We start from the raw sequence: 57,671 nt of genomic DNA on the forward strand, positions 1-57,671 counted from the left end.
CCCCCCGGGGGGGGCCCCCCCCCCCCCCCCGGCCGCCCCCCCCCCCCCCCCCCCCCCCCCCCCCCCCCCGCGGCCCTGCCCGAACCTCGATCGGACGCGATCACACCACATATTCGGAGGTCACGGCCACCGGCGTGCAGCGCAGGGGATAGGGCCGAACGTGTGCACTTCACCGATTCCGGCGACACCGGACGGCACCGGGTGATTCACTCGGCCCGATCAAGGGCGGAGGTGTCGAACGAGCGTGCGCAAGGAGTTGCGCGCCTATCTCCGGCGCACCGAAGGCAAGCTGACCATGATCGCCGCGCTGACGTCCGCGTCGGCGCTGCTGCTCGGGCTGATCGGCTGGTTGGTCCTGCAGGACAGGCAGGACATGCTGGACGACGCGGTGCAACGGCGCGGCGTGCTCACGTCCGCGGCTCTCGACGTCTACCGCGCGTTCGCGGACGCCGACGCCACTTCACTCGACGCGCTGCTGGTCGACCAGCAGCGCTCGCCGCAGTTGCAGCAGGAGGTGCGCGAGAACGTCTTCGACGCACTCGACGCGTTGCGGGCGGCCGCGGAGCGGGACGGTGGTGGGAGTGCGGCCGAGCGCATCCAGCGCATCACCGACCTGGTGCCGCAGTACGTGCAGCTCGTGGAGAGCGGCTGGAGCGCCGGCCGCGAGGGCCACCCGGTCGCCACCTCCTACCTGAACCAGGCCAGCTTCCTGGCGCGCGGCAAGATCCTCGAAGACGCGGCGGCACTGCACAGCGAGCAGGTCGAGAACCTCACCGAGGCCCAGCAGGACGCCACCGGCCAGTCCTGGCTCGTCTGGCTGCTCGGGTTCGCCGTGCTGGGCGTCCTCCACTGGTCGAACAGGTTCCTCTTCCGGCGCACCAAGCGCCGCTACAACACCGGCCTCATCGTCGCCGCGGTGCTCACCGGCGTCGCGCTCCTGGTCACCTCGATCCCGCTGCTGATCTCCAGTGCCCACGCCGAGGACAGCACCCAGAACCGGGAGAAGGTCGTCGCGCCGCTCGCGAAGGCGCGCAACGTCGGCCGGTCCGCGGACGGCAACGAGGCCCGACTGCTGATCTACCCCTCGGTCGGCGACAAGGAGGCGTTGAGGAAGGACCTCGCCGACATCGCCGGGCTCATCGCGCAGGCGGCGGAATCCGCCACCGACCGCGAGCACATCGACCGGGCGGCCGAGGCGACGCGGAAGTGGACCGACGCGGACTCCAAGCTGGTCAGCACCGACTCCGAGCCGACCTACCCGGAGACCGTCGCGCTCGTGACGCCGCCCGAGCAGGGCAAGTCGACCGCGGAACTGGTGGACGAGCACCTCACCGCGGCGATCTCCGCCTACACCAGCGCCTCCGCCCACTCCACCGCCGAGGCGCGCGCGTGGATCGGCGGACTGGACGTCGTCTTCGCCCTGCTGATGGCGGGAGCGGCCATCGCGGCACTGGCCGGGCTCCGGCCCCGGATCGCGGAGTACTACCGATGAAGCGCTTGCTGCTGGCACTCCTCCTGCTCGCGGGTTGCGCGGCCCAGCCCGTCCAGCCGGTCGAGCGGACGGCCGAACCCGTGCTGCCCAACGGCTACCGCGACCCCGGGCAGCCGGCCTCGCTGCCGCCGGAGTGCACCACTCCGGAGGGCAGGGCGAAGTACGACCCGGCGCGCACGCTCAACCCCGCAGGCGGCCTCGGCGACGGCACGAGCGTGCTCGACGGCGTGACGCTCGCGGAGATCCGCGAGCACGGCCTGGACGTCGGCGTCAGCCAGACCACCCCGCTCCTCAGCCGCCGCGACCAGGTGACGGGGGAGATGGAGGGCTTCGAGATCGACCTCATCAACCGGATCGCGACCGAGCTGTTCGGCCGTCCGCTCCAGCGCAACGACCCGATGCTGCGCCTGGTCACCATGCCCACCGGCAGCAGGCTGCTGGCGCTCGACACCGACAAGAACAACGCCACCAGGGAAGCCGACGAGGCGTTGGAGGAGGTCCCGGTCGTCGACATGGTCGTCGCCGACGTGACGATGACCTGCGACCGCGTCTACAACCACGACGTCGTCTACTCGACGCCCTACCTCACCACGAACGCGGGCCTGCTCACCCGCAAGGGCACCGAGGCGCGCGACTCGCTGGACGGGCTGCGCGGCCGGAAGGTGTGCGCCGCGTCGGCCACCACGAGCATCGTCGACCTGCTGGAGTCGCAGCGGACCACCGGCGTCGAGCCGGTGTCCACACCGGACTCCAGCGAGTGCCTCATGCTGCTGCAACGCGGTCTCGTGGACGCGGTCTACACCGACTTCCCGATCCTGCAAGGGTTGCAGATGCAGGATCCCGGCACCGAGCTGACCGACCTGCCGGGCCAAGGTGGCGGCACCGCGGGCGTCGCGATCAGCGCCAAGCACAAGGACCTGGTCCGGTTCGTCAACGGCGTGATCGCCCGGATGCGCGCGGACGGCTCGTTGCAGGCCTCGCACGAGAAGTGGTTCGGCGAGCACGTGCGGGCCGCGGGGGTCGAACAGGGCCCGGTGCTCCCGCTGCCGCCGATCACCTACGTCGACTAGCCGACGGTCCGGAACCCCCTGGTCATCCGGCCAGTGGTTCGCCGCACGCGCCGCAGAACTTGTACCTGCCTCCCCACCGCTGCGCGCACTTGGGGCAGACGAGGTCCGGGAGGGCCGCCGCGGCGGGGTCGTCGGGGACCCGGACAGGCTCGACCGAGGGGCTCATGCTCGACATCACCGAGCTCATCCCCGTGTACAGCAGCTCTTCGGGCCTGAGCCCCGACCGGACCCGCACGTTCTCGTCGGCAGGGTCGCCGATCACCTCGACCAGCCGCAGCAACCGGCCCAGCACCTTCTCGTTGTCCAGCGAGGTCGCCAGCGCCACCGCACGTCCCCAGTGCCGGGCCGCCGCGTCCAGGTCGTCCACGTCGTGCGCGTCGCAGCCCGCCAGCACCGCCTGGCCCAGCTCGGTCTGCCGCGTCACGTGCGCGACCTTCGGGTCGATCACGCTGGACAGCTTCAGGTCGTTGGTCCACTGCGCCACCACGACAGCCGGGTCGCACGCCCGCTCGAACTCCGTCGACCCCGGCTTGCGCACCTCCAGGTCGACCCGCGCCACCCGCACGTCGTGGTTCAGCCTCGCCCCGGCCGACGACACCGAGAGCCGCAGGAAGTACTCGCGGGTCTCGGCGCCCCACGAGCCCGTCAGGAACGTGGTCTTGCGCTCCTCCAGCGGATCGCCCGCCATCGACGCCTCGGTCGGGAACGTCTGCCGCAGGAAGTCGACCGACGAGCGGATCGTCGTCGTCACCACGAGCCGCGCCTCGGGGATCACCTTCTCCATCGCCGTCCTGGTCATCACCTCGAAGTCGGCGACGAGGTCCTCCGGCTGCCGCACGGCGTCCGCGGTGCCGTGCAACGCCTCGGCGATCCGCAGCAGCTCGCGCTTGTCCCAGTCCGCGCCGACACCGCGCGCGTCACAGGTGAAGACCCGGGAGCACGCCACGAGCTCCTGGTCGAGCTTCGAGTCGCCGGGGTGGTTCTGCCCGTCGGTGAGCATGATGACGTGCCGCACCGCGGTCGGGTGCCCGGACAGCAGGCTCCGCGCCAGCTCCAGCCACTCGCCCATGCGCGTGCCGCCACCGGCCCTCAGCTGCCGCACGGCGTTCTTGGCGGCACGGCGGGTCTTCTCGGTCGCCGCGACCAGCCGCGGCCCGGCCGGGTACACCACGCGGGCGGCCTGCGTCCCCTCGATCACCGCGAACAGCGCCCCGTCGCGCAACGCGTCGATCGCCGCGCTCGTCGCCCGTTGCGCGGACGCCATCTTCTTCTGCGGGTAGGACATCGAGCCGGAGCAGTCGATGGCGATCACCTGCGCCACCTCCGGCGCGGCCGCACCACCGACCACGCCCTGACCGGACACGGTCAGCACCGCGTCCATCTCGCCTTCCTCCGTGGCCAGGTAGGGGTTCTGGCTCACCGACAGCGAAAAACCGGGCTCCATGGCTTCCTCTCAGCGGCTGGTGATCGGCCGGTGGTGGTTCGCGCGGTCGACCAGGGACGAGCGGTCCGCGCGGTTGGTGGCCTGCCGGGCCAGCGCGCGGTACGACTGCTCGACGCCCAGCCGCAACTGGGTGGTGTCGGCGTCCTCGGACAGCGAGACGGCGAGCGCGGCCTCCCGCACCACCGTCTCCAGCCGCACGCGCGACTCGCCCGCGGGCGCGCCGCCGTCGAGGTAGAGCTCGCGCAGCCGGGCGGTGGCGGCGGCGAGGTCGGCGTCGGTCGGCGCGAGGAGCTCGCCGCCGGCTTGGATGCTGCCGCTGAGCACGCGGACCGCCGCGATGCGCGCCGCGTCGAAGTACCGCGACGCCTGCGGCGTCTCGTCCAGCAACGCCACCGCACCACCCCGATCGCCGCGCGCGAGCCGCACCCTGGCCAGCCCGAACACCGCGCTCACCACCGACTGGTCGCGCCGCCACACCGCCTCGTACAGGGCCTCGGCCCGGTCGAGGTCGCCTTCGTGCTCCGCGCAGTACGCCAGCGCGAGCTTGGGCGCGTCCTCACCCGGCAGCCAGGAGTACACGCCGTCGAACGCCTGCCGCGCCGCGCCGATGTCCTCGCTCGCCAGCTCGATCAGGCCCTCGTGCCACCTCACCCGCCAGTCGTTGCCCAGCAGGCCGCGGGCAGGCACCAGACTCTCCCGGGCCGCGGTGAGGTCGTTCGCGGCCAGCGCCGCCCGGCAGCGCACGAGCGCGGTCTCCGGCGAGGTCACGTTGTCGCTGTCCAGCCGCGCGATCAGGCGCCGGGGGTCCTCGGTGTCGGCGGCGGCGAGCACGTCCGCGGCCGGGTCGTCGGCGGTGGCGCGCGGCACCGGCAACCCGACCGCGACGACGTCGGCGGCCGGCCTGCCGTCGGGCAGCGCGGTCTCGGCGAGCAGGTCGACCGCACGCCCGGTCCAGGTGGCCAGGGCCGGCACCGCGCCGAGCCCGGCGTCCAGCAGCGTCGTCGTGTGCACGAACACCGTGGACGGCTCCGGTCGCGGCGTCCGGTCGCGCAACGACGCCACCTCGCGCAGCACACCGCGCAGCTGGTCGGCCATCTCCGCCGCCGAGCCGTAGCGCTGGTCCGGTTCGGGGTGCATGGCCCGTTCGTAGGCGCGCTGGAACGAGCTCAGCCCCACCGCGAGGTCCGTGCGCTCGGGTTCGTCGTGGTCGGCGGTCGCGTAGTCGAGCCTGCGCAGCATCACGCCGAGGGTGTGCAGGTCGGACTGCACGGTCAGGCCGCGTTCGGCGATCTCCCGCTCGTCCACCTGGTAGGGCCGGGTGCCGACGATCTTGCTGCTCCGGTCGCCGATCCTGCGCACCGCGCCGAGGTCGATGAGCTTCACCCGGTTGCCGCGCTCGCCGACCTTGCCGGAGCGGATGATCACGTTGTCGGGCTTGAGGTCGCAGTAGAGGAAACCGCGCTCGTGCAGGTAGTCGAACGCGGCCAGCAGTTGGAGCCCGGCGCTGACGACGTGCTCGGTGCGCAGCGGCTCGCCGAGCGGTACCAAGCCGCGCGCCGACATCTCGGCGACCTCTTCGAGCACCAGCCCGTCCACGTACTCCATCACGATGTACGCGCGGTCCTCGCCGGTGTGCGCGTCCGGGTGGCTGACGAAGTTGTAGATCCGCACCACGTTCGGGTGGTCCAGCAGCGTCAGCGCTTGGCGTTCCTTGGTCGAGATCTCCAGGTCGGCGACGTCGATGAGCCCCTTGAGCACGACCGGGTTGTCGTCCAGGTGCGTGTCCCTGGCCAGGTAGATCCAGCCGAGGCCGCCGCGCGCGAAGCACCCGACCACGCGGTACTGGTCGGCCACCAGCGCACCGGGCTCCAGGCTGGGCAGGAACGAGTACGGCGTGCCGCAGGCCAGGCAGAACCCCGAGTCGCGCTGGGGCAGCGCGCTCCGGTCGGGGCACTGGTCGTTGGGGCACAGGCGGGTGCGCACCGGCACGCGCGGGTCGGTGATGATCCTGCTGGTCGGGTCCTTGAAGTCGAAGACGGGCAACGACATCGGGTCACCGGTGTGCGAGCGGCGGCTGCTCGCCGTGGCGCTCGACGTCCGGCCCGCCGCCCGGACCTGCGCCAGGGCGGAGCTGCCGCGCACCACCGCGGGTTCGCCGCAGTCGACGCAGAACCCGGTCTCGTCAACGATCCCACCGCAGTGGGTGCACGTCGTCATGCCTGATCCCCTCTCCCCAACCGCCGCCGCACCGCTTCCTCGCAGGACTGCACGGCCCGCAGCGCCACCGCGAGGTCGAGGGGTTCGGCTTCCAGCGCCGCGTGCGCCCTGCGGCGGTGCCGGTCGAGCTCGAGGTCCTCGGCGAAACCGGCCGCGGCGGCACGCGCCTGCGCCGACGCGAGCCGCCCGCGCAGCACGGACAGCTCCTCCCGCACGCGCCGCAGCGCCGCGCGCTCGCGCTCGGCCCGCGTGATCGCCCGGTCGAACCGCGGCAGCTTCCCCTCGACCAGCTGCCAGTCCGCCGCGGCGGCGCGGCGCACCGCGCTCAGCCCGAGCCGCAGCTTGGTGGCCGCGGTGTCGGGGTCCTCCCGCATCAGCGCGGTCACCCGCTCGACCAGCCCGTCCAGCCGCGTGAGGACAGCGGCCCGGGCCAGCTCTCGCGCGGCGACCACGTCCGCGGCGTCGCCGTCGCGGAAGCCCAGCACCAGCCGCGCCCCGCTCGCCACCATCGGCCCGCCGATGTCCTGGAGCAGCGACCGGGGGTCGCGCGCCGCGTCGACGCCGTCGATCACGACCGTCATCGGCGGGGTGCCCTCCCGCACGCGCTCGGTGCTGGAACCGCGGCTGACCAGGCCGGCCCGGTCGAGGACCCGGCGCGAGACCTCCTCGGTGGTCAGGCCCTCGACGTTGATCGCGAGGTCGGGTGCGGGCGACTCGCCCACCGCGGAGAACGAGACCGCGTCCTGGAGGTGCTCCAGGTCCTCACCGGCGATGATCAGCACCGCGCCACCGTCCTGCCTGCGCGCGAGCCAGTCCATCAGCTCTCGCACCCTGCCGTTGTAGTGCGCCGGGCGCTTCTTGTACCCGTCGTCGATCCCGTCGTCGCCGAGCACCCAGCGCGACAGCGCGGGCAGGCGCGCCTCCGCCGCCGCGACCGGGATCATCCACGACAGCCCGGCGCCGTCGACGTTGTACTCGCTGACCACGATCCCGAGCACGTGCCCGCTCGCGTCGTCGGCCACCCCGGCGCCGCTGAAGCCGCGCTGCACCCGGTGCCCGCCGCGGCTGTTCATCTGCTGCCACTCGGCGCCCGCCATACCCGAGAGCGTCATGGTCGCCCAGGCGCCGACCTCTTCCAGGCCACGGGGATAGCCCTGGGCGTGCACGGACCTGTTCCAGGTCATGGCGACCTTGCGCAACGTCGCCGGGCGCACGCCCGGCTGCGGCGTCACGAGGCGCAGCAACGCCACGTCGCCGCGTTCGTGCTGCGGTTCGACGTGCTCCACGATGTGAGCGGCGCTCACGGGCATCTCCGGCAGGCCGACCAGCTCGACGGTGAGGTCCTCGGCGGCCAGCGCGACGTGGGCGCACGTCAGCACGTGCTCGCTGTCCAGCAGCACGCCCGCGCCCACCACGCCGCGCCGTCCGCGGCACCGGAGCCGCACCCGCCACTCCTCCGTCCCGTGGGGGAATGGCCCGGCACGTCCCTCACCGGTGATCATTGCCGCACACTAAGCGCGGTTCACCGCCACGATCGCCGTTTGCGTGCTAAAACGCCCGAACGGCCTAGGCGCGTTCGCGGACCACCAGGTAGACCGCGCGCACCGCCAGCGTCCGCTCGATCCGCTCGATCACGGGTGCGAAGAACTGCCTGCGCTGCTCGGCGTCGCTCATCGACGCCACCGCGAAGTACATGCTGCCGAAGGCCGCGAACAACGTGGCGTTGCGCAGCATCGCCGCCGGCACGCCGGGAACCCACTTCGCGGGCTCCGGCGGCGCTCCGATCCACTGCTCGGCGACGGCGGGCGTGACCACGATCAGGCCGAGCGCCACGAAGAACGCGAACAGCGCGAGTCCCACCACCGCCGCCTGCACGAGCTGGCGGATCGCGAGCATCACCAGCAGGTTGCGCGACTGCCGCCCGTTCAGCTTGCGCGGGCGCAGCGGCTCGTCGAACTCCTCCTCGCCCAGGGGCGTGCCCCGGCAGGCCTCCTCCAGCACCTCGGGGCGCAGGTCCTGCTCGACCCGGCCGATCTCGTCCTTGAGCCGCGCCGCCGCCGCGAGGACGGTGATCGCCGCGAACAACGCCACCACCAGGCTCACCCGCTGCCACGGCAGCTCGTTCATCGCCTGCCACAGCTCACCGGTGAAGAACAGGAACAGCGTCACGAACAGCAATGGCGGCAACGCCCGCCCGAGCAGGTGCACGCTGTTGCGCAAGTCGTGCACCGTGTGCCGGATCGCGCCCTTGAGCAGCGCCGCCAACCCGTACGTCACCGAGAACCAGGCCGCGGCGAAGATCGCCGCGAAGAACACCACCAGCTGCACCGGATCGCTGTCCGGCGTGTCGTCGATGGTGTCCTGCAGGATCGGCACGATCACCGGCACCACCGCGTACCCGACGAGGATCGCGATCGTGCGGTTGCGCGTGAACAGCGGCAGCCGCCGCACGAACAACGACAGCACGACCCAGGCCGTGAGGGCGCTGGCGAGGATCACCGTCAGCAGCACCCACCGCCCGTACCCCGCCGCGCCCAGCGGCACGAGCCAGATGAGGCAGGCGATGGCGATGGTGGCCAGCGCCGGCAGCATCCGCGGCAGGACGTGCGTGAAGAACCCGTAGCCCTCGATCATCGTCGGGGCTCCCTGCTGGACGAACCACCGCTCGGTGCGGCGCGCCAGCAGCCGTGCGGCTGTCATGGGCGAGATTCTGCCTCAGCTCCTCGGGCACGGGCCTGCCCACCAGCGCAAAGCCCTACCGGCCCCGTGGAGCGCGCCTCGCGGCGCGGGGGCCTCCGGCGGACCCTCACCCGGGATGCGGGCTTCCCGTCATCTGGGCGTAGACCACGATGTTGTCCCGGTAGCTGCCCGCTTCCCGGTCGAACTGCCCGCCGCAGGTGACGAGCCGCAGTTCGGGGCTCTCGACGTGGCCGTACACCGCTTGGGTGGGGAAGCGGTCTTTCGGGTGCTGCTCGACCCGTCGGACCGTGAACGACACGGCCGAGCCGTCGGCCCGTTCCACGGTCACGTGGTCGCCGGGTGTGAGCTTGCGCAGGCCGTGGAACACCCCCAGCCGGCCCTGCCAGTCGACGTGCGCGGCGAGCAGGGCGGGCCCGCGCTCTCCTGGCGTCGGCGAGTGGGTGTACCAGCCGACGGTTTCGGCGTCGGCCGGGACCTCCATGGTGTGGTCGGCGCGCAGCCCGAGGTCGATGAGTCCGGCGGTGTCGACGCCGATCGCCGGGATGGTCAGCCGGGTCGGGCGGGATGCGCCGAGCACCGCTGCCGGCGGTGTCTGCGGTGTGCTCGGTGCGGGTGCGACGTCCGGTCCGGCCGGTTCGCGTGCCGACGCGGCGAGAGCCGTGTCGACCGCGTGGTCGGTGGCGGCCGGGTGGTCGTTGTCGGTGTACGTCAGAACCGCCAGGGCCACCGCGGCCGCCATCCCCACCATTCGTGATTTCACGCTCCGGCGTGAGCGGTCGCGCATGCTCTAACTGCTCCTGCGCGCACGCCGTGCCGCGGCAGCGGTGGCGGAGACGGCACCGAGCCCGCCCAGCCCGAGGAGGAGTGGCAGGGCGCCCGATTCGTCAGCGGTCGAGTCGTCCAGGGTGGAGCCGTCACCCGTGTCGATCGGGCCGTTGGGCGGCTCGGGAGCCAGGGTCCGACGGGTTGCCGGAATGTGACTGGGCGCCGGGAGCTGTTCGCAAGCGATGCCGTCGTTGTCCGCGTCGAGCCGGTGGTGGTTGGTCGCGGCGGAGTCGAAGAACCGCTGTGCTTCGGCTTGGTTGCTGAAGTCCGCGCAGTCGCGATCGCCCTGTGCGTTCGCGACTCCGACGATGGACAGCGTGGCGCTTGCCGTGAGAACAGCGGCTCCGACAAGCCTGGAAAGCAGCATGTCGCACAGTCCTTCCATGCGGAACGAGGACGCCGGGTCCGGGGCGCTCGGCACTGCTCCTGACGACGCTAATGCCGTCCCTCGCCCGGTTGGAGGGGGCAACGGCGGGTTCACCCGATCCATCAGCGTCATGGCCCTATCAGGAACATGACGCCGCGGTGCGGTAGCCGACAGTGCCCGGCCGGTGTCGCCGATGTGGAGGGGGACACGTCACCGACTGACCCGCTTGAGCGTGACGGCGTAGTCGCGCCCGAGTTCCGCCAGGTCGACGGGAGCACGTCCGTTGATCACCGCCTGCACCCCGGCGTTGTGCGCCGATCGCCGCAACGCCCTGGAGCGAAAGGGACAACCGCGACCGAACGTCGGACGGGCGAGTCGGGTGCGGGGGAGCATTGGCGTTCGGCCTCGCCGCGAGGAACCTCGCAGGCCGAACGAGGGGGGAACCTTGTTACGACGAAGAGCCTTGGCCGCGCTGGCGGGTGCCGCGATAGTGGCATCGGGCCTGGTCACCGCGACCGCGGAGGCGGCACCTCACTCCACGCGGTCGTACCCGGTGCTGGCTTCCTACACCGACTCCGCGAAGCGTCACACCGCGTTCCCGTGGCAGGACCAGGACGCGCCGTTGGGCGCCTCGACGCGTGACGGTCGACTGCACGTCTCGCGGGTCTACTTGACCTTCGACGTCGCGCAGTTCGCCGGGGCCCGGATCCTCGGCGCGAAGCTCTACCTCCAGGAGAGCACGACGGCCGACTGCACCAAACGTGCGATCGAGGTGTGGCAGACCGCGCCGGTCACCCGTGATCCCACGTGGGGGGACGCGCCTAGGCGTGAGCGGTGGTTGGACGACTTCACCGCGACCGGGGTGTGCCTGTCCTACCCGTCGTTCGACGTCGCGGCCGCGGTGCGGGACGCGGCGGCGCGCAACGAGTCCCGGATCACGGTGGAAGTCGCCGTGCCGGCGCCGCTCGAACGCGACACCACCTACGGTCGGACGTTGTACGGGTACTACAAGGCCGCGCTGAGCGTGCAGCACAACCAGGCTCCATCCATTGTGGATCAGCACCGCTACAACTCCGGAAAGACCTGCGCCACCGCGACTCCCCACCCGAAGCTGAGCACCTGGTTCGTGACGCTGGAGGCGCTGCCCGCCGACGACGACCCGGGCGACCAGAGCCTGAGCTCCCTGACCGTCGACTTCGCCCTGTGGCCGCAGGACGACCCGACCGCGCGAACCGAGAGGACCTCGCAGTTCGCGAGCACCACCCGGGTGGGCAGCGCGAGCTTCCCGGGGCTCACCGACGGGAAGACCTACTCCTGGCAGGCACGCGCCGGTGACGGCGCCGACCTGTCCGCCTGGTCGACACCCTGCCACTTCGTCGCCGACGGGGTGAACCCGTCCGCACCCGCGATCACCTCCCCCAACTACCCGCCGTACGACGGTTCCTCGACGGTGCCCGCGGGCGAGGACGGCGTGTTCGTCTTCGACGCCCGCGGTGACGCCGACACGATCGGGTTCGGCTACACGTGGGGCAGCACGATCCCGGTGCACGGGTGCTCCGCCGGGGAATTGGGCCGGCTGATCTGCTCGGACCCGCTGGACGGCGCCCAGGCGATCCGGGCGGACCACCCCGGCGGCACGGCCACGACGACCCTCGTCCCACCCGGCGCCGGCCCGCAGAAGCTGACGGCGTGGTCGATCGACGCCGCGGGCAACCGCTCGGAACCGAGCCGGTACCCCGTGTTCATCCCGGCCACCAGCCCTTCCATCACCCTGGTCGGCGACGAACCCCGGTGGAACCGGGACGTTACCCTGCGGTTCGCGCCGCTGCCCGCCCTGGCCGACCGCACCGTCGGCTTCGTCTACCGGCTCGATTCGGGGGATCAGCAGGTGATCGCGGCCGGCGCGGACGGCACGGCGACGATCACCTTCCGGGCCGACGACCCGAGGGGCCACACCGTCACCGTGAGCAGTCGCAGCGCCGACGGCTGGGTGTCCGGCGCGGAGACCTGGACCCACTACTTCTTCCCGGGGCCGGAGGTTCACTCCGACGTGTACACCGACAGCGGCGAACCGACCGGGGGTGTGGGCGTGCCGGGCACGTTCACGTTCAGCCCACCGCCGGGCTGGACTCAGGTCTCGGCCTACAGCTACTCCGTCGACTGGGGTGAGTACGTCGACGTCCCGGCCGGCCCGGACGGCGTCGCGACGATCACGCTGACGCCGAGCACCAGCGGCTACCACGACCTCGACGTGTACGCGATCAACGCCGACGGGGGATACGGCGAGTACAGCAACCTCTTCTCGTTCAACGTCGCATGACCGCGGTGGGGGGGGGGGGGGGGGGGGGCGGGGGGGGCGCCCCCCCCCCCGCCGCCCCGGCCGCGCGGGCGGGGGGCCCCCCCCCCCCCACCGCGGGGGACACCGGTGATTTCGCGTCTGACGGTGCCGACGAACCGCTCCGGCGCCAGTCGGCTCGCGGGCACCGTGGCGGGATTCTCGCGATCTCGACGCCCGCGTCGGAGAAGAACGATGCGGTGAACTGGCCGGCCCGGACGAGGTCGGCAACCTCACGGACCTGCGGAACAGGGTGGAGCTCAAGCTGGCGGAACAGCCCGGCGTGGGCGGTGGTCCACTGTTCGAACGTGCGGGCCGGTCGGCCGGTGGCGAGAACGCCCGGACGTACTCGCTCGGCGTGGTGGCGGTCATTCGCTCCCTGGCCTCGTCGTCGCCGAACGCGTGGAAGCGCAGGTCACGGCCGAGCACCCGGCCCAGGACCCTCGGGCAGGAGCGCCTCGGGCCCGCTCAACGAGCAGGCACGGCCCGCGTGGCCCGGCTCCGGCAGCGCTCACCACGTCGCCCTCGCGCAGCCGGGGCAGCCGGCGCAAGGCGTTGGACATGAACGCGGCCGGCCGCAGGAACGTCCAGCCCACACCGGACTCCCGCACCGCCGCCTCCGACTCGACCATGCAGCACCACCCGCTCGACGGGTCCGCGCACCAGCGCGCGCACGGGCGCGCCGGTCCGCCCCAGCGCCTGGACGGCCTCGCCGCCGACGTTGCCGGTGGCTCCGGTGACGAGGATCATCGCAGCGTCCTTCCGAAGTGGGCGGCGGCGGTGTCGGCCGACAGCGTCACCTGGTGCTCCTGGTCGTAGAAGTCGAACTGCGTCGAACGGTTGCTTGACGGCCAGGACCCGGTGGCCAAAGAATCTCCCTCCACCGGACGGGGAGGGGCGCGTGGACCATGACCGCTGACATCCGCGGCTTCCTGCCGGAGTCGCCCACCGAGGCCGGCGTGATCCTCGGGCGCGCCGATGCGTGAGCGCCGCGTCACCGTCCCGTTCTCCGGACCCGGCGCGGGCACCGCGCCGCTGACGTGGGGCCAGAAGGCGATCATGCGCGACATGCGCGCGACCGGTTGGCCGCACAACAACAGCGGCGCGCACCCGCTGCCCGAGGGCGTGACCGTCGCCGAGCTCGCGGCCCGGCTGGGCGGGATGATGAGCCGCCACCCCGCGCTGCGGTTGAGGCTCGGCGTCGGCGACGACGGCGAGCCGTGCCAGGTGGTCGTGGCCTCCGGCGAGATCGACGTCGAGGTGACCGCCTTCGACGACGCCGCGGATCCCGCCGAGGTCCGGGCGCACAGCCACAAGATCTGGTTCGAGTGGATGATGACGCCGTTCGACGGCCACACCCCGTGGCTGGTCCGGCTGGCGGTGCTGGAGCACCGCGGCCGGGCGGCGCACCTGGTGTTCGCGGTCAACCACCTCGTCGCCGACGGCACGGGCACGCTGCTGCTGATGACCGGCCTGGGCATCGGCGAGCTGGCCGACCGCCGGCTCGACCCCGACGCGGTCACGGGGCTGGACCTCGCGCGCCGCGAGCAGACCCCCGAGGCGCGGCGCACCAGCGACGGTGCGATGCGCTACTGGGAGGAGCGGCTCCGGGACCTGCCACCCGCGACCTTCGGGGAGCCGAAGTACCCGGAGGGGCGGCTCGGGCACCGCTACTGGCACGGCCGGTTCAACTCGCCCGCCGCCCACCTGGCGGTGCTGGCCATCGCCCGCCGCACCCGGACCGACACCGCGCGGGTTCTCCTGGCCGTGCTCGCCATCGCGATCGGCCGCGCCACCGGCGTCGATCCGCTCACCACCAACGTCATCGTCAGCAACCGGTTCCGGCCCGGCTTCGCCGACGTGATCGGCACGCTGAGCCAGAACTCGGTGGTGACGCTGGACCTGGGCGGCACGGTGGACGAGGTGGTGGCCCGGACCCGGCACGCGGCGACGGCCGCGTGGATGCGCGCCTACTACGACCCCGACGAGCTCGACCGCCTCGTCGCCCGCCTCGACGCCGAACGCGGCCACCCGGCCGCGGTCACCTGCCGCATCAGCGACCTGAGGTTCAGCACCCGCCCGGACGCCGAGGAGCTGCTGACCGACGGCGACCCGATCACCGAGGAGCGGGTGCGGGCCGAGCTGCCCCGGACGTTCCTGTCCTGGGACGGCCACCTCGACGCGATGCCCGACCAGCTGTTCATCAGCGTCGAGGACCGCCCCGGCACGATCCACCTCCAGATGGTGTTCGACATGGCCGTGCTGACCACCGACCAGGTGGAGACGATGCTCCACGCGGTGGAGGAGGTGGCGCTGGCCGCCGCGTTCGACCCGACGGCACCCGCTATCGGTCCCACGTCACCGGCAGCTCCTGGAAGCTCCTGACCACCAGGCCCGGCTTGAGGCGCAGCTCCGACTCCGGCACGGCCAGGCGGAGGTTCGGCAGTCGGCGCAGCAGGCCGCCCAGCGCTTCCTGGAGTTCCATGCGGGCCAGGGAAGCGCCGATGCAGTGGTGCGGGCCGGCCCCGTACCCGATGTGGGGGTTGGGCGAGCGGGTCAGGTCGAGCCGGTCGGCGTCCGGGAACACCGACTCGTCGCGGTTGGCCGACACCACGGCCGGCAGCACGACCGAGCCCGCCGGCACCGGGACGCCGCCCAGGTCGACGTCTTCGAGCGTGACCCGGGGCATCAGGATGCCGCTCTCGCCGAGCTGGATGTAGCGGGTCAGCTCCTCCACGGCCACCGCGACGGCGTGCGGGTCGTCGGCGCGCAGGGCGGCGAGCTGGTCGAGGTGGCTCGACAGGACGGTGACGAACAGGTTGATCTGGTTGGTGGTCGACTCGTGGCCGCCGGCGAGCAGCCCGGCGGTGACGGAGACGAGTTCCCGCTCGGACAGCGAGTCCTCCCGGTCCCACGCGGCGACCAGGGCGCTCATCAGGTCGTCGCCGGGGTTCGCGCGCCGCTTCTCGATCAGCTCCCCGAACGCGGCCAGCGCGGCGCGCGGCGGGCCCGGGTCGGCCCGCCAGTCGCCGACGAGCGCGTCCGACCACTCCTTGACCCGGTCCTGGTCCTCGTCGGCCACGCCGAACAGCCCGCTGATCACGGCGATGGGCAGCGGAGCGGACACGTGCGCGCTCAGGTCCGAGCCGGGACCTGCCTCCTCGAGGCGGTCGATCATGCCGGCCACGAGCCCGGCCACCGTCGCGCGCATGTCCTCGACGCGGCGCGCGGTGAACGCGCTGCCGACCACGCCGCGGACCTTGGTGTGCAAAGGCGGGTCCATGCCCAGCAGCGAGTCGTCGGCCAGCGACCCCAGCTCCCACTCCGGACCCTTCGGCCCGGTGGCCGCGGCGCGGCTGAACCTCGGGTCGCTGAAGACCTTGCGGACGTCCGCGTGCCGGGTCGCGAGGTAGGCGACGGCTCCGTCGGGCAGTTCCACCCGCGGCACCGGGTCCTCGGCGCGCAGGCGCGCGTACTCCGGCGACGGGTGGTGCAGCGACGGCGCGGGCGGGAGCGGGAAGCGGATCACGGGCGGCCTCCTTCGGCGTAGGCGACGAGCTGGTCGACCACTTGGGCGGGGGTGGGCATGGCGTGGATGCGGTCGCGCAGCAGTTCGGCGGCCTCGCGCCACGGCCCCCCGTCCATCAGCGCGGCGACGCTGTCGCGGACGGACACGACGTCCGGCTCCTCCAGCACCAGGCCCGCGCCGGACAGCAGCAGGCGTTCGGCGTTGAAGTGCTCGTCGCCGACCTGCGGCAGGATCAGCTGCGGTACACCGTGAACGAGCGCGGTCATCATCGTGCCCGCACCGCCGTGCTGGACGAACGCCGCGCTGCCCGGCAGCGCCAGGCGCAGCGCGAGGGGCGCCTCGGCCACCCGCACGGTGTCGGGCAATGGCGGCAGCGCGTCGCGGTGGGCCTTGGCCACGGCGACGACCACGTCCGCGCCCAGGTCCGCCACGGCGCGGATGACGTCCGCGAGATCGGCCCGCTCGGACAGCCCCGGCCCGGCGACCGTGCCGCCGGTGACGCACACGCGCGGACGGCTCGGCGGTTCGTGCAGCCACGGCGGGAGGACGTGGGTGCCGTTGTACGGCAGGTAGCGCATCGGCAGGCTCGGCACGGGCAGCGGCACTTGGAGCGGCGCGGGCACGGGGTCGACCATCAGGCCGCCCGCCACGCGCACGTCCGACGGCGTGATCCCGAAGCGACGTGCCAGCGGGCCGAAGACGCCGTCGTGGTCCCACGCCAGCGTGGAGCCGTGGTCGGGTCCCCACAGGACCTGCGCGCCGGGCACGTCCAGCACCGCCGCCGCCACGGCCGCGGCGAGGTTGAACGGCTCCCACAGGACCAGGTCCGGCCGGAAGGACCGTCCGAACGCGACCAGGTCGTCCACCCAGGCGTCGGCCATGTGGACCACACCGCCGTCCGGGGTGATCGCCGGACCGTCCGGATCGGGCGTGCCGTCACCGGTGCTGCCACCGACCTTGCCGATCCGGTCGGTGAACACGGCCTCGAAGTCCAGGTGCGGTCCCAGCGGCACGGCGACCAGGCCGGCCTCGTCCACGACCGGCGCGAGCCCCGGCTGGGTGGCCACCAGCACCTCGTGCCCGGCGGCCTGCAGCGCCCACGCCACCGGCACCAGGCAGTAGAAGTGCGAACGCCAGCCCCACGTCGAGATCAGAATGCGCACCCGGCATGGTAACCCGCGCGGAGGTCGTGCGGAATCCGTTGACGCAGAGGGGTTTCGGGCGCAGTGTTGTCCGCCGTGGCCGTCGAACCCGAACCGCGCCGGTACCCCTTCGAGCCGTTCACCGGCGAGCTGTCGCCGGAACTCCTCGGCATGATCGAGACCGACCCGGTGAGCCGGGTGCTGCTGCCCGACGGGGAGCCCGCCTGGCTCGTGCTGGACTACGCCGGGTGCGTCAAGGTGCTGGCCGACCCCCGGTTCAGCCGGGTCCTGCACCGGCCGCCGCCGGACCACCCGCCGCTGCGCGACCTCAACCAGGACGGCGCGGCGCACGCGGCGGTGCGCCGGGTGGGCAGCCGCGCGTTCGGCGGTCGCCGCATGGCGCACTACCGGCCGCGCGTGCAGGCCCTGGTGGACGAGCTGGTGGACGCGATGATCGGCGGCCCGCGGCCCGCCGACCTGGTCAGCGGCCTCGTCGCGCCCTTGCCGCTGCTGGTGATCTGCGAGGTGATCGGTGTCCCGGCCGCCGACCGCGAGCAGTTCTACGGCTGGCTGGCGGGCCTGAACTCGGTGGTGGACTACAACTCCGTGGAGGCCGCGAAGTCGCTGTGGGTCTACCTGGCGGGGCAGTTGGCCGCCAAGCGGGTCGAGCCCGGCGACGACCTGTTGTCGGTCTGGCTGGAGGGCGGCGACGACCACGGCCTGTCCGACGAGGAGATCATCGTGCTGGCCATGGGGTTGCTGCGCGGCGGCCTGGAGGTCGGCTCGACGGCCGCGGGCGTGCGGGTGCTGTTCCAGCACCCGGAGCAGCTGGCTGAGCTGGTGCGGTCACCGGAGAAGGTCCCCGCCGCGGTGGAGGAGATCCTGCGGTACACCGCAGTCAGCAGCATGTTCCGCGTGCAGGTCGTCACCGAGGACGTGACCGTCGGCGACGTCGCGATGAGCGCCGGGGACCGCGTCATGGCCGTCCCGTGGGTGGCCAACCGCGATCCCCGGGTCTTCAGCGACCCCAACGTGTTCGACATCGAGAGGGTGACCCGCACGGCGCACCTGGCGTTCGGCTACGGGCCGCACTTCTGCCTGGGCACGGCGCTGGCCCGGATGGAGGTGGAGCTGTCCATCGCGACGCTGCTGCGCCGCCTGCCGGGGCTCGCGCCCGCGATCGGGGTCGACGAGCTGCCGTGGCGGCACGACCGGATCAACGGGGGCATCGAGGAGTTCCCGGTGGTGTGGCGGGAGGATCAGTAGTCCTCCACCGCGTTGACCCGGTCGGGCCAGTACCGCTCGCCGGGCGCGGGCTGGTAGTGCTCCCAGCGCGGCGGGTTGCCCGTGGGCACGTCGCCCAACACCGTGATGCGCTGGCCACGGCGGCGTTCGCGGTAGTCGTTGACGGCGTAGTGCTGCGTCACCCGGTTGTCCCACATGGCCACGTCGCCGGGCTGCCAGCGGAAGCGGCAGGTGAACTGCGGACCCTCGGAGAACCGGAACAGGTACTCCAGCAGGGCGTCGCTCTCGTTGCGCGACAACTGGGGGATGTGCGAGGTGAAGAGGCGGTTGACGTAGAGCGAGCGGCGGCCGGTCTCCGGGTGCACGCGCACCACCGGGTGCTCGGCGCGGCTGGAGAACTCGGTGCCCACGCGGATGGTGTGGATGGCGGTCAGGCCGTCCACGAGGTCGCGCAGCGGGGCCGACAGCGACTCGTACACCAGGCACTGGTTGGTCCACATGGTGTCGCCGCCGTTGGGCGGCAGGTCGATCAGGTGCAGCACCGACGCGATCGGCGGACTGTCGTGGAAGGTCATGTCCGTGTGCCACACGTCGACCTTCGCGCCGTCCTCCGAGTCGATGACGACGATCTCCGGGTGGCTCTCCAGCCTCGGCAGGTACGGGTGCAGCTCCACCTCCCCGAAGCGCCGCCCGAAGTCGATGTGCGCCTCCGGCGTCAGGTCCTGCTGACCGCGCAGGAACACCACCTGGTGGCGCAGCAGGCGATCGCGGATCAGGTCGAACTCCTCGTCGGTCAACGTGTTCAGGTCGATGCCGCTGATCTCCGCGCCGAGGGCGCCGGACACCAGGCGGATTTCCGGGGCGGTCACACTCGTCATCGGGCCATTCTGTGCCACGCGGCGGCATTGGTCCACGGGTTGACTGCGGTGGTGCGGGTGACGGACCCTGCGCCGATGGCGCCCGAGAACGCAGGGGAGCGCTTGGACGCGCTCACCGACCTGGTCACCCCGATGGCCGTGCGCACGGCGGTCACGCTCCGCGTGCCCGACCTGATCGCCGACGGCACCACCGACCTGACCGCGCTGGCGGAGCGCTGCGGCGCCGACCGCGACGCGCTGGGCCGGTTGTTGCGCCACCTGGCCCACCGCGAGGTGTTCGCGGAGGTCTCCCCGGACGTGTTCGCGTTGACCGGATTGGGCGAACTGCTCCGCGACCGCGGCGACACCGGCCACGGCACGAGGTTCGACCTGGACGGCTTCCCGGCGCGGATGGACCTGGCCGCGCTGGGCCTGCCGCACGCGGTGCGCACGGGCGGACCGGGCTACGCGTCGGTGCACGGCCGCGACTTCTGGTCCGACCTGGACGCGACCCCGGAGTACCGCGCGCACTTCGACCGGCTGATGGCGGGCCTGCAGGCGTCGACCGCGCCGCAGGTGGCGAAGCTCTACCCGTGGCCCGAGGTGGGGCTGGTGGCCGACGTCGGCGGCGGGTCGGGCGCGCTGCTGGCCGAGCTGCTGACCGCGCACGGGCACCTGCGCGGGATGCTGGTGGACCGGGCCGAACCGGTGGCCACGGCGGCGGCGCGGTTCGCCGAGAGCGGCCTGGGCGATCGGGTCGGGACGGTCGAGGGCGACTTCTTCCAGCCGCTGCCCGCGGGCGCGGACGTCTACGTCGTCTCGCGCGTGCTGACCGATTGGAACGACGCTGCCGCCGCGACGATCCTGCGCCGTTGCGCCGAAGCGGCCGGTCCGGACGGACGAGTGCTCGTGGTCGAGGTGCTGCCCACCGAGCCGCACGTGCCGCACCTGTCGCCGTTCGACCTCCGGATGCTCGTGGAGGTGGGCGGCCGGGAGCGCGACCGCGCGGCGCACGACGCGCTCGCCGCGTCGGTCGGGCTGGCTCCGACGCGGACGTTCGATGGCTCGGATGGCTTGGCGCTCATGGAGTTCCGGGCGGCGTTGCGCTGATCGCCGTCTTGCCGCGGGATTCCCCGCGCCTTACCGTCACGCTGAGCGCCAAACCTGTCGCCTGTCGAAGGGCGGACGCGCATGACCGTTTCCGACTCACCGCAGTATCGGACTTTCCTCGACGGTCTGGCCCGCAGCGAGTCGGGACGGCTCCTCCAGGAGGAGTTGCGCCGCCGTTGGCCGGAGACGACCGACGAACTGGCCTCCATGGCGCGGTTCGCCCTGGTGCCGGCCGGGAAGCTGCTGCGCCCGCTGATGGCGCTGCACACCGCGCAGGCCGTCGGCGGCGACCCGCTGCGCGTCACCGCGGCCGTGCTCGCGCTGGAGTACGTCCACACCGCGACCCTCGTGCACGACGACATCATCGACGGCGACGACCTGCGCCGCGGGCGGCCGTCGGTGCACGCCGCCTACGGAGTCCCGAACGCGATCGTCACGGGTGACGGCCTGATCTTCAGCGCGTTCGAGTCCCTTGTGGACGAACCGTGGTCGGCCTCGCCCGCGCGCGTGGTGGCGGCGGTCGGCGAGCTGGCCGAGGTCGGCCGGGACCTGTGCCGCGGCCAGGTGCTGGAGTCGCGCCTCGTCGGAGACCCGGAGGAGGGCGCGCGCTGGTACGAGGAGATGGTGCGCCTCAAGACCGGCGCGCTGTTCCGGGCCGCCTGCTACATCGGGGCGACGCTGGGCGGCGCGGGCGCGGACACCGGCGCGATGCTGGCCTCCTACGGCGAGAACGTCGGCATCGCCTTCCAGATCCGCGACGACCTGCTGGCCTTCGTCGCCACACCCGAGCAGACCGGCAAGCCCGGCGACAGCGACCTGCTCAACGGACGGCCCACGTTGCCGGTGCTGCTGGCCTACCAGGCGGCCGACGAGGCCGATCGGCGGGAGCTGCGGGACGTCCTGGGCCGCCGTGCCGCCCGGGAGGGCGACGTGCGGTGGGTCCGGGACCTGGTGACGGCCTCCGGCGCGGTGCAGAGCGCGCACCGGCGGATGGCGTCCCACGTGGAGCTGGCGCTGGCCGGGCTGGCGGGGCTGTCGCCGTCGCCGCACGCGACCGCGCTGGCCGACATCGCGCGCTGGACCACGAGCGGGGCGCGGTGAGCGCACCGCCGGACGGCCGGGGGTGAGGACGTGGGCTTCGGCGCGGCGGTCCGGGCGCACGTGGAGACGTGGCGCCCTTACACGCTCTGGTACGTCGGGCTGGTCGGGCTCGGCGGCGCGGTCCTGGGCGGCGCGGCCGGGCACCCGTGGCGGCTGCTCGCGGCGTGGGCCGCGCCCACCGCGGGCTGGCTCGGCGGGCACTACCTGGGCGACTACTTCGACCGGCACCTGGACGCCATCGGCAAACCGCACCGACCGATCCCGTCGGGACGGTTGAGCCCGCGCGTCGCCCGGGCGTGCGGTGTGCTGTGCATGCTGGTGGTGGTGGCGATCGCCGTGCTGGGCGGGTGGCCGACGTTGCTGGCCGCCGCGCTCGGCGTGTTCGGGATCGTCGCCTACAGCCGGTGGGCCAAGGCGCGCGGCATCGCGGGCAACCTGGTGCGCGGCGCGCTCGGCGCGATCGCCCTGGTGTACGGGGTGTGCGTGGCCGGGACGTGGCCGTCGTCGGGGATCGCCGCGGTGGTGGCGTTGGCGGCGGTGTTCTGGCTGCACGACACGACGTCCAACCTGGTCGGCACGCTGCGCGACGTGGACGGTGACCGCGCGGGCGGCTACGACACGCTGCCGGTGCGCCGGGGCATGCCCTTCGCGGTGTGGACGGTCCTCGCGCTGTACGTCGCGGTGATCGGCGCGGCGGTGGTGGGCGGGCTGCTGGCCGCGGTCGGCGACCGGACGGCGTACCTCGTGACGCTGGCCGTCGTGGCCGCGCTGGGCGTGCTCGCGCTGGCGCCCCTGGTCCGGCGGCGCGCGGACGTGCCGGTGGTCGTCGCGCTGCGGAGCCACGAAGTGCTCGTGGTCGAACGGCTCGTGCTCGCCTCGGCGACCGTCGGCCTCGGCCTGGGCGTCGGCTGGCAACTGGGGCTGGTCCTGCCGCTGGCCGCGCTGACATGGTGGACGCAGTCGGCGATGCGGAGCAGCCACGAGCTGGGCACGTCCCGGTCGTCCGAGGTCCGCTCGCGCCGCCTGATCCCGTTGGAGGACAAGACATGACAGCCGTGTCGCAGGTCGACGTCGCGAAGGCCGTGGAGCGCGGCGCGGAGGCGCTGCTGGCAAGGCAGCGCCCGGACGGCGCGTTCACCGACGACCCGCCCGCCTCCGTGCTGGGCACCGCGGGCACGATCACGGCGCTGCACGCCGCCGACCCGGTCGCCCACGCCGACCTGGTCGCGGGCGGCGCGGCGTGGCTGCGCGACCGGCAGCGCGGTGACGGCGGCTGGGGCGGGGTGGACGGCGCGCCCAGCGAGGCCGTGCCCACCGCCATCGCCACCGCCGCCCTGCACGTCGTCTCCCCGGAGCGCAGCGCGACGGCCGTGACCGCCGGGCGTGCCGCGCTGGCCGCGTTGGGCGGCGTGGACGCGGTGACCGACCGCGCGGTGGCGCTGATGTGCCGCCAGTTCCTGACCCTGGCCGGGCTGACCACCGAGGCGGGGGCGCTGCGGCGGCTGCCGCTGGAGATCGTGCTGGCCGACAAGGTGCGGCGGCGGCTGATCTCGTTCCGCACCACGCCGTTCGTCGGCCTGGCGCTCATGCAGGACGGCCTGCTGCCCACCGGGCCGGTGCGCCGGTTCACCCTGCGCCTGGCCCGTCCGGCGGCGCTGCGACTGGTCCGCGCGGTGTACGAGCACGAGGGTCGCACCGGGGCGCTCAGCGAGGACCCGTGGCCGGCCGCCCTGGTGCTGCTCGGCCTGGCCCGCTCCGGCGAGGCGCCCGACATCGCCGCCGCCATCGCGGGCCGGCTGCGTGCGGCGGTCCGGCCCGAGGGCGCGTGGGACGCGGTGGCCAACCTCGACCTGACCCGCACCGGCTACGCCACCACCGGCCTGGTCGCCGCCGGGTACGCCGCGGACCCCCGGCTGCGCGCGGCCCGCGACTTCCTGCACGCCGCCCGCACCACCGAACCGTTCACGATCCTGGACGTCCCGGCGGGCGGCTGGAGCTTCTCCACCCGGCGCGGCTGGCCGGTGGTGCTGGAGTCGGCCGAGATCCTCAGCGCGCTGGCCGGGCTGCCCGGCGCCGCCGAGGACGCCGAGCTGCGCGGCGGGCTGGAGTGGCTGACCGGGCGGCAGGACACGCGCGGCTCGTGGAGCCTGTGGGTGCGCGACACCAAGCTCGCCAACGACGGGCCGTGCCCGGCGATCACCAGCCAGGCCGTCCACGCCCTGCTGGACGCGGGCCGCCCCGCCGACGACCCGGCCGTGGCCTCCGCCGCCGCGTGGCTGCTCACCGCGCAGAACCCGGACGGCACGTTCGAGAACCTGTGGTACCGCGACCACACGTCCGGGACCGCCGTCGTGGTCGGCGCGCTGGCACGGGCCGGGCACGGCGGGCACGAGGTCGTGCGCAAGGCGGTGGACTGGCTGCTGCGCACCCAGCTGCCCGACGGCTCGTGGGGCCCGGGCGACGGGACCGAGGGCTCGGTCGAGGAGACGTCCTGGGCGGTCCAGGCGCTGCTGGCGGCGGGAACCGGCGCGGACGCGGTGGACCGGGGCGCGGCCTGGCTGGTGGCCGTGGCCAAAACCGACGGCGGGTGGGAGCCCACGCGGGTGTGCAACTACATCCGCCACCACATGCGCTACGCCAACGGCGTGATCACGCAGGCCGTGGCGCTCAAGGCGCTGGGCGAGTACCGGGCCGCCGTCCGATGACGCTCCCGGGGACCGTCGACGTCGTGGTGTCCGGCGCGGGCGCGGGAGGGCTGGCCGCCGCACGGGCGCTGGGCGGGACCGGCCTGCGGGTGCTGGTGCTGGACCGCAGGCGCACCCCCGCGCCGACCGCCAAGGGCGAGATCCTCCAGCCCGGCGCGGTGCGCGTGCTGGACGATTGGGGCGCGCTGGACGACCTCAAGGCCGCCGACGCGCGCCCGGTGGACCGGCTGGCCATCCGCGACGGTGACGGCGCCGCGCTGCTGACCGTCGAGTACGGCACCCTGCCCGGCCCGCACCGGCAGGTGCTGTGCGCGTCCTACGAGGACCTGTGCGCGGCGATCACCCGCTCGCTGCCCGACACCGTGGAGATCGTCCGCGGCGTGCGCGTGGGCGGGGTGCTGCGCGAGGGCGGGCGGGTCGCGGGCGTGGCGACGGACGGCGGCGAGGTCCGCGCGCGGTTGGTCGTGGCGGCCGACGGCATGTCCTCGGCGCTGCGCAAGGACGCCGGGATCGCCGTCGACCGGGACGAGTACCCGCACCGGCTGCTGGCCTTCGACGTGGCCGACGCGGACGTGCCCGGCGAGGTGACCGCCTACCGCACCGCGCGCGGCCTGCGCCTGGTCTACCCGCTGCCCGGCCGCCGCTGCCGGCTCTACGTCCAGGTCGTGCCCGACGAGTTCCGCGCCACGGGGTTGGCCGGGCTGGGCCGCTGGGTCGACGGCGTGCTCGCCGAGGTGCCCGCGCTCGCGCCGCTGGCGCCCGCGCTGGCGGCGAGCCTGCACCGCCGGCAGCTGTTCGGCGTGTCCCGGCTGCGGGCGGGACGGCTGGCCGTGCCCGGCCTGGCGCTGGTCGGCGAGGCCGCCCACGCCGTGCACCCGATGGCGGCTCAGGGCGTCAACAGCTCGCTCGCCGATGCCGAGGCGTTGGCCGAGGCGTTGGGAGGGTGGTCCGCGGTGGACGGGGACCCGGCGGTGGACGAGGCGCTGGCGGCGTACGAGGCGGCCCGGCGGCCCAGCCTGGACCACATCGCGAAGGTCAGCCACAACGCCGCCCGCATGATCACCGCGCTGTCGGGCGCGCCCCGGCTGCTGGGCGCGCGGATGATGCGCCGCACCGCGGCCAACCCCCGGCTGCTGCGGCGCACCGCGGGCAACATGTCCGGCACGGACGTCCGGCCGCTGACGTTCGTCGACCGGCTCTACCAGTTGGGCGTGCTCGCCGACCGGCGTGCCCACGACCCGCACGCGGCCGACCCGAGGGGAAGCGAGGTCAGATGACCGCCGTCGACGCCGACCGCCTGCACGACCTGTCCATGAACGAGACGCCTTACCCGCCGCTGCCCGCGCTGCGGCAGGTGGTCGCCGAGGGCGCGGCGCTGCTCAACCGCTACCCCGACCGGCTGGCCGGTGCGCTCACCGCCGGGCTGGCCCGGCACCTGGGCGTCGGCCCGGAGACGGTGCTCGTCGGACCGGGCTCGGCCGGGTTGTTGCAGCACCTGGTGCAGTCGTTCGGGCCGAAACCGGAGGTCGTGCACGCGGCGCTGTCGTTCGAGGGCTACCCCTTGATCGTCGCCAACGCGGGCGCGAAGAGCGTGCTCGTGCCGATGGACGGCTACCGGCACGACCTGCGCGCGATGGCCGACGCCGTCACCGACGCCACCCGGTGCGTGCTGATCTGCAACCCCAACAACCCCACCGGTTCCGCGCTGGGCCGCGCCGAGCTGGCGGAGTTCCTCGGCCGCGTGCCCGCCGACGTGCCGGTGGTGATCGACGAGGCCTACCGGCACTTCGTCACCGACCCGGACTTCCCCGACGCGCTGGACCTCTACCGCGACCACCCGAACGTGTGCGTGGTGCGGACCTTCTCCAAGGCCTACGGCCTGGCCGCGCTGCGGGTCGGCTACGCGGTGCTGCCCGCGGACCGGGTGATGGCCGCGCGGATGATCGGCATGGTGTTCTTCGCCAACTCCCTGGGCCAGGCCGCCGCGCTGCGCGCGCTCGACCCGGACGTCACCGAGGAGCTGTCGCGGCGGTGCGCCGACGTGGCCGAGCAGCGCGCCCGGCTGGTCGCCGGGCTGCGCGACGCCGGGTACACCGCGCCCGACAGCGAGGCCAACTTCGTGTGGCTGCCGCTGGGGGAGGACAGCGCCGCGTTCACCGCCGACGCCAAGGCCGCGGGCATCCTGGTGGCGTGCCTGGACGGGCGGGGCGTGCGGGTCACCGTCGGCACGGCCGAGGCCAACGACCGGTTGGTGGACTTCGCGCGCTCCCGGAGGTAGGGCGTCCCTCGGTACACGCCCTTGGCGCCGCGCCGGGTCCCGGCGCGGCGCGCGTCCCTACCAGCCCGCCTTGATGGTGGACACGATGTGCCCGCGCTCGTCCTCGGTCAGCCACCAGCCGACCGGGATGGACACCATCCGCGCGCTCACGCTGTCCAGGCCGGGCAGCAGCGAGGCGTACTCGCGCACCGTCGTGTAGACGTCGTTGCGCTCGTGCACCTGGCTGGCCATGATGCCCGCCTCCTCCATGCGGCGCATGAACCCGTCGCGGTCGTCGACCTTGATCGTGTAGATCCAGCACGACGACTCGCGGTCGGGCGCGCGTTCGGTCAGCTCCAGGCCCGGCACGTCGGCCAGTTCCGCGTCGAAGTGCGCGGCGTTGCGCCGGTGCTTGGCCAGGTTCTCGTCCACGTGGTCCAGGTTGGCCAGGCCGATGCTGGCGTTGATGTCGTTCATGTGGAACTTGAAGCCGAACTCGGGGATGTCGTTGAGGAACGAGAACCGCGCGTTGGTCTCGCGATCGATGCCGTACCACCGCAGCAGCCGCGCCCGGCGGGCCAGCTCCTTGTCCGGCAGCACGACCAGGCCGCCGTCACCGGCCGTCAGGTGCTTGATGGCCTGGAAGCTGAACACCGAGATGTTGCCGTGGTTGCCCAGGTGCTTGCCGTCGAACGTGGCGCCCCAGGCGTGCGCGCAGTCCTCGATCACCACGGGGCGCACGCCGTGCACCTTCTCCGCCTGGTCCAGCACCTCGGCCAGCCGCCGCAGGTCCACCGGGTAGCCGGCCCAGTGCACCACGATGATCGCCTTGGTCCGCGGGGTGATCTTGCGGGCCAGGTCGTCCAGGTCCATGTTGAGGTTGGCGGGGTCGACGTCCACCCAGCGCAGGCGCAGGCCGTTGGCCAGCACCGGCCAGTTGGTGGCGCTGCACGTCATCGGCGTGGTCAGCACTTCGCCGCCTTCGCCTCTCGCGCCGCCGGTGACCAGGTGTAAAGCCAGGTGCAGACCCGAGGTGGCGCTGTTGACGGTGGCGAGCTTCGGGTTGCCGACCCGGGTGGCCAGGGCGGCCTCGAACTCGTCCACCTTGGCGCCCTGTCCGATGAAGCCGCTGGTCAGGACCTTCTCGACGAGGGCAGGTGCAGTGGGGGACATCGCGACCTTGAACAGGGGGATCATGAGTGCTCCTTCGTCGTGCGGCCGGTTCCGGACAGCGCGCCTCGATCCCGACCAGGCAGGGGTAGCGCGGTTCGCGGTCGTGCGCGCCGACCATCACCGACCCGCCCGGCTCGGCGAGCGCGGTCACAGTCGGGATCACACCACGCGACCTGGGGAACGTCAATGCGTTCCGTAGTCCACAGTGGACACAAGCCGGTGTCGGTGCTCGACCTGATGCCCCGTTTGGACGTTGCGGTCCGCCACGCGGGTGGTGCACCCGGTGCACGGGCTGCGGAGACCCGAACCGCTGCCGGTGGCCCTGGCCGGGATCGCGCCGCGACCGGGCGGCCTGATCCGCGCCACCCGCACCGGCCCGAAGTGGACCGCGAGCACACGCCGCGCCCGGCGCGGCCGACCGGTGCGGACGTCGGCGCGCGGATGACTCCCCGCGGCGGTGCGCCGACGCGTCCGAAAGCGTGATTGTCGTTGCGCCGCAGCTAACCTAGCCTCAGCGGATGAGCACCCGCCCCACGCTGTCGGCACGCGACCCCGCCGCGCCGGACCGAGCCGCCGCCGGCGATCGGCGGGACCTCGTCATCGAGGCGAGCGGTTTGCGCAAGACCTACCGCAAGCGCGGGCGCAAGGCCAAGGCCGTGGAAGCGGTGCGGGACGTGCACTTCGCCGTGCGCGTGGGCGAGATCTTCGGGTTCCTCGGGCCCAATGGCGCGGGCAAGTCGACCACGCTGCGGATGCTGGCCACCCTGGTGCGCCCGGACGGCGGCAGCGCCCGCATCGGCGGCGTGGACCTGGTGCGCTCGCCCGCGCGCGTCCGCGACGTGATCGGGTTCGTCGCGCAGTCCAGCGGCACCTACGACGACGCCTCGGCGCGGCAGGAACTCGTGGCCCAGGCCCGGATGCACGGCCGGAGCAAAGCCGAGGCCGAGCAGCTGGCCGCCGCCGCGATCACGACGTTCGACCTGGAGGAGTTCGCCGACCGCCGCGTCCGCACGTACTCCGGCGGGCAGCGCCGGCGGCTGGACTTCGCGCTGGGTGTGATCCACCGGCCGTCGGTGATGTTCCTGGACGAGCCCACCGCGGGCCTGGACCCGCCCAGCCGGGCGCGCATGTGGCGGGAGGTGCGGCGGTTGCGCGACAACGGCATGACCGTCTTCCTCACCACGCACTACCTCGACGAGGCGGACTCGTTGTGCGACCGCATCTCCATCATCGACCGGGGCCTGATCGTCGCCGAGGGCACGCCCTCCGACCTCAAGCGGGAGATCTCCGGTGACGTCGTGACGGTCGACCTGGCGTCCTCCGACGAGGCGGGTCAGCTCGACGCCGACAAGCTGCGCCGCGCCGCCGACGTGCTGACCCCGCAACCCTACGTGCGCGGCGTGGAGGCGGTCGACACGACCCTGCGCCTGTACGTGGACGGCGCGGCCACGGCCATCCCGTCGATCATGGCCGCGCTGCTGCGCGCCGGGGTCGAGCCGAGCGCGATCGAGTCCCGCAGGCCGAGCCTGGACGACGTGTTCCTGGCCAAGACCGGCCGCACCCTGGACGACTGAAGGGCGGCCGGCGTGAAGGTGCTCCGCGACACCTGGCTGATCTTCAGCTTCGAGGCCAGGATCATGGCGCGCAACCCCACCGTGGTCGCGCTGACGCTGGCCCAGCCGATCACGTTCCTGGTGCTGTTCGCGCCGTTCCTCAAGGTCGCGATGGCGGGCCGGGGCGTGGAGAGCTACGGCGACGCCTACGCCGTCTACGTGCCCGGCCTGTTCGTGGCGATGGGCCTGCTCGGCGGCCTGTACGCGGGCTACGGCCTGCTCAGCGCGTTGCGCGCGGGCATCATCGACCGCTGCCGGGTCACCCCGGTCAGCCGCACCGGCCTGCTGCTGGGCCGGGCGCTGATGCACGTGGCGCTGCTGGAGTTCCAGGCGGCGGTGATCACCATCGCGGCGTGGCCGTTCGGGCTGCGGGTGAACCTGCTGGACCTGGCGGTGTCCTACGCCCTGCTGTCGCTGGTGATCCTGCTCAGCATCTCCCTCTCCTACGCCATCGCCCTGCTGGTGCGCAACGAGAACAGCCTGAGCGTGCTGGTCAACACCGTCGGCCAGCCCGTGTCGCTGCTCGCCGGCGTGCTCATCCCGCTGACCCTGGCGCCGCTGTGGGTGCAGGACGTGGCGCGGTGGAACCCGTTCGCCTGGGCCACCGACGCCCTGCGCGCCCTGTTCACCGGCCACTTCACCGCGCCCGCGGTCTGGCAGGGCGGCGTCGTCATGCTCGCCGCCTGCGCCCTGGCCGTCGGCTGGTCCGTCCGCCTGTTCAACCGGGAGGTCTCGTGAGTCCTGCCCTGCCGGGGACGGCTCTCGCGCGGGGCGTGCCCGTGGGCTCGTCCGGGGTCGTTCTCGCCGACTCACGCGGCGGAGGTGTCACCTGGCTTTCACGGGACGGCCTCCGGGTGGTCCTCGATGACGCCGTACCGGAACCGGGTGGTGGCGCTGTTCTCGGCGGTCAGTTCCCGGCTGAAGAACGGTGCTGGGTTGAGGCACGCGAACTCTTCGGTGCGGGCGAACCACCGCGGTGGGTGGTCGGGGTTGTCCCGGTCGTCGACCACGAGCACGAGTGACCGGTCGGTTGACCCGTCGTGGCGGCCGGTGAACGACTGCGGACCGCGCCAGAGCAGACCGCAGTACCCCGCGTTCTCCCGTCCCTTGGTGGTGGGGGAGCCGATGGCCACGTCCGCCCCGGAGACGTTGGTCATCTCCGTCTCCAAGGTCAGCACCCAGGTCCGCGAGCCGATCGGGTGCGCCCCGAGCGTCCGGCGCTCGGTGAAGAAGGCCCGGGCCGGACCGGGTGGTCCAGTCGAGTTCGTGCGCGAACGTCGCGGTCCCGCCGGACCGGTCCAGGGTGGTGATCCGGCGGTGCGCCTGGGTCCCGTTGTTGTCGAGCTGGACGTAGAAGCTGCCGTGGACGCAGGTGGGGCCACCCCGGAAGTTCTCCTCGCCGACGTGGGGACGTAGGGCTTGGGCGATTCGAGCCGGTGACCGGGAGCCGCGGTGAACCGCCAGTCACCACCGTGGCCAGGGCGCCGTTGGCGAACCGGACGTTGTCGTCGTTGACATCGTTGTCGTGCCACCCGGAGGTATTGACCGGTTAAGTGATCATGAAGGGAGGGGTGGACGACGAGCGTCCACCCCTCGGGTCAGGGCAGCCAGCGGATGTTCGGGTTGAGGCGGCCGGTCCGGTCGAAGACGGCCATGTTGTCCCACTCGTTGCCGGAGTTTGCGATGTCGGTCGGGTTCCAGCCGTTGCCCGCCACCGCGTACCAGGTCGGCTCCCAGTAGAAGACGCCCGACGCGCCGGCGTTGCGGGCGGTGTTCTGCACGGCCGCGAAGTTGGCCTGCTGCCCCGCCTGCGACGCCGGGTAGCCCGAGCAGGTCGTGGTGACGACGTTGGCGGTGCTGTCGTGGTTGGTCGTGGTGAATGGGTACGCGGTCTCGACGATGACGACCGGCTTGCCGTACCGCGACTTCATGTCCGAGACCACGTTCGCCATGTTCGCCATGCCACCGTGCCAGAAGCAGTAGTACGACAGGCCGGTGACGTCCCACTGGACGCCCTGGCCGCGGATGCCATCGTAGAACGCGCGGGCGCCGCTCTCGACCCTGGCCGTGTGGATGAGCACCTGGGTGCCGCTGTTGCACGCCTTGGTGGCGTTGTACCCGGCCTTGAGCAGCAGGCCGAGGTTGTAGTAGTTGCCGTTGGTCACCTGGCCCTCGGGCCACAGCATGCCGGTGTTGATCTCGTTGCCGATCTGCACGCTGTCCGGCGTGGTGCCCTGGGCCTTCAGGCTGGTGCACACGTCGTAGGTGTAGTTGTAGACGTCGGTCTGGAGCTGGCCGATGGTGTGGTTGGCCCAGGCGGCGGGCTTGAACTGCTTGCCCGGGTCGGCCCAGGTGTCGGAGTAGTGGAAGTCGACCATGAGCTTGAGGCCCTTGGCCTTGACCGTCCGCGCGTACTGCAACACCTTGTCCTTGTTGTTGTAGCCGCTGCGCGGGTTGTTCCAGATCCGCAACCGGGCGTAGTTGACGCCGACGCTCTTGAGGATGTCCAGGGGGTCTGCCTGGGTGCCGTTGGCGTGGTAGTACCGCGCGCCGACGTCCGCGGCCCGTTGCAGCGTCGACACGTCCGCGCCGCGCATGATCCCGTCGTCACCCGGGTTGTCACCGGTCACCACGTCGAGGTGGTCGACGTTGCCCAGCCCGCCCGACGTCGTCGCGGCCAGCCGCACGGTGTTCGACCCCGCGTTCAGCACGATGGTCAGGCTCCTGGTCGCCCAGGTGGTCCAGGCGCTGGTGGCGTCGAACGCGACCCCGGCCTGGGCCACCGACCCGTTGACGCTCACGTCGCCGGGTCGGTTCGCGCCGCTGCCGTTGGCGTACCGGAATGACAGCGTCGCCGTGCCCGCGGTCGTCGCGGTCACGACGAACTGGACCGAACTGCCCACGGCGTTGGTCGTGTCGCAGAAACCGGTGCCGGTGTAGCCGGTGTGGTTCGAGGCGACGGCGCCGCCGCAGACGGCGGGCGCGGACTCCGCCTCGTACCGGCTCGTCGCGGCGCCCGCGGTCACGGGGAGCGCGACCACGGCGCCGGCCACCGCGGTCGTCACCACCGCGGCCCACGACAACCTGGAGAACAGCTTCATCGATGCTCCTTCGTGCTGGCTCGGCCGAAGAGCTCTCAGGCCCTTCGGGTCCACACCTGGTTCGACTCGCCGTGGCACGTCCACGTCGCCACGGCCGTGTTGTCGGCCGTGCCGCGGGCGTCCACGTCGAGACAGCGCCCCGACTGCGGGTCGGTGATCGTGCCGTTGGTGTTGAACACCCACTTCTGGCCGCCGCCACCGGTGCAGGACGTGATCGTGACCTTGCTCCGGTCCTGCCCGGCGCCCGCGTCGAGGCACTTGCCAAAGCCCGAGCCGACGAGGCTGGAGGACGACCCCGTCGAGCCGTCCGGCGGCAGCAGCGGGCAGGTGCTCCCGTAGCGGTTGATCCCGGCCGAGTCCATCAACGGGCACAGGAACTGGCTGTACCGGGCGTCGTCGTCGAGGAAGACCTTCAACCACGGGGTGACCACGCGCATCTGGGTGGAGTTCGCCCGCGTCGGGAACGCGTGACCCGCGCCGCTGAGCTCCACGTAGCCCTTCTCCGTCGTGGCGGGGATCGAGCGGTGGAGGCCGTCCACGTAAGACGGTGTGACGGTGGTGTCGTTCTGACCGGCCAGCAGCAGGGTCGCCACCCGGTCGCTCGCGAGGTTCCCGGACGGCTTGTACGGCGCCGACCCCACTGCGGCCTTCGACGACGGGCGTCGCAGCGCCGCGTTCAGCGCGCCGCCGCCGCCCATCGAGTGGCCCATCGCCGCCAAGCGGGTGGTGTCCACTCGGCCTCGCACCGAGCCGCGCTGCGCCAGGTAGTCCAGCGCGGCCGGCAGCTGCCGGTCGCGCGCGACGTCGAAGTCGTTGGCGCTGTTGGTGTCGATGCCGATGACCACTAGCCCGAACGACGCGAGCCACGGCCCCGTCCAGGCGCCCTCGGCGGCCCACTTCGCCGTGTACCCGGGCACGATCGCCACCGCGCCGAACGTGCCCTGGCTCGTGTCGGTCGGGTAGTAGATCACCCCTCCGCCGAAACCGTTGCCCGCGGGCACGCCCACCTGCGCGGTGGCGAAGGTGCCGCGCGAGGCCGCGACACTGGACCGCGTCGGGTCCGGGCCGCGCTGGTACGGGTTGTCCGCGGCGATCGCGGGTCCGATCTGGACGGACGCGGTCGCCGCGGCGAAGACCACGGCCAGGGTGATCCCCGCCCACCTCGCGAGTCGACCGGGGCTTCGGCCGGTGTTCACTGGCATCTGCGGTGCACTCCTTGGAGGCAGGGACCGGGGAGGGTGCGGCAGGCGGAGGGCGGCGAGGAGGCGCGCTGTGAACGTGCACAGTATCTCTTGGGTGTCACATGTGTAAACAGGCTGTGTTCGTTGGTATTTCTGCGAACTTGCTCAACAGAAGGCTGTGCACGTTTCCAGCGTGCAGGCCGATGTGACGCCGCCGCTACGCCGTTCGGGCGCGACTGAGACGACCTCCGAAACTTTTTCGATCCGGCTGTTGACAGCGGGACGGGGGCGTTCGTACCGTCGCTCAGACGTCCTTGTGCGCCGAACTCGTTGGTGCCAAAAGAATCGACCACCCCGCCGGGATCGCGCGAGCGGTCTGACCGGCCATGCAGGCATGAGTTGGATAGCGCTTTCCATCGAGCGCGTGCGGCCGCCGTCCCGAAAGGTCACCCCATGAGAAAGCGCTCATCACGCTGCCCGCACCGGGCTGCGGGTTCGCCTACGACGGCGAGAACGAGGGGCACGGCGGGTACCTGGCCACCAACGTCGCCAACCAGAACCAGCTGCCGGGCTGGCTGTCGGCGACCCGACCCGACCCGACGTCGGTCTGATGCACCTGGGCACGAACGACGTCTGGAACGCCATCCCCGCGAGCACGATCCTCAACGCCCACACCAAGTTGCTCGGCCAGAGCGCTGGACAACACCCACCGCTGGTTCGACTGCCCATTGCAATCCCACAACTGCACCAACGCCCCGCTCACCTGACCCTGCCCCGACACATCCAGACAACGACCCGACTGCACACCCACATAGGTGTAGCCGGTCGTACCGCCGGGAGTCGTGGCCGGGCCGGTGCGGTCCAGGCCGAAGAACCGGATGGCTTCCGGGGCCATGCCGGAGGTCCACAGGTTGTGCGGCACACCGCGCAGCGAGATCGCCTCCACCGCGGCGCCGTAGCGGATGCGGATCCAGTTCGTCCGCGGCTGGTCGGTCGAGGTGGGCGTGGTCGACAGGCCGTGGACGTTGGTCCACTGGTCGATCTCCTCGCCGAAGTTGGGGTAGCCCAGCGCTTCGTCCTCGGTGCCGTGCCAGAGCTGCACCCGCGGCCGTGGTCCGGATGACGAACTTCCGGCCGCCTGCCTCGACGATGTGATGGCGGCTGATGTGCAGGCCCACGGCCGCGTCGGCCGGCCGCGCCTGGATCACCAGGAACGACACGGCGAGCGCGACCATGGTGACCCCGAGAGCCAGGAATCGTTTCTCATCGCCTACCTCGAACGCGTCGGCCCTGACGTCGGGGCACGACGCCACCGGGGGCACGAGCCCTTCCCGCTCGTGCCCCCGGTGGACGCTGTCACGGGCTGGTGCAGGTGAAGGGCGACGTGGGCGGGGCGCCGCCGCCGATGAAGCCGAACGTGGTCGACCTGTTGGGCGCGAGCGACCCGTTGTAGGAGACGTTGCGCACCGACACGGACGATCCGCTGACGGTGAGCGCGCCGTTCCAGACCTGGCTCACGGACTCGCCGCTGCCCAGGGTCCAGTGGGTGGTCCAGCCGCTGACCCCCGAGTCGCCGGCGGTCACCGTGACCTCGGCCTGGTAGCCACCGGGCCAGGAGTTGGTGGTGCGGAAGACCGCGCTGCACGCGCCGCCGGGCTGCGGCGTCGTGGTCGTGGTGCTGGTGCTGGTGGTCGTGGTCGTGGTGGTGGTGGTGGTGGTCGTGGTGGTGGTGGTGGAAGTGGTGGTACTGGTCGGTGGTGTGGAGGGCACGAGCGGGCACGTGCTCTGGTAGGACCGGATGCCGTTCCCGTTCGACAGCGGGCACAGGAACTGGGTGTAGCGGGTGTCGCTGTCGATGAAGACCTTGAACCAGGGGATGACGACGCGCATCATCGTGGGGTTGTTCGAGGTCGGGAAGCCGTGGCCCGCGCCGGTGAGCTCCAGGTACGCCTTCTCGACGCCTGCCGGGATGCCGTTGTAGAGGTTGAGCACGCTCGACGGGGTGACGGTGCCGTCGTTCTGCCCGGACAGCAACATGGTCGGCACCCGCGTGGTGGTGAGGTTCTGCGAGAAGCTGGCCGGCGCGAGCCCGACGGAGGTCTTCAACGTGGGCCGTTGCAGGGACGCGTAGGCCGCCCCGCCTCCGCCCATGGAGTGGCCCATCACCGCCGCGCGCGTCGCGTCGACGCGGTCGCGCACCGAGCTGCGTTGGGTGAGGTAGTCCAGGGCGGCGAGCAGCTGCTGACCGCGGGCGTTGTCCCAGTCGTTGCGGTTGTTGGTGTCGATGCCGATCACCACGAACCCGAAGGAGGCGAGCCAGTGCCCCATCCAGGCGCCTTCGGCGGCCCAGGTGGCGGTGTACCCGGGCACGATCGCGATCGCGCCGAACTTCCCCTGGCTGGTGTCGGTGGGGTAGTAGATGATCCCGCCGCCGAAGCCGTTGCCCGAGGGCACGCTGACCTGCGTCGTGGCGAAGCTGCCGCGGTTGGCCGAGACGCTGGCCGGTGTCGGGTCCGGCCCGCGCTGGTAGGGGTTCTCGGCGCCCGACGCCGTGCGGCTACCGCCCGTGACGGCCAACGCCACGAGCATGATCGTGGCCGCGGCGAGCACGATGCCGTGCCCCCACAGCCGACCCGCCGAGCGCCACGTCTCGGGCGGGGTGTGGAAAGCGCCTTCAGTTCGTACCACCGGGTGTTCCTCCTGCCGATTGCAGTGGACAGACTGTGCGTGGGCGAAGCGCTCGGCCGGTGACCCGGCCACACATGGAGGTGGGTGGGCTCGCGGAGGCGGTGCCGCGCTCCCCACGATGCCGGCCCCGGCCGTCAAGGTCGCTGTTCACGCTGCTGTTCACGCCTTGCCCGGCTGGTGCGAGCCGAATGTGTCACATAGTCTGGCTCGGGTCATGAGAAGTGTCAACGATGTCTCGACAGGCGCACGCGGCATGCCGCGAGCCGGTCACCGCGCCCGCACGAGCCACTCGGACCTGGACCGGAGCGCACCTTGATAAGCCCGTTCAACGTCGAAGAGATCTTTCCCGACGTCGCCGCCGAGACGGTTCGGCTCCCTCGCCGGCAGAGCGGCAGCTCTCCCCAGGGCCTGGCGGTGACGCTGATGGCCGACTACACCGTGCACACCCGGGCGTGGCTGCCGACGGCGGCGATCCTGACCCTGCTGGGGGAGTTCGGTGTCACGACCGGCGCGGCGAGGACCGCGATCAGCAGGTTGGCGCGTCGGGGCGTGCTCGAAGGCAGTCGTCAGGGTCGCGGTAGCGCCTACCGGCTGGCCGACCTCGTCGTGGCCGACCTGGTCAACGGCGGCCGGACCGTCGCGACGTTCGGCACGGGACCGGACTCGTGGGACGGATCGTGGACGATCGTCGTGTTCACCATGCCCGTGGAGGAGAAGGCCCGGCGGAGCGCGCTGCGGGCCGAACTGCGGTGGCGGGGGTACGCCCCGCTCTACGACGGGGTGTGGGTGTCCCCGCACGTGTTGACCGCCCGAGCGCACGCGGCACTGGTCGCGGCGACGCCGGGCGCCATGACCACGTTCCGGGCACGGCACCTGGAGTTCGACTCGGGTGTCGTCCGCGACCCGATCGAAGCCTGGGACCTCGCCGCCATCGCGCGGGAGTACGTGGCCTTCATCGACCGCTGGGAGCCGCTGCGGTCCCGCGGCCCCGCCCGGGAGGTCACGGGCGCGGACGCCGTCCGGGCCCGGACCGAGGTGATGGACGTCTACCGCCGCTTCCCGACGCTCGACCCCGTGCTGCCCCTCGCGCTCATGCCGCCCGATTGGCCGCGAGCACGTGCCCGCGAGGTGTTCCAAGCGGTGTACGACGGGTTGGCCGCACCCGCCGAGGACCACGTGCGGGCTGTCGTCGCGCGGGTCGACGGCAGCCCGCGACCGGACCTCCGCGCCCACACCGTGGCCGACATGGCCGCTGGTGAACGGATCGCCGCGCCCGGCGCCGTCCACGGGGCCGGCGTCAGCTGAGCGCTGCTCCGCCCGGGGCGGTTGCGGGCCGAAGTGTTGACTTCCTTTGTTTGTCCACTTAAGGATCCAGACTGGTACCCGTCCCGGTCCCGGGCAAGGAAAGGAATCAACGATGTTCCTGAAGGCAAGGCACTCCTCGCGGTTGCGCGGGGCGACGGCCGCGCTGGCCGCGGTCGCCTTGCTCGCGACCGCCTGCGGCGGACCGAGCAGCAGTGCCGACGACAACAAGACCACGCTCCTCCTGCCCGGCACGGCGGGTGATTTCCAGTTGAACTTCAACCCGTTCTCGCCCACCCTGCTGGAGGGTCCGGGCTCGATCTTCGAACCGTTGTTCTTCTTCAACAACATCCGCAACGTCGAACCCAGGCCGCGCCTGGGCAGGTCCTTCGAGTGGAACGCCGACGGCACCCGGTTGGACGTCGAGCTGCGCGACGGCGTCAAGTGGAGCGACGGACAGCCGTTCAGCGCCAAGGACGTCGTGTTCACCCTCGACATGATCACCGAGAACCCGAGCATGAACGGAACGGGCTACAAGGGCACGGCGACCGCGTCCGACGACACGCACCTGTCGATCAGCTTCCCCGAACCGTCCTACATGGAGGGTCCGCAGATCCTCGGCAAGACCGTCATCGTGCCCGAGCACAAGTGGAAGGACCTCGCGAACCCGGCCAACGACGCGATGAAGGAACCGGTCGGCACCGGACCGTTCATGCTGGAGGAGTTCAAGGCGCAGTCGTTCACGCTCAAGGCGAACCCGAACTACTGGGGCGGCGAGCCGGCGGTGAAGAAGATCCGCTACGTCGCACTGTCGGGCAACCAGGCGGTCGCCGACGCGCTCAAGGCCGGGAAGGTCGACTGGCAGTCCGGCCCCGTCCCGGACATCGCCGACGTCGAGAAGAATTACCCGGGTTACAAGGCGATCACCGTCCCTATGAACCAGACCGCCCTGTTCACTTGCTCCAACGCCGCCCTGGGCTGCCACGGTACGCAGACCGACGTGGCGGTGCGCAAGGCGATCTACTACGGGATCGGTCGCACCCAGGTCAACGCGCTGGCGTTCGAGAACACGTCCAGCGAGATCTCGCCCGGCGCGGGCCTGCTGGAACGGGACAAGGACGTGATCTCCTCGAAGCTGCAGGAGAAGGTCGCGCCGATGCAGCCGGACGAGGCCAAGGCCACGCAGCTGCTGGAGGCCGCCGGCTACACCAAGGGCGGCGACGGCGTCTACGCCAAGGACGGCAAGCCGCTGACCATGACCCTCAAGGTCGTCGCCGGCTGGACCGACTACATCACCGCGGTCGACACGATCGCCCAGCAGCTGCAGAAGATCGGCATCAAGGTCACCGCGCAGCAGCTGTCCTGGAACGAGTGGGCCGACGCGCGCGGTCGCGGCAACTTCGAGCTGCTGATCGACTCGATCAGCCAGGGGCCCGCGCCCGACCCGTACTACAACGCGTCCTACTTCTTCAGCACCTCGACCACGGCCAAGGTCGGCGAGACGGCCAACCCGAACTTCGCCCGCTTCTCCAGTCCCGCCGTGGACGCCGCGCTCGCCGCGCTGAAGGGCATGGACCCGAAGGACACCGCCGCGCGGCAGCCGCACCTGGACACGATCCAGACCGAGATCGAGAAGTCGATCCCCTACATCCCGGTCCTGACAGCGGGCACGACCAGTGAGTACAACGCGAAGAAGTTCACCGGCTGGCCCAGCAAGGAAGACCTCTACGCGTTCCCGGCCCTGTGGGCCCGCCCGGAGGCGTCCGAGATCATCATGAAGCTGAAGCCGACCAACCAGTGATCGATCCGGCAAGCACATCGGTACCCATGAGCGCCTGACAGTCCGAGCAAGTTTCCCGCGGCGGTTCCGGGCCGATGGGTAAGCGCTTTCCAGTGACCAGCGGGTTTGCGTGCCGAGGCAGACCCGTTGGTCGCCGTCTCACCGCGGCGGCGCGTGGTGGGTGATCGAGGCCGCCGGCCTGCCGGATCGCGACGGCCGGCTCCGCCGGAGCCACGACGCCCGGCGGGAAGATCGCCAACTTGAACGCGAGGGCGCCGGCGACGGCCGCCGCGGTCAAGGTCCGGCCCGCGGGCCGCCGCCGGGTCGGCAGGATCGCGCCCACGAGGCAGCACGCGCCTTCGACCGCCGGCACGACCCTCAGCACGATGCCGAAGGTGGTGACCCGGTCCTCGTCCACGCCGGGCGAGCTGATCGCGGCCACCAGGGGGAAGCAACCGAGCAGGGTCGCGCAGGCCACGGCCGTCGTGACCGGCACGCGGCTCGGCCGGCGGTCGACGGACGGTCCGCGCGCGCCGCCGCCGTGTCGTCTTCGTCACGTAACGAACGCCGACGGCGGAGCGATCCGCGCGCTTGTCCACAGTGGCCACGCACGAACCGTTGCCAGGCAACGAGATAACGACGAAGTAGGTTTCCGAGTGAGGCTCGTGTTGCTCCGAATGGAGGCTTCTTGTCGCTCGCCCGGTCGGGTGTGATCTCTGCCGATCGGCGGACCTCCCGCTGATCCGCAGGAGCGGGCTCGTGTCGACCCGCTCGACCCGCGGACCGCACCAGGTCCGCCGGTCGGTGGCGCACGCGGGAAGGGGCAGGGGTGCGGGGTCGCTCGCGGTTCGCGAGGTCCGGTCGGCAGGCCGTGGCCGTGGTGGTGGCGTTCGTGGTGGCCGTGGCGGGGTTGCCCGCGTGGTCCACGCCGGGCGCAGCGGAGCCGGAGTTGCCGGTCGGTGCGTCGAAGGACGCGCCGGGGCAGCGGGCCGGGCTCGCCGGTGACGCGCGCGACGCGTCGGCCGTCGAGAGCTCGGGCACGCCAGACGGCGGCCCCCAGTGGCCCTACGAGCGCCCCGAGGTCGTCGGGGCGCGCGTGAACGCCCCGGATCCCGCCCTGCCCGGCGACCACGTGGCGGGCGTGCCCGCGGTCCGGGTGGAGCCGGCGAAGCAACCGTCCGGCTTCGACGCGGAGAAGTCGAAGGAGGACGTCGCCAAGCGGAAGGCGGACTCCACCGAGTACGCCAACCCCGACGGCTCGCGGACCCTGCGCGTGTTCGGCGGCACCCGGTTCAAGGAGTCCGGCGGCAAGCTGGAGCCGGTCGAGAACACCCTGGAACGGACCGGCAACGGGCGCGTGAAGCCCAAGAACGCCGCGCCGGTGACCATCGGCGGCAAGGGCGACGACGCGGAGCTGGTGTCGTTCGAGCTCGCCCAGGGCTCGTCGGCGTCGTTCGCGCTCGACGGGGCCGCCCCGGTCGTGCTGGAGGCCGACGACCTGCGGAACCCGGGACGCGGCCAGGGCAAGGCGACGTTCAAGGGCATCCGCCCGCACGCCGACCTGGAGCTCACCCCGGCGCTGTGGGGCGTCAAGGAGGACATCGTCCTGCGCTCGCCGGACGCGCCCGCGGTGTGGGACTTCACCCTCAAGCTGACCGGCGGCCTGCGCGCCGAGCTGGACCCGGCCAACGGCTCGGTGCTGTTGAGGTCCTCCAGCGGCGGCGTGGAAGGCGTGATCCCGCCCGGCTTCATGGTCGACTCGAAGATCGACCCGCGCTCCGGCGAGGGTGTGCGCTCCAACGGCGTGAAGTACGCCCTCTCGCGGCACGGCAGCACCACGAAGCTGCGCATCGAGCTGGACACGGCGTGGCTGCGGGACCCGGCGCGCGTCTACCCGGTCGTGGTGGACCCGACGATCCGCGACCACACCGACTCCGACGACACCTACGTCATGACCAACGCCCCGGCCTACCCGAGCTGGTCGGAGCCCGAGCTCAAGGTCGGCACCTACGACGGCGGCGGCCACGTGGCGGCGTCGTTCCTGCACTTCAACGAGGCGTTCAACAACCTGCGCAACCACTACGTGCTGGGCGCGACGCTGAACCTGCACGAGATCTACTCCTACTGCTGCCCCGCGCAGGCGCGCGAGCTGCACGTGCAGCGGGTCACCTCGCCGTGGGGCACCGGGGTGGCCAGCTGGCCCGGCCCGTCCTACGACGGCACGGTGGTCGGCTCGATCAACGCCTCCCACGGCACCTCCGCGGCGTGGTTGTCGATCCCGATCGCCGGCGACCGGATGACCCGGTGGGTGCACGGCACCGAGGCGTTCCACGGCTTCCGGCTCGGCGCCTCCCACACCGACTCCTACGCCTGGAAGCGGCTGTCCTCGGCGCAGGCGACCAACGCGGGCGCCATCCCGTTCCTCGACGTCGTCTACTCGGTGGAGGGCGCCACCTACGGGCTGCCCCACGGCGGCTACAGCACCCCGGTCACCTCGGTCAGCGACGGCACGATCCCCGTCGACGTGACCAACTGGGGCGTGTCGACCTGGTCCGCCGGCGGGTCGTTCGGCCTGCGCCAGTCGATCTACAACCCGGCCGGCGAGGACATGATCGACAAGCTCGGTCAGCACGGCTACCGCCACTTCACCGTGCCGGCCACCACCTGGACGCGCGGCAGCGTCCGGATCGACGTCAAGACGCCGAAGCTGCCGCCGGGCAGCTACCGCCTCGTGCTGGGCATGGAGCAGGCGGGCGCGGGCAACTACTGGCCGTTCAGCGACGTGCAGCGGCTCGAGGCCACGATCACCGTTCCCAACACCCCGCCCACCATCAAGGGCAACCACCCGGCGAACAACGCGATCGTCGACACCCTGCGGCCCACGCTGTGGGTGAACTACTCGGACCCGGACAACTGGCCCAACGCGGGCCGGCAGCACTGGTTCGAGTTGTGCGGCGGCACGCCCCAAGCGCCCGCGGGGTGCGTGAACTCCGGTTGGCAGAACAGCCCGTCGTGGACCCCGCCGAGCGGTCCGCTGTCGTGGAGCAAGAACGGGCACTGGTACGTCAAGCTCTCGGACAACAACGTCGAGAGCGGCAAGCTCGGGCCGCTGCACCTGACGCCGGTGGTGCCGCAGCCGGAGATCACCTCGCGGCTGGTGGGCGCCACGGACGGCGGTGACGTGCCCGGCGTGAACCCGCAGGCGGGCAACTTCGGCTCGACCGCGGTCGACGTCGACATCTCCGTGGCCGGTCCACCGCTGTCGATCAGCCGCACCTACAACTCCCAGGACCCGCGCTCGACGGGCGCCTTCGGCACCGGCTGGACCACGCCGCTGGACCAGCGCATCACCGCCGACAGCGACGGCAACGTGGTCGTCACCCTGGTGACGGGTCTGCAACTGCGGTTCGGCCGCAACCCCGACGGCACCTACGCGCCGCCGCCGGGCGTGAACCTGACGCTCGTCCGGACCGCGTCGGACTGGACGCTGCGCGACGCCAAGGGCACCAAGCGGGTGTTCGACACCCAGGGCCGCCTGGTCAAGGTGCACGACGCCTCGGGCAACACCCAGTCCATGATCTACGACGGCACCTCGACGCACGTGTCGAAGGTGAAGGACGACCACAGCGGCCGGCAGCTGCACCTGTCCTGGGTCGGCGGGCACGTCGTCTCGGTGTCGACCGACGCGCCGGACGCGAACACCGTCGCGTCGAGGTGGACCTACGACTACAGCGGCCACAAGCTGACCAAGGTCTGCTCCCCGCTCACCACCGGGTCCTGCGTCGACTACCGGTACGGCGAGTCGTCGCACTACCGCTCGGCCGTGCTGGACGACAACCCCACCGCCTACTGGACCTTGGGCGAGGCCACCGGCGCCACGGCGAACAACGTCGCCGCGCGCACGGCGGGGGAGTGGAACGGCGCCTACCGCGGCGTGACGCAGGGCAGGGCGGGCGCGATCACCGGCTCGACGGACTTCGGCGCGGAGTTCGCCGGCGGCGCCGCGGTCGTGGCGCCGGACGACCTGCTGAACAAGGACATGTCCTTCTCGCTCGAGGTGTGGTTCAAGGCCGCTCCCGGCAAGAACGGCGTGCTGTTCTCGCACCAGAACACCGAGCTCGGCACGACGCCGACGAACTACGCGCCGCTGCTGCACGTCGACCTCAACGGCAAGCTGAGCGGCAACGCGATCACCACGTCCGGCGGCATGCACATCACCAGCACCGCCCGCGTGGACGACGGCGCCTGGCACCACGCGGTGCTCACCACGGCCGTCGACACGCACACGCTGTTCCTCGACGGGCAGCAGGTGGGGCAGGTGACCGGCAAGACGATCGACCACGAGCTGAACCACAAGGTGTTGGTGGGCACCGGCCACACCAACCTGTGGCCGAACGCCCCGGCCGGCAGCCACCCGTTCACCGGGGCGCTGGACGAGGCCGCCGTCTACCGCCACGCCTTGACGCCCGCGCAGGTCACCACGCACCACGCGCTGCGCTCCGCGTCCGACCGGCTCACCGAGGTGGTCGAGCCCGGTGACTTCACCGCCACCGCGATCACCTACGACGGCCAGGGCGGTCGGGTGGACACCCTCACCGACCGCAACGGCGCCACGTGGACGGTCGGTGCGTCCACGCCGAGCGGCAGCGCGGTGCGCACGGTGACCGTGAAGTCCACGGTCCGCGGTGACATCACCTACAGCTACGACACCGCCAACGGCGGTCGGATCATCGAGCGCAAGGACCAGTTCGGCGCGGTCAAGTGGGAGTACAACGCCGCCGGGTACGTGCACCGCACGATCGACGAGACCGGGTGGACCCGGTACACCGACACCGACGCGCGCGGCAACGTCGTGCGCAGCGCGCATTACAACGGCGGCCGGTACAGCTACCGCGGTTACGGCTACTTCCTCAACACCGCCGACCCCCTCGACCCGCGCAACGACACCCTGGCGTGGGAGACCAACGGCTACGGCTGGGGCGACGAGGACGCCTACAAGACGTCCTACGAGGTCGACGCGGCCGGGCGCGTCACGAAGACAACCTACCCCAAGCCCGTCGGGGTGGCGGCCAACCCGACCGAGACGTTCCGCTACGCCACCGGCGCCGAGACCTCCGTGGACGGCGGCAAGGTGCCCGCGGGCAAGCTGCTGGCGCACACCGACCAGCGCGGCGGCCTCACCCAGTACTGGTACTGGGGCACCGGTGACTTCGGCAGCGTCGTGGACCAGGTCGGGAGGCGGTACGAGCACAGCTACGACGCGCTCGGCCGGGTGAAGAGGCGCACCGGTTCGGTGAGGTCGGGCACCACGTGGACCTACACCGGGACGACCGAGTACGCCTACAACGCCGTGTCCCGCCCGGTCGAGGTCAAGGAACCCCCGACGACCAACGCCGTCACCAACACCCCGCACCGGCTGGTCACCAAGCACGTCTACGACGCGGCAGGCCGGCTCACCGGGACGACCGTGTCCGACGCGAACGGCAACGACGCGCCGCGCACCACCGAGTACGGCTACGACGCCGCGGGGCGGCTCACCTCGACCACCCTGCCCGACCGGACCGTCCGGCGGCAGGAGTGGGACGCGGCGGGTGACGTGGTGAAGACGGTCGACACCGGCAACCGCGTGCTGGAGCACCGGTTCGACGACCGGCACCTGCTGGTCGAGACCGCCGCCGTCGGCGCCGGGGTGGACCCGCTGGACGCCGGGAGCACGCGGATGGTCGTCCAGTCCCTCGGCTACGACCCGATGGGCAGGCTCGCGTCCGTCGTGGACGCCCAGGGCCGCGAGCGGACCTACACCTACCACGGCAACGGGCCCCTGGCGCAGGAGCGGCACGTCGAGCGCGACGCCGCCGGCGTGATCACCGACTCCGTGACGCTGGCCTCCTACACCTACGACGGCGTCGGCAACGTCACCAAGAGCGTCACCGCCGGCTCGCGCACCAGCCGGTACGTCCACGACGCGGCGGGCCTGCTCGCCGGCGGGCACACCGGCGAGACCAGCAAGCACGCCCAGTCCTACACCCGTGACGCCATGGGCAACCCGACCTCGGTGAGCAACCACACCGGTGTCGTGTTCACCAGCCAGGACGACGCGTCGTTCCTGGACTCCGGCTCGCCCGACACCTCGCAGGTCGACGGCCCCGGCGCGCGGTTCGCCGACAACGACAAGTCCTGGGTGTACCGGCTGACGCTGCCCTCGCCCGGCCACGTCAGCGGTCAGGGCAGCACCTTCACCGGCGGCGAGCTGACCCTGCGGCTGTCCAACCAGTTCCTGGTGGAGGCCAGTTCCGACCGGACGACGTGGACCGAGCTGGGTCGCGAGACGCAGGCCGTCACCAACCGGTCCAACACCGGCGACCGCACCTACGACGTGAGCCGGTTCCTGTCCTCGCGCACCGTGTACGTCCGCGTCCGGGACGCGCGCCCGGCGGACGGCTGGGGCGGCCGGGTCGAGGCGCTGCGACTGCGGCTGACCGACAGCACCGCGCCCACGACCAAGGTCTCCTACGAGTACGACGCGGCCGGCCGGCAGACCAAGGAGGTCGTGGACAACCCCGGCGGCACGCCGTCCACCCTGGCGACCACCTACCAGCGCGACCCGCGCGGCCTGGTCACCTCCGTCACGTCGCCCGGCGGCGGCACGACTTCGTTCGCGTACGACAACTCGGGCGCCCTGGTGTCCACCACCCTGCCCGCGGTCGACACGTGGGTGGCCGGTCAGCGCACGACCGGTGTGACCCCGCAGGCGGTGCTCGGGCGCAACACCTACGGCGAGGTCGTCGAGACCCGCGACCCGGCGGGCGCGACCTCCCGCGCCGAGTACGACGCGATGGGCCGGGTCGCCAAGGAGGTCTCGCCGGACTACACCCGGCCCGACGGCCAGGTGCTGACCGCGACCACGTCCTACCGCTACGACGACCGCGGCCTGCCCGTGGAGGTCACCGACGCCCGCGGCGGCGTCACCGCCCTGGCCCACGACCACTACGGCCGCGTGGTCCGCACCACCGCGCCCGACCCGGACGGCGACGGCCCGCAGGCCGCGCCCGTCACCACGCACGAGTACGACCGGGTCGGCCAGCTGCTCAAGACCACCGACCCGGCCGGCGGCACGACGTCGGCCACCTACGACGCCCGCGGTCTGCGGGCGACCGCCACGACGTCGGACCGCATCGGCGGCCAGACCGTCTTCTTCACCACCGCGTTCGAGCACAACGACGCGGGGGAGGTCACCCGGGCGACCACGCCGACGGGCGCGACGACGGAGTTCACCTACAACGACGTCGGCGAGCTCAAGCACGTGCTGGACCCGGCCGGGGTGTGGGACGACCGCGAGTACGACCACAGCGGCCGGCTGCTGGGCCGGATGATCGGCGAGGAGATCGGCGAGAGCTACCGCTACGACGCCGCGGGCAGGCTGGTCGCGAAGTCGAGCCACACCGGCGACTACGGCAGCTACGACCCGGCGCTGCGCACCACCCGCCACTCCTACGACGCCGACGGCAGGCTCACGGAGGCGGTCAGCGGCGAGGGTCGCGTCAGCCGGCGCGCCTACGACGCCGCCGGCCGCACGACGGCGATCACGCAGCTCGCCGACGCCGCCGACCCGACCAGCGCGGTCACCGTGCAGCTCGGGTACGACGCCGCCGGCCGCACCACGCGCATGGTCGACGGCAACGGCAACGCCACCGACTACACCCACAACGCCTGGGGCCTGCCCGAGTCCACGGTCGAGGCCGCCACCGCGGCGCACCCGGCCCCGTCCGACCGGACCTGGACCACCACCTACGACGTGGCGGGACTGGCGGTGGCCGAGTCGCTGCCCGGCGGGGTGACCGTCGGGCGCACCTTCGACGCGCTGGGCAGGCTGACCAGGCAGACCGGTGACGGCACGGCGAGCGCCAACCCGGCCAAGGAGTTCGCCTACGACGCCGCCGGCCGGGTGGCGAAGGTGTCCGGCCCCGGCGGCGACACCACCTACACCTGGAACGACCGGGGCCTGCTCACCGGCAGCACCGGCGGCAGCGGTACGGCGACGTTCCGGTACGACGGCGACGGCCGGCTCACCGAGCGGGTCGACAAGGCGGGCACCGCCGCGTTCGCGTACGACCCCACCACCGGCAAGCTGTCCTCGATCACCGACCCGCTGACCGGCCGGACCGCCTCCTACACCTACGACGCGGACCTGGGCCTGGTCACCTCCATCGGCTACGGGACCGGTGCGGCGAGCCGCGCGTTCCGGTACGACGGCCTCGGCCGGCTGGACCTCGACCAGTTGGTCAAGCCGGACGGCGGCGTGGCCGCGAGCACCGACTACGACCACGACCGCGACGACCTGATCACCAAGGAGACCACCGCCGGCGTCACCGGGGAGGGCCTGAACGCCTACGCCTTCGACGGGCTGGGCAGGCTCCGGTCCTGGCTGCGCCCCGACGGCGCCCAGGAGACCTACACCTGGGACAAGGCGTCCAACCGCACGGCGGTCACCACCGCGCAGGGCACCCGCACGGCGACCTACGACGCCCGCAACCGGCTCACCGCGGTGACCGGCGGCGGCGTCCCGGACGTGACCAACACCCACACCCCGCGTGGCACGGTGCGCAGCAGCCAGAGCGGGTCGGTGACCACCGAGTACCAGTTCGACGCCTACGAGCGGATGACCGAGGCCAAGCGCGGCGCCGAGACGGCGACCTACCAGTACGACGCGCTGGACCGCCTCGTCACGCGCAACGGCGCCGGCTTCGCGTACGCGGGCCTGGACAACAGCCCGGTCGGCCTGCCGGGCGACACGCTGGTCTCCCGCGACGCGCTGGGCACGCCGCAGTCGGACAAGACGGGCACGGGCCCGGCCCGGTCGCTGCTCACGGACACGGGCCGCGCCGACGTCACCGCGGGCTTCGACCCCGCGACGGGCGCCGTGGGCGGGTCGACGTCGTACTCGCCGTTCGGCGAGCGGACCGGCGAACAGGGCGCCCTGGGCTACCAGGGCGGCTACACCGACCCGCTGACCGGTCAGGTCAACGCGCACGCCCGGTGGTACGACCCGGCGACGGGCGCGTTCACCTCGCGCGACACATGGACGCTGCCCCCGTCACCGGTGGTGCAGGCCAACCGCTACACCTACGCCAACGCCAACCCGGTCAACCACAACGACCCGTCCGGCCACGCCATCCCGCTGTTCATCTGGGCCGCCATCGCCGTCGTCGGCATCGCCACCGGTGCCGCGGTCGCGGGCAGGCCGAACCCGAACCTGCCCCCCTACCCCTCGCCCGGTCCGGAGCGCATCTCCGGGTGCTCGCGGTGCGGGATGAAGCCCGACAGCTCGCCGACGCCGAGCACCCACGTCCCGGTCCCCAACCCGACCCAGGGTGTTCCGACGCCGGGCCAGAAGCCCGGCGGCACCGGCACGGGCAAGATCGGCGGCGGCACGGGGACCGGCAAGGGCCACGTCACCGTCCCGACCCCGCCGCGCCCGCCGATCGCGGAGATCAACAACAGCAACCCGGCCCCGGCACCGACGATCGAGCAGAGCACCGCGTGGGTGAACCGCCCGTCGGCGTCGGTCGGCACCGGTCAGGGCGCCATCCACATCGGCAACGGCTCGACCGTGGCCGAGGACCTGCCCTACGCGCCCGGCCAGGCGAACGGCCTGGAGTCGTCCTGCAGCTTCGGGTGCCAGGTCGACGACTTCTTCAACTCCCTCGGCAACGCCGTCACGGAAACGGTGATGGGTGCGATCGACCTGACCCTCATCGTGGCCAAGTGCAGCACCCCGCTGGCCGCGATCGCCTACCGCTACGAATGCCTGGAGTACGCGCAGAACTTCTTCGGCACGGTCGAGTTCCTGGTCACCGATCCGGTCGGCTTCGCCACCGGCCTGTGGGACGCGACGGTCCAGCCGATCATCGACGCGGACCGGGCGGGTCGGCACGGCGCCGCGCTCGGCATGGCCGTCGGCGGCCTGCTGGACTTCGTGGTCGGCGGCAAGGGCATGGGCAAGCTGGGTCGCGCCGGGGCGGCGAGCTGCAAGCACAGCTTCACCGCGGGCACCGAAGTCCTGATGGCCGACGGCTCCCGCAAGGCGATCGACGCGGTGCGCGTCGGTGACGAGGTGGTCGCCACCGACCCCGGGACCGGCGAGACCGGTGCCCGGACGGTCACCAGGACCGTCGTCGGTCGAGGCGAGAAGGCGCTGGTCGACGTCACGGTGGACGCCGACGGCGCGGCCGGTGACGACTCGGCCACGATCACCGCCACCCACAACCACCCGTTCTGGGTGAACGACCGCGGCGAGTGGGTCGACGCCGAGCGGTTGGCGGCGGGCGACGTGCTGCGGTCCTCCGACGGTGTGGCGCGAAAGGTCTTGTCGGTCACGCGGCGCACGGTCGTCACGACCGTCCACAACATGACCGTCCAAGGTGTCCACACGTACTTCGTGGTCGCCGGCGCCGTTTCGGTGCTCGTCCACAACTGCGGCAACCGGATCGCGTCCGAGGACGACGCCTGGCTCTCGCTGGACCGGGCGATGGAACTGCAGTCGACCCGTGACGACGGCATGGTCGTGCACGGCACCACGGCGGTGATCGGGGTCTACAACACCCTGACGCACCAGACGAGCACGCGCCTGGCCATCAACGGACCTGGGGAGATGCCCGGCACGTGGACCCTCCGGCCGGGTGAGACGTTCGTGCAGGGAGCGAGATTGCGCGACCACGGGGAAGAGACCATCCTGAAGAACATGGCCGCCCACGAGCACGCGATCTTCGGCGCGGCGTCGCGGAACTTCTGCGTCGCCAACTGCCTGCCGCACCTGGACGTCCGCGGCGCGGTGCTGCTCGGCGAGGGGATGTTCCCGCACCTGCCGCAGAACTCCCCGTTCCGGCTCTTCTACGTCCGCGGAGGGGAGTAGGCGTGACGTCCGGGTCGCAACCCCGTCCCCTGGCCGACGCCTCGGACGAGGAACTGGCGGTGATCAGCGCCGCGGTCGCGGAACGGGCCGCTCCGCTGTGCCGCGTCCTCGGGACACCGGAGCAGGTGGCGTGGTTGACCGCGTCGCTGGACCTGGCCTGGGCGGCGGCGGCCGGGGAACCGGTGGCGGACGAGTGCGAGGAGGCGTTGGCAGAACTGGAACCCGCTGTCGACGACCTGGAGGAGGTCGACATGGGCAGTCCGGAGTACTTCGTGGACCAGTCCACGACCCTCGTCGGCATCGCGCTCGCCGGCTCGCTGCGGCGGTCCACGTCCGACGTGGCGACGGCGCTGGGCACGCTGCGCTCGCTGGCCGGGGTGCTGGACGTCGAGGTGATGGGCAAGCGCCCGGTCGTCGTGCGCCACGGCGAACCACCACCTCCGCCCGGCCCGCTCCTGGAGCGGGAGCTGGAAGCGCAGCGGGAGGTGGCCGACCTCGTCGCAGCGGGTGACGGGGTGGTCGCGCCTGCCGCGCGTGCGCGTGCGCGTGCCGCAGCCCAGGCCTACGCCGCGGAGTTCACCCCGGTCGTCGAACGCCTGGCCGTGCTGAACGACTGGGACCTGGACCGGCGCTGAACCACCACGGCCCGCGTCCTGGTCGGTGTCGCGCACACCTGCTGTAGCACCGGCCCGAGTCCCGCACGTCTTGCTAGGCCGGACGAGTGATGGACGGGCGCTCGCGTAACGACCGGGATGCCGCTACCCGAACAGGCTAGGGAAGACCGCCGCCTGATGAGGGGACGCCGCATGTTCGCTCGTGCCGGGTTACGCCGCAGACCGAGGTCCGAAGGACGTGCCGGAGTCGCCCTCCTCGCCCTCCTCGCCCTGATCGGCGTCGGGTTGACGCCGCCTGAGCTGTACAACCGCGTCAGCCCGACCTCGGCGGGCAGCGGCTCGGTGACCGCGCCGGACCACCCCGAGGGCGCCGCGTTCAACCCCAACCAGCTCAAGGGCATCAAGGCCGCGGACCCGACCAGCGGGGTCAACCTCGTCTCCGCCCCCAGCGCCAACAACATGGGCGACGCCCGGCTGTCGTACCCGCTGGAGGTGCCACCGGGCCGGGCGGGCATGCAGCCGCAGCTCGTCGTCCAGTACAACTCCGCCGGCGGCAACGGCTGGACCGGTGTCGGCTGGGACCTCGCCCAGGCCGCGATCACCCTCGACACCCGCTGGGGCGTGCCCCGCTACCACGCCGGCCTGGAGACCGAGACCTACCTGCTCAACGGCGAACAGCTCACGCCCGTCGCGCACCGCGGCGAGCTCCAGGCGCGCACCGCCGAGAAGGTGTTCCACACCCGCGTCGAGGGACGGTTCGACCGGATCGTCCGGCACGGCGACCACCCCACCAACTACTGGTGGGAGGTGGTGGACCGGGAGGGCACGCGGTCCGTCTTCGGCGGCGACCAGACCTCCACGCTCGCCGACGCGTCCGGCAACATCGCCACCTGGGCGCTGCGCGAGACCCGGGACACCAACGACAACTTCGTGCGCTACCACAGCGTCCGCGTCGAGGACGCCGGTGTCGCGGGCGGATCGGTTCCGGGCGCCACCCTGTACCCCGCGAAGATCACCTACACCGGTCACGGCGACACCGAGGGCCGCTACTCGGTCACCTTCACCCGTGACCGCGACCGGGGCGAGCCGCGCCGCGGCGACGTCCAGATCGAGGCCCGCTCCGGGTTCAAGCGCGTCACGGCGGACCTGCTGCGGCGGGTCGAGGTCAAGGTCGACGACACCCTGATCCGCGCCTACGAGCTGGAGTACCGCCAGGGCGCGTTCGCGAAGACGCTGCTCGGCTCGGTCAGCCAGTTCGACGCGGACAACAACCGCTTCAACACCCACACGTTCGACTACTTCGACGACATCCGCGACGCCTCCGGCGGGTACGACGCGTTCGACGCGGCGGGCAACTGGGCCGTCGCGGACGACGACCTGGGCGTCGACATCCGCGACGGCGAGGCCAGTGCGCTCTCGGCGACCACGTCGACGAGCGCGGGCGGGCACCTCTACGTCGGCTACAACCCGAGCTCGGTGAGCAAGTCGAACTCCGCCGGGGTCAAGGTCGGCTACAACTCCGGCTCCTCCGACGGCCTGCTCGCGCTCGCCGACGTCAACGGCGACAACCTGCCGGACAAGGTGTTCCGCGCCGGCGGCGGCGTGTTCTACCGCCCCAACGAGTCGGGACCGGACGGCCAGGCCAGGTTCGGCGACACGCCGATCCGCCTGACGAACCTGCCGGGCATCTCCACCGAGAAGACGCGGTCCGGCACGGTCGGCGTCGAGTCCTACTTCGGCGTGGCGGCACAGCTGGACTACGTCTCCACCACCACCACGTCCGACCGCTACTTCACCGATGTCAACGGCGACGGCATCACCGACCTGGTGAACAACGGCGGCGTCCTGTTCGGCCACCTGGACGCCGACGGCCGGCCCGCCTACAGCGCCGACAGCGCCGACACCGGCGTCCCCGTCGGCGACGGCACCGCGTCCGGCACGATCGTCGGCGACCAGACCGCCGAGTTCGAGCGCCAGGTCGACGCGTTCCCGCTGCTGGACGGCGTCCGCCGCTGGGTGGCGCCGTTCGACGGCACGGTCCGCGTGGCCGGCCGCGTCAAGCTGGTGCAGGACACGAGCCCCGAACGGCAGGCGTACCGCTCGGCCGACGGCGTCCGGGTCGCCATCCAGCACCAGGACACCGAGCTGTGGTCGCAGCGCATCGGCCCGGACGACCACATCGAGTTCGCGCCGACCGGCACCGACAGCATCGCCGTGCGCAAGGGCGAAGCCCTGTTCTTCCGCGTCCAGTCGGTGCTCGACGGCCGCTTCGACACGGTCGCGTGGGACCCGGAGGTCACCTACACCGGCGTCCCGGCGAGCACCGACGTCAACGGCCTGGCCAACGACACCTACCTCGCGTCCCGCGACTTCACGCTCGGCGGTCGGCCGTCGGTCGTCGTCGCGCCGCTGACCGGCACGCTGCACCTGTCCGGCGACGTCACCAAGTCGGGTCCCACGACCGACGACGTGACCGTCGTGGTGACCCGCAACGGCTCCGACGTCTACAGCCACACGCTCGCCCGCGGCGGCGCCGGCACCGCGTCGATCGACCTGGACATCCCGGTCACCGCCGACGACACGCTCTCGTGGCGGCTGAAGGTCGACTCGCCGGTCGACGCCGGGACGCTGCGCTGGGTGCCGCGCGCCCACTACACGGCGGCGCAGGGCGTCGACTCGGTGGTGGACGGCGCCGGCAACCCGACGCTGGTCATCCACCCGCCGTACGACCTGGACATGTACCCGGTCTCCACGCTGACCGCGCCGCAGGCGTCGTACACGGCGACGCAGGGCGGCACCGTCACCGTCGAGCCTGCGCTGACGTTCGACTTCGCGGGCCAGACCCCCGACACCCGGGTCGTCTTCACGGTCAAGAAGCGCGGCGAGCTGCTGGCCAAGCGGGTGATCGACGTCGTGGACGGCCAGGTGCCCGACCCGGCCTCCCTGCGCGTCACCGCCGAGGTCGCCCAGGGCGACGAGCTGTTCTTCGACTTCGCCACCCTCGACACCGGCCTGCCCGCGCGGGTGACGGGCCAGTCGGCGTCCCTCTCCCATGACGGCACGAACTTCACCGCCGTGCCCAGCGCCCTGCACGCCTCCGCCGAGCAGGGCGCGTTCGCGCAGCCGTACCGGGGTTGGGGCGCCGTGGGCTACCAGGGCAACCGCGACCGGGCGACGAAGCCGATCATCCGGGGCGACCTCGTCCTGGACGAGAGCTACCGCGACGAGCTGCCCGACGGGCCGACCGAGGACGACGTGCCGGGCTTCACGGAGAACCCGCAGGTCAAGCAGCCGAGGGTGGTGGTGTTCGCGCCGCTTCCCGCGCAGGACCGCTGGGCCGGCGCGGACGACAACACGTGGGTCTCGCGGGACGCGGCGTCCGGTTCGCGCCTCGGCCTGGACACCATCGACGTGGTCACCGACGGCGACGTCGCGGGCGCCGCGGCCGTGTCCCGGCGCGGGCGCACGCAGCAGATCTCGACCACGTTCGGCGCGAGCATCCCCGGCGTCCCGATCGGCGGCGGCGCGAGCGTCGCGAAGGGCCGCACCACCGGGCAGCTCGACTTCCTCGACCTCAACGGCGACCGGTTCCCCGACGTCGTCGGCTCGGCGGGCGTGCAGTACTCCGACATGACCGGCGGCCTCGGCGACACCAGGGGCAGCGTCGGCGGCTCGGTGCGCGAGTCCGACTCGCTGGCCTACGGCGTGAACGCCAACGCGGGCAGTCCGGCCCGCACCAGCGGCAACGGTCGCGGCGAGGCGGCGCCCTCGGGCAACCGCAACGCCAACACCGCCAAGTCCGGCCCGGAGATGCCCGCGCTCGGCGTGGGCGGCAACGTCGGCGGCGGGGAGTCCGACACCGGGCACGACCTGATCGACATCAACGGCGACGGCCTGCCGGACAAGGTGTTCGACAACGGCGACGCCGCGCTGAACCTCGGCTACTCGTTCGCGGCGCGCGAGCCGTGGCCGGGCGGCCCGGTCAACGACGGCAAGACCACCAGCGCCGGGGTGAACCTCGGCTTCAACACCAACTACTACGGCTTCGCGGGCGGTGTGTCGGCGGCGCTCGGCTCGTCGGTCACCAGCGCCACGCTGCTGGACGTCAACGGCGACGGCCTGGCCGACCGCGTGTTCGCCAACGGCGACAACCCCGTCGGCGTCGCCGTCAACACCGGCAACGGGTTCGGCGCGCCGATCCCGTTCCGCGGCAGCGCGGGCGACGTCGGCAAGGACGAGAACGCCACCCTCGGCGGCGGCGTGTACTTCACGTTCGGGTTCTGCTTCTTCTTCGGCTGCCTGGTCTTCAACCCCGGCGCCGACGTCTCCACCGGCATCGGTCGCGCCGAGGTGGCGCTGCGCGACGTCAACGGCGACGGCTACGCCGACCACGTCCGCTCCACCCGCGACGACGAGCTCGTGGTGGCGGCCAACAAGACCGGGCGCACGAACCTGCTGCGCACCGTGTCCCGGCCGCTGGGCGCCCGGATCGACCTGGACTACACCCGGTCCGGCAACACGCAGGACCAACCCGACTCCAAGTGGGTGCTCTCCCGTTCCGCCGTGCACGACGGGCACCCCGGCGACGGCCAGGACGTGCAGCTGTCCACGTTCCGCTACGAGGCGGGCAGGTACGACCGGCTGGAGCGCGAGTTCCTCGGCTACGGCAAGGTGGTCGCCGAGCAGCGCGACGCGGGCTCCGGTGACGCCCTGCTGCGGGCGCTGACCAGCGAGTACCGCACGGACAGCTACTACCTGCGCGGCCTGTTGACCCGGTCGGCGACCGCGGACCCGTCGGGCGCGCTGTTCCAGGAGACCGTCAACACCTACCAGTTGCGCGACGTCGCCACCGGCGGCGCCGCGAACCCGAAGGCGACGACGGCGAGGGTCTTCCCGCTGCTGGCCCGCGTGGACAAGCACTACCACGAGGGCCAGGCGAACCCCGGGAAGTCCACCTACACCGAGATGTCGTACGACGAGCACGGCAACCTCGTGCGGTCCTTCGACGCCGCCGACAGCGGCCCGGGTGACGACGTGGAGGCCGAGTTCGGCTACACGTCCTCGATCCAGGCGTGCCGCGACCGCAACATCGTCGGCGTCGCGAACCTCGTCCGGGAGCACGGCGCCGCGCCGCGCACCCTGATGCGCCACCGCGAGTCCACACTGGACTGCACGACCGGCGACGTGCTGGCGGTGCGCGAGATCCTGCCCGACGGATCGGCCGCGGTCAGCGACCTGACCTACCACGACAACGGCAACCTGCGCACCATCACCGGGCCCGCCAACAAGAACGGGCAGCGCTACCGGCAGGAGTACGGCTACGACACCGTCGTCGGCGTGCACGTCGAGTCCATCAGGGACAGCTTCGGCTACGAGTCGTCGGCGACGCACGACCTGCGGTTCGGCCTGCCGGACCTCACCGTGGACGAGAACCGCCAGTCGCTGCGGATGTCCTACGACAGCGTCGGCCGGGTCGACGAGGTGGTCGGGCCGTACGAGATCGGCTCCGGGCGGGCCACGATCGACTTCGAGTACCACCCGGAGGCGGCCGTCCCGTACGCGGTCACCCGGCACCTCGACCGCACCGCCACCGGCGTGCGCGACGACACGCTCGACACCGTCCAGTTCGCCGACGGCCTCGCCCGACCGGTGCAGAGCAAGCAGGACGGCTCCGTGGCCGACACCGCGGGCAGCGCGCCGGCCGACGTGATGGTGGTGTCCGGTCGGGTCGCGTTCGACCCGCTGGGCCGGGTCGTCGAGCAGTACTACCCGGTGACCGAGCCGAAGGGCGCGGGCAACACGGAGTTCAACGCGACCTACGACGCGGTGGCGCCCACCAGGCTGAGCTACGACGTGGTGGACCGCAGCGTCAAGTCCGTGCTGCCGGACGGCACGTCCAACGAGCTGGCCTACGGCTTCGGCGCCGACCGCTCCGGCGAGACCCGGTTCCGGACGATCGCCACCGACGCCAACGGCAAGCAGCGCCGCACCTACACCGACGTGCGGGTGCTGACCACCGCCGTGCAGGAGTTCAACGCGGGCACCGCGATCTGGACCAGCTACGGCTACGACCCGATGGGCCAGCTCACCGGCGTGGTGGACGACAAGGGCAACACGACCAGGGCCGAGTACGACAACTTCGGCCGCCGCACCGTCGTGGACAGCCCCGACTCCGGCCGCACCGAGACCCGGTACGACCTGGCGGGCAACAAGACGGCGAAGGTCACGGCCAAGCTGCGGGCCGCGGGCAAGGCGGTCGAGTACGACTACGAGTACAACCGGCTGGCCGGCATCCGGTACCCGGTGTTCTCCGGCAACAACGTCACCTACACCTACGGCGGGCCGGGCGCGCCGGACAACGGCGCGGACCGCGTGGTGGCCGTCCGCGACGCGGCGGGCACCGTGACCCGCAAGTACGGCGCCCTGGGCGAGAAGACGAGCGAGACCCGCACGGTCACCGCGCTCACCACCCCGGCGCGGACCTACACCACCGGGTACCGGTACGACTCGTTCAACCGGGTGCTCGACCTGACCTACCCCGACGGCGAGGTGCTCACCTACGAGTACGACTCCGGCGGCCAGGTCACCCGCGCCACCGGGCGCAAGGCCGGGTTCGACTACCCGTACCTGGCCAGGCTCGACTACGACAAGTTCGGCCAGCGGCTGCTCCAGGAGACCGGGACGGGCGTGCGCACCACGTTCGCCTACGACCCGGCCGACCGGCAGCTGAGCGCCCTGAAGTCGAGGCTGGCGGATGGGCACCAGTTCCAGGACATCAGCTACGAGTACGACAACGTGGGCAACGTCCTGTCCCTGACCAACACCGTGCCGCTGCCGCACGGCAAGCCGATCGGCGGTCCGAGCAGGCAGACCTACGGCTACGACGACCTGTACCGGCTCACGTCGGCCAC

The 57,671-nt window shown here is 72.2% G+C and carries 36 protein-coding genes (1 of these 36 running past the window's edge); 20 read left to right on the top strand and 16 right to left on the bottom strand.

Going from position 1 to position 57,671, the window contains the following annotated elements; all coding sequences use genetic code 11:
- Positions 1 to 244: 244 nt before the first annotated feature.
- Both LNK82_RS03470 and LNK82_RS03475 read left to right on the top strand, forming a co-directional pair.
- Positions 245 to 1,492, top strand: coding sequence for a GlnX family signal transduction membrane protein (locus LNK82_RS03470; protein WP_230565445.1), 1,248 nt, complete (start codon positions 245 to 247; stop codon positions 1,490 to 1,492).
- Positions 1,489 to 2,562 (top strand): transporter substrate-binding domain-containing protein, encoded by a 1,074-nt coding sequence (locus LNK82_RS03475; RefSeq protein WP_230565446.1) that lies wholly within the window; start codon positions 1,489 to 1,491, stop codon positions 2,560 to 2,562. Before LNK82_RS03470 ends, LNK82_RS03475 begins: the two co-directional genes overlap by 4 nt.
- 22 nt (positions 2,563 to 2,584) lie before the next feature.
- Here LNK82_RS03475 and LNK82_RS03480 read toward each other — a convergent pair whose 3' ends face one another.
- The 6 genes from LNK82_RS03480 to LNK82_RS03505 form a co-directional block, all read right to left on the bottom strand.
- Positions 2,585 to 4,006, bottom strand: coding sequence for a vWA domain-containing protein (locus LNK82_RS03480; RefSeq protein WP_230565447.1), 1,422 nt, complete (start codon positions 4,004 to 4,006; stop codon positions 2,585 to 2,587).
- A 9-nt stretch (positions 4,007 to 4,015) separates the two neighbouring features.
- The gene (locus tag LNK82_RS03485) at positions 4,016 to 6,223 is read right to left on the bottom strand and encodes a serine/threonine-protein kinase (RefSeq protein ID WP_230565448.1); all 2,208 of its coding nucleotides are present in this window, start codon (positions 6,221 to 6,223) and stop codon (positions 4,016 to 4,018) included.
- Positions 6,220 to 7,725 (bottom strand): S1 family peptidase, encoded by a 1,506-nt coding sequence (locus LNK82_RS03490; protein WP_268995744.1) that lies wholly within the window; start codon positions 7,723 to 7,725, stop codon positions 6,220 to 6,222. Before LNK82_RS03490 ends, LNK82_RS03485 begins: the two co-directional genes overlap by 4 nt.
- A gap of 64 nt (positions 7,726 to 7,789) precedes the next feature.
- On the bottom strand, positions 7,790 to 8,923 hold the full coding sequence (locus LNK82_RS03495; protein ID WP_230565450.1) for a hypothetical protein: 1,134 nt from the start codon (positions 8,921 to 8,923) through the stop codon (positions 7,790 to 7,792).
- 106 nt (positions 8,924 to 9,029) lie between these two features.
- Positions 9,030 to 9,662, bottom strand: a complete 633-nt coding sequence (locus tag LNK82_RS03500) for a class F sortase (RefSeq protein WP_230565451.1) — start codon at positions 9,660 to 9,662, stop codon at positions 9,030 to 9,032.
- Between the two features lie 48 nt (positions 9,663 to 9,710).
- Entirely contained in the window at positions 9,711 to 10,115 is a 405-nt protein-coding gene (locus LNK82_RS03505) for an excalibur calcium-binding domain-containing protein (protein ID WP_230565452.1), read from the bottom strand.
- Positions 10,116 to 10,560: 445 nt separating this feature from the next.
- On the opposite strand from LNK82_RS03505, the gene LNK82_RS03510 reads away from it, so the two are divergent.
- From LNK82_RS03510 to LNK82_RS03520, 3 genes are all read left to right on the top strand, one after another.
- A complete protein-coding gene (locus LNK82_RS03510) occupies positions 10,561 to 12,435 on the top strand; it encodes a hypothetical protein (protein ID WP_230565453.1) in 1,875 nt (624 codons plus the stop codon).
- A gap of 576 nt (positions 12,436 to 13,011) precedes the next feature.
- Positions 13,012 to 13,269 (top strand): hypothetical protein, encoded by a 258-nt coding sequence (locus tag LNK82_RS03515; protein WP_230565454.1) that lies wholly within the window; start codon positions 13,012 to 13,014, stop codon positions 13,267 to 13,269.
- 159 nt (positions 13,270 to 13,428) lie between these two features.
- A complete protein-coding gene (locus LNK82_RS03520; RefSeq protein ID WP_230565455.1) occupies positions 13,429 to 14,835 on the top strand; it encodes a condensation domain-containing protein in 1,407 nt (468 codons plus the stop codon).
- Here LNK82_RS03520 and LNK82_RS03525 read toward each other — a convergent pair.
- Positions 14,795 to 15,979, bottom strand: coding sequence for a cytochrome P450 (locus LNK82_RS03525; protein ID WP_230565456.1), 1,185 nt, complete (start codon positions 15,977 to 15,979; stop codon positions 14,795 to 14,797). The genes LNK82_RS03520 and LNK82_RS03525 overlap by 41 nt on opposite strands.
- Positions 15,976 to 17,142: a nucleotide disphospho-sugar-binding domain-containing protein gene (locus LNK82_RS03530; protein WP_230565457.1), complete on the bottom strand. Its 1,167-nt coding sequence runs from the start codon at positions 17,140 to 17,142 to the stop codon at positions 15,976 to 15,978. Before LNK82_RS03530 ends, LNK82_RS03525 begins: the two co-directional genes overlap by 4 nt.
- A 75-nt stretch (positions 17,143 to 17,217) precedes the next feature.
- Between LNK82_RS03530 and LNK82_RS47570 the strand changes: the two genes are divergently transcribed.
- Positions 17,218 to 18,387 (top strand): cytochrome P450, encoded by a 1,170-nt coding sequence (locus LNK82_RS47570; RefSeq protein ID WP_230565458.1) that lies wholly within the window; start codon positions 17,218 to 17,220, stop codon positions 18,385 to 18,387.
- On the opposite strand, the gene LNK82_RS03540 is transcribed toward LNK82_RS47570, so the two are convergent.
- Positions 18,381 to 19,244, bottom strand: a complete 864-nt coding sequence (locus tag LNK82_RS03540) for a TauD/TfdA dioxygenase family protein (protein WP_230565459.1) — start codon at positions 19,242 to 19,244, stop codon at positions 18,381 to 18,383. The two genes, LNK82_RS47570 and LNK82_RS03540, sit on opposite strands and share 7 nt — an antisense overlap.
- Before the next feature lie 75 nt (positions 19,245 to 19,319).
- On the opposite strand from LNK82_RS03540, the gene LNK82_RS03545 reads away from it, so the two are divergent.
- The 6 genes from LNK82_RS03545 (at position 19,320) to LNK82_RS03570 (ending at position 26,417) form a co-directional block, all read left to right on the top strand.
- Entirely contained in the window at positions 19,320 to 20,333 is a 1,014-nt protein-coding gene (locus tag LNK82_RS03545) for a methyltransferase (protein WP_230565460.1), read from the top strand.
- A gap of 81 nt (positions 20,334 to 20,414) precedes the next feature.
- Positions 20,415 to 21,434: a polyprenyl synthetase family protein gene (locus LNK82_RS03550; protein WP_230565461.1), complete on the top strand. Its 1,020-nt coding sequence runs from the start codon at positions 20,415 to 20,417 to the stop codon at positions 21,432 to 21,434.
- A gap of 30 nt (positions 21,435 to 21,464) precedes the next feature.
- The gene (locus tag LNK82_RS03555) at positions 21,465 to 22,484 is read left to right on the top strand and encodes a UbiA family prenyltransferase (protein WP_230565462.1); all 1,020 of its coding nucleotides are present in this window, start codon (positions 21,465 to 21,467) and stop codon (positions 22,482 to 22,484) included.
- A complete protein-coding gene (locus LNK82_RS03560) occupies positions 22,481 to 24,139 on the top strand; it encodes a prenyltransferase/squalene oxidase repeat-containing protein (protein ID WP_230565463.1) in 1,659 nt (552 codons plus the stop codon). The genes LNK82_RS03555 and LNK82_RS03560 overlap by 4 nt, the downstream gene beginning before the upstream one ends.
- Positions 24,136 to 25,416, top strand: a complete 1,281-nt coding sequence (locus LNK82_RS03565) for an FAD-dependent oxidoreductase (protein WP_230565464.1) — start codon at positions 24,136 to 24,138, stop codon at positions 25,414 to 25,416. Before LNK82_RS03560 ends, LNK82_RS03565 begins: the two co-directional genes overlap by 4 nt.
- Positions 25,413 to 26,417 (top strand): histidinol-phosphate transaminase, encoded by a 1,005-nt coding sequence (locus tag LNK82_RS03570; protein WP_230565465.1) that lies wholly within the window; start codon positions 25,413 to 25,415, stop codon positions 26,415 to 26,417. Before LNK82_RS03565 ends, LNK82_RS03570 begins: the two co-directional genes overlap by 4 nt.
- Positions 26,418 to 26,474: 57 nt before the next feature.
- Here the strand turns inward: LNK82_RS03570 and LNK82_RS03575 are convergent, their stop codons facing one another.
- Complete coding sequence (locus LNK82_RS03575; RefSeq protein WP_230565466.1) at positions 26,475 to 27,593, bottom strand: DegT/DnrJ/EryC1/StrS family aminotransferase; 1,119 nt, start codon at positions 27,591 to 27,593, stop codon at positions 26,475 to 26,477.
- A 259-nt stretch (positions 27,594 to 27,852) separates the two neighbouring features.
- Between LNK82_RS03575 and LNK82_RS03580 the strand changes: the two genes are divergently transcribed.
- The 3 genes from LNK82_RS03580 to LNK82_RS03590 all read left to right on the top strand — a co-directional run bounded on the left by LNK82_RS03580 (position 27,853) and on the right by LNK82_RS03590 (position 29,920).
- Entirely contained in the window at positions 27,853 to 28,014 is a 162-nt protein-coding gene (locus LNK82_RS03580) for a hypothetical protein (protein ID WP_230565467.1), read from the top strand.
- Between the two features lie 73 nt (positions 28,015 to 28,087).
- Entirely contained in the window at positions 28,088 to 29,143 is a 1,056-nt protein-coding gene (locus tag LNK82_RS03585; RefSeq protein ID WP_230565468.1) for an ATP-binding cassette domain-containing protein, read from the top strand.
- Between the two features lie 12 nt (positions 29,144 to 29,155).
- Entirely contained in the window at positions 29,156 to 29,920 is a 765-nt protein-coding gene (locus tag LNK82_RS03590; RefSeq protein WP_230565469.1) for an ABC transporter permease, read from the top strand.
- Positions 29,921 to 30,018: 98 nt separating this feature from the next.
- On the opposite strand, the gene LNK82_RS47575 is transcribed toward LNK82_RS03590, so the two are convergent.
- The 5 genes from LNK82_RS47575 to LNK82_RS03615 all read right to left on the bottom strand — a co-directional run bounded on the left by LNK82_RS47575 (position 30,019) and on the right by LNK82_RS03615 (position 36,152).
- Positions 30,019 to 30,714 (bottom strand): DUF6807 family protein, encoded by a 696-nt coding sequence (locus LNK82_RS47575; RefSeq protein WP_308257150.1) that lies wholly within the window; start codon positions 30,712 to 30,714, stop codon positions 30,019 to 30,021.
- A gap of 66 nt (positions 30,715 to 30,780) precedes the next feature.
- Positions 30,781 to 32,283: a glycosyl hydrolase 53 family protein gene (locus tag LNK82_RS03600; protein WP_230565471.1), complete on the bottom strand. Its 1,503-nt coding sequence runs from the start codon at positions 32,281 to 32,283 to the stop codon at positions 30,781 to 30,783.
- A gap of 35 nt (positions 32,284 to 32,318) precedes the next feature.
- Complete coding sequence (locus tag LNK82_RS03605; protein WP_230565472.1) at positions 32,319 to 33,485, bottom strand: poly(ethylene terephthalate) hydrolase family protein; 1,167 nt, start codon at positions 33,483 to 33,485, stop codon at positions 32,319 to 32,321.
- A gap of 478 nt (positions 33,486 to 33,963) precedes the next feature.
- Entirely contained in the window at positions 33,964 to 34,566 is a 603-nt protein-coding gene (locus LNK82_RS03610) for an RICIN domain-containing protein (RefSeq protein WP_230565473.1), read from the bottom strand.
- 254 nt (positions 34,567 to 34,820) lie between these two features.
- The gene (locus LNK82_RS03615; protein WP_230565474.1) at positions 34,821 to 36,152 is read right to left on the bottom strand and encodes a poly(ethylene terephthalate) hydrolase family protein; all 1,332 of its coding nucleotides are present in this window, start codon (positions 36,150 to 36,152) and stop codon (positions 34,821 to 34,823) included.
- A 312-nt stretch (positions 36,153 to 36,464) separates the two neighbouring features.
- On the opposite strand from LNK82_RS03615, the gene LNK82_RS03620 reads away from it, so the two are divergent.
- Positions 36,465 to 37,457 carry a PaaX family transcriptional regulator gene (locus LNK82_RS03620; RefSeq protein WP_230565475.1) on the top strand — a complete coding sequence of 331 codons (993 nt, stop codon included), beginning with the start codon at positions 36,465 to 36,467 and terminating at the stop codon, positions 37,455 to 37,457.
- A 112-nt stretch (positions 37,458 to 37,569) separates the two neighbouring features.
- Positions 37,570 to 39,255 (top strand): ABC transporter substrate-binding protein, encoded by a 1,686-nt coding sequence (locus tag LNK82_RS03625; RefSeq protein ID WP_230565476.1) that lies wholly within the window; start codon positions 37,570 to 37,572, stop codon positions 39,253 to 39,255.
- Here the strand turns inward: LNK82_RS03625 and LNK82_RS03630 are convergent.
- Positions 39,227 to 39,676 carry a hypothetical protein gene (locus LNK82_RS03630; RefSeq protein WP_230565477.1) on the bottom strand — a complete coding sequence of 150 codons (450 nt, stop codon included), beginning with the start codon at positions 39,674 to 39,676 and terminating at the stop codon, positions 39,227 to 39,229. The two genes, LNK82_RS03625 and LNK82_RS03630, sit on opposite strands and share 29 nt — an antisense overlap.
- A 387-nt stretch (positions 39,677 to 40,063) precedes the next feature.
- On the opposite strand from LNK82_RS03630, the gene LNK82_RS03635 reads away from it, so the two are divergent.
- The 3 genes from LNK82_RS03635 to LNK82_RS03645 all read left to right on the top strand — a co-directional run.
- Complete coding sequence (locus tag LNK82_RS03635) at positions 40,064 to 50,146, top strand: polymorphic toxin-type HINT domain-containing protein (protein WP_230565478.1); 10,083 nt, start codon at positions 40,064 to 40,066, stop codon at positions 50,144 to 50,146.
- A gap of 2 nt (positions 50,147 to 50,148) precedes the next feature.
- Positions 50,149 to 50,781: a hypothetical protein gene (locus LNK82_RS03640; protein ID WP_230565479.1), complete on the top strand. Its 633-nt coding sequence runs from the start codon at positions 50,149 to 50,151 to the stop codon at positions 50,779 to 50,781.
- A gap of 171 nt (positions 50,782 to 50,952) precedes the next feature.
- On the top strand, positions 50,953 to 57,671 hold the 5' portion of the coding sequence (locus LNK82_RS03645; RefSeq protein WP_230565480.1) for a SpvB/TcaC N-terminal domain-containing protein. The gene runs 2,203 nt beyond the window's last position; the window shows 6,719 of its 8,922 coding nt (coding positions 1-6,719); it begins with the start codon at positions 50,953 to 50,955; its stop codon lies beyond the right edge, outside the window.

It is taken from the genome of Saccharothrix luteola (assembly GCF_020859565.1).
Taxonomy (GTDB): Bacteria; Actinomycetota; Actinomycetes; order Mycobacteriales; family Pseudonocardiaceae; genus Actinosynnema; species Actinosynnema luteola.

What these genes read in the sequence shown, in the direction of transcription:
- LNK82_RS03565 (WP_230565464.1), top strand. Translation starts at nt 24,136, where the DNA reads ATGACGCTCCCGGGGACCGTCGACGTCGTGGTGTCCGGCGCGGGCGCG.
- LNK82_RS03540 (WP_230565459.1), bottom strand. Translation starts at nt 19,244, where the DNA reads ATGACGAGTGTGACCGCCCCGGAAATCCGCCTGGTGTCCGGCGCCCTC.
- LNK82_RS03495 (WP_230565450.1), bottom strand. Translation starts at nt 8,923, where the DNA reads ATGACAGCCGCACGGCTGCTGGCGCGCCGCACCGAGCGGTGGTTCGTC.
- LNK82_RS03575 (WP_230565466.1), bottom strand. Translation starts at nt 27,593, where the DNA reads ATGATCCCCCTGTTCAAGGTCGCGATGTCCCCCACTGCACCTGCCCTC.
- LNK82_RS03520 (WP_230565455.1), top strand. Translation starts at nt 13,429, where the DNA reads ATGCGTGAGCGCCGCGTCACCGTCCCGTTCTCCGGACCCGGCGCGGGC.
- LNK82_RS03625 (WP_230565476.1), top strand. Translation starts at nt 37,570, where the DNA reads ATGTTCCTGAAGGCAAGGCACTCCTCGCGGTTGCGCGGGGCGACGGCC.
- LNK82_RS03585 (WP_230565468.1), top strand. Translation starts at nt 28,088, where the DNA reads ATGAGCACCCGCCCCACGCTGTCGGCACGCGACCCCGCCGCGCCGGAC.
- LNK82_RS03485 (WP_230565448.1), bottom strand. Translation starts at nt 6,223, where the DNA reads ATGACGACGTGCACCCACTGCGGTGGGATCGTTGACGAGACCGGGTTC.
- LNK82_RS03605 (WP_230565472.1), bottom strand. Translation starts at nt 33,485, where the DNA reads ATGCCAGTGAACACCGGCCGAAGCCCCGGTCGACTCGCGAGGTGGGCG.
- LNK82_RS03480 (WP_230565447.1), bottom strand. Translation starts at nt 4,006, where the DNA reads ATGGAGCCCGGTTTTTCGCTGTCGGTGAGCCAGAACCCCTACCTGGCC.
- LNK82_RS03505 (WP_230565452.1), bottom strand. Translation starts at nt 10,115, where the DNA reads ATGCTGCTTTCCAGGCTTGTCGGAGCCGCTGTTCTCACGGCAAGCGCC.
- LNK82_RS03570 (WP_230565465.1), top strand. Translation starts at nt 25,413, where the DNA reads ATGACCGCCGTCGACGCCGACCGCCTGCACGACCTGTCCATGAACGAG.
- LNK82_RS03550 (WP_230565461.1), top strand. Translation starts at nt 20,415, where the DNA reads ATGACCGTTTCCGACTCACCGCAGTATCGGACTTTCCTCGACGGTCTG.
- LNK82_RS03475 (WP_230565446.1), top strand. Translation starts at nt 1,489, where the DNA reads ATGAAGCGCTTGCTGCTGGCACTCCTCCTGCTCGCGGGTTGCGCGGCC.
- LNK82_RS03600 (WP_230565471.1), bottom strand. Translation starts at nt 32,283, where the DNA reads ATGAAGCTGTTCTCCAGGTTGTCGTGGGCCGCGGTGGTGACGACCGCG.
- LNK82_RS03490 (WP_268995744.1), bottom strand. Translation starts at nt 7,725, where the DNA reads ATGATCACCGGTGAGGGACGTGCCGGGCCATTCCCCCACGGGACGGAG.
- LNK82_RS03545 (WP_230565460.1), top strand. Translation starts at nt 19,320, where the DNA reads ATGGCGCCCGAGAACGCAGGGGAGCGCTTGGACGCGCTCACCGACCTG.
- LNK82_RS03560 (WP_230565463.1), top strand. Translation starts at nt 22,481, where the DNA reads ATGACAGCCGTGTCGCAGGTCGACGTCGCGAAGGCCGTGGAGCGCGGC.
- LNK82_RS03515 (WP_230565454.1), top strand. Translation starts at nt 13,012, where the DNA reads ATGAACGCGGCCGGCCGCAGGAACGTCCAGCCCACACCGGACTCCCGC.
- LNK82_RS03500 (WP_230565451.1), bottom strand. Translation starts at nt 9,662, where the DNA reads ATGGCGGCCGCGGTGGCCCTGGCGGTTCTGACGTACACCGACAACGAC.